Consider the following 53737-nt stretch of genomic DNA (forward strand, 5'->3'; position numbering starts at 1 on the left):
GGTACTGCAGGGGGGACCCTGTGGGAGAGTAGGACGCCGCCGAACAATCATTGTGGGAAAGCCCCGCACCTTCTGGTGCGGGGCTTTTCTGCGTTCCGGGACCCTTCGCCGACTCCTGTAGGGTCTGGGGAGCATAGATTCGACATTTCTACAGTCACAGTGGAGGCCCCCGGGTGGAGGTCCAGGAGACTCGGGTCCAGACTGACCGAATTTTCACCATTCCGAACATCCTCAGCATGGCCCGCCTCGTCGGCGTGCCGCTGTTCCTCTGGCTCATCCTGGCGGAGTACGACGGCTGGGCACTGCTCGTGCTCATGCTGAGCGGCGTCAGTGACTACCTCGATGGGAAACTCGCGCGGCGCTGGAACCAGATCAGCAAACTGGGCCGGCTCCTGGACCCCGCCGCAGACCGGCTCTACGTCCTGACCACGCTCTTCGGACTCACCTACCGGGGGATCCTGCCGCTGTGGCTCACCGCCGCGCTGCTGGCCCGTGAGGCAATGCTGCTGGTCATGGTGTGGATCCTGCGTCGGCACGGCTATCCGCCGCCCCAGGTCAACTTCCTCGGCAAGGCCGCCACCTTCAACCTGATGTACGCCTTCCCCCTCCTCCTGCTCAGTGACGGTACGGGCTGGTTGGCCTGGATGGCGTCCGTTTTCGGATGGGCGTTCGCGGGTTGGGGTACAACGCTCTATTGGTGGGCAGGAATCCTTTACGTGGTGCAAGTCCGCCGTTTGGTCAAGGCGGATGCCACGGCCGATTGAGCTCACTCGGCGCCGGTGCTGACGCGGAGGAGTAGCGGAGTATCCGTCCGGGACGGGTGAGGTCGGCCAGACCGTCATCTCTCTAGGAGGACTCTTCCGACATGAAGGCCGTCGTGATGGCCGGTGGCGAAGGAACGCGGCTTCGCCCCATGACCTCAAGCATGCCCAAGCCGCTCCTGCCGGTGGCGAACCGGCCGATCATGGAGCACGTGCTCAGGCTGCTCAAGCGGCATGGGCTCAGCGAGACCGTGGTCACAGTCCAGTTCCTGGCGTCACTCGTCAAGAACTACTTCGGTGACGGCGAAGAGCTCGGCATGGAGCTCACCTACGCCAACGAGGAGAAGCCACTCGGCACCGCCGGCAGCGTGAAGAACGCAGAGGAGGCCCTGAAGGACGACACCTTCCTGGTCATCTCCGGCGACGCGCTCACCGACTTCGACCTCACCGACCTCATCAGCTTCCACAAGGAGAAGGGCGCACTCGTCACGGTGTGCCTCACCCGGGTGCCGAACCCGCTGGAATTCGGCATCACCATCGTGGACGAAGAGGGCAAGGTCGAGCGCTTCCTCGAGAAGCCGACCTGGGGGCAGGTGTTCTCGGACACCATCAACACCGGCATCTACGTGATGGAGCCGGAGATCTTCAACTACGTCGACCCCGACGTGTCGGTCGACTGGTCCGGCGACGTCTTCCCCCAGCTGATGAAGGAAGGCCGGCCGATCTACGGCTACGTGGCCGAGGGCTACTGGGAGGACGTGGGCACCCACGAGAGCTACGTCAAGGCGCAGGCCGACGTGCTCGAGGGCAAGGTCCAGGTCGAGATGGACGGCTTCGAGATCTCGCCCGGGGTCTGGATCGCCGAAGGTGCCGAGGTGAGCCCCGACGCCGTACTGCGCGGACCGCTGTACATCGGCGACTACGCCAAGGTCGAGGCCGGGGCCGAGGTCCGCGAGCACACCGTCGTCGGATCCAACGTGGTCGTCAAGAGCGGGGCCTTCCTGCACAAGGCCGTCGTCCACGACAACGTCTACATCGGGCCGCACAGCAACCTGCGCGGCTGCGTCATCGGGAAGAACACCGACATCATGCGGGCCGCCCGGATCGAGGACGGCGCCGTCATCGGCGACGAGTGCCTGGTCGGCGAGGAGTCCATCGTCCAGGGCAACGTCCGCGTCTACCCCTTCAAGACGATCGAGGCGGGCGCCTTCGTCAACACCTCCGTGATCTGGGAGTCCCGCGGCCAGGCCCACCTCTTCGGCGCGCGCGGCGTCACCGGGATCCTGAACGTGGAGATCACCCCCGAGCTGGTGGTGAAACTCGCCGGCGCCTACGCGACCACCCTCAAGAAGGGGGCGATCGTCACCACGGCCCGCGACCACTCCCGAGGCGCCCGCGCCCTCAAGCGCGCCGTGATCTCGGCGCTCCAGGCCAGCGCGATCGACGTGCGCGACCTGGAGAACGTACCGCTGCCCGTGGCCCGTCAGCAGACGGCCCGGGGCGCGGCGGGCGGGATCATGATCCGAACCTCGCCGGGGGTGCCGGACTCGGTGGACATCATGTTCCTCGACGAGCGGGGCGCGGACCTCTCGCAGGCGCAGCAGCGCAAGCTGGACCGCGTCTACGCACGTCAGGAGTACCGCCGGGCCTTCCCCGGGGAGATCGGCGACCTGCAGTTCCCGTCGAGCGTCTTCGACTCGTACACGGGCTCCCTGTTGCGGCGGGTGGACACCACCGGCATCGCCGACTCCGGGCTCAAGGTCGTCGTGGACGCCTCGAACGGCAGCGCCGGCCTCGTCCTGCCCAGCCTGCTCGGCCGGCTCGGCGTGGACGCGCTGACGATCAACCCCGGCCTCGACGAGTCCAGGCCGACCGAGAGCCACGAGTCCCGGCGTGCCGGACTGGTTCGGCTCGGCGAGATCGTGGCCTCGGCGCGGGCGGCCTTCGGCGTGCGCTTCGACCCGGTCGGCGAGCGGATCTCCCTGGTGGACGAGCGCGGTCGGATCATCGAGGACGACCGGGCGCTGCTCGTCCTGCTCGACCTGGTGGCGGCGGAGAAGCGCAGCGGCAAGGTGGCCCTGCCGGTGACCACGACCCGGGTCGCCGAGCAGGTGGCGGCGTACCACGGGACCCAGGTGGAGTGGACGACGACCTCGCCCGACGACCTGACCCGGGTGGGCCGCGAGGAGACGACGATCTTCGGCGGCGACGGCCGGGGCGGCTTCATCGTCCCCGAGTTCAGCAGCGTCTTCGACGGATCGGCGGCCTTCGTCCAGCTCATCGGGCTGGTCGCGCGCACCCAGCTCACGCTGAGCCAGATCGATTCCCGCATCCCGCGGGCGCACGTGCTCAAGCGGGACGTGCCCACCCCGTGGGCGGCCAAGGGGCTCGTGATGCGGCGGGTCGTGGAGGCGGCAGGGGACCGGCAGGTGGACACCACCGACGGCGTGCGCGTGGTCGAGGCCGACGGACGGTGGGCGCTGGTCCTGCCGGACCCGGCGGAGGCGGTCACCCACCTGTGGGCCGAGGGCCCGGACGACGCGTCCGCGCAGGCCCTGCTGGACGAATGGGCCGGGGTGGTCGACGGAGCCGGCCAGCACTGACCCGTCCCCCTTCGTACGCGTGTGCGGAAGGGGGTGGGAGTACGGCGGGCCGGGCACGGCGTGTCATCCGGTCCGGTCCGCCGTACGGTCGCATTGGATGTGGGCGGCGCCGACATGCGACGATGAGCGGCATGTCGCAGCCGCCCACCAACCGGAGTCCGGCCACACCGCCGGCGCGCCCGGACGCGTCCATGTCGCTGCTGACGCACGTGATGGACCACAGCCTCGACGAGGGCTATGCGGAAGCCTCGGCCCGGCGCGCGGCGGACGGTACGGCGGGGCTGCCGCGCACCCTCAAGGCCAAGCTGGCTCTCGCCGCGGGCCTCGTGCTGGCCGCGATGGTCGTCACGCTGGGTGCGGCGCAGGCGCGGGTGGCGGCGCCGGTACTGGCCAAGGAGCGCCAGGAGCTGATCGACCGGGTAGAACGGGCCGACCGGCACGCGGACACCCTGGAGCGGGACGTCGAGCGGCTGCGGACCGAGGTGGCCGACCGCCAGCGCGAGGCGCTGAAGCAGCCGGGCGGCCGGCAGGCCCAGCTCACGGCGTTGCTGTCGGGTGCAACCGAGGTGCACGGTCCGGGCGTCAAGCTTGTGGTGGACGATGCCAAGGGGTCCTCGTCGGGCGGCGGAGGCGGCCCGCGCGAGAGCGCCGGGTTCTCGGACACCGGGCGGGTCCGCGACCGGGACATGCAGCGGGTCGTCAACGGGCTCTGGCAGTCCGGGGCCGAGGCGGTCTCGATCAACGGACAGCGGCTGACGGCGCTGTCGGCGATCAGGGCGGCCGGTGACGCCATACTGGTCGACAACCGGCCGCTGGTGCCGCCCTACGAGGTCCTCGCGGTCGGGGACAAGAAGCGGCTCGGGACCGCGTTCCAGGACTCCGTGGACGGGCAGTACCTGCACGTGCTGCAGGAGAGCTACGGAATCCGCTACAGCCTGTCCCCGGTGGACGAGGTGAAGCTGCCGGCCGCGTCGAGCCTGACCGTGCGGTCGGCCACAGCAGAAGAGCCGAAGAAGGGTGCGTCGTGATCGCGGTACTGGGCCTCCTGGCGGGAGTGGTGGTCGGACTTCTCGTCCGCCCCGAAGTGCCGGCCGTGGTGGAGCCTTATCTGCCGATCGCCGTGGTGGCGGCCCTGGACGCGGTGTTCGGCGGTCTGCGCGCGATGCTGGACGGGATCTTCGTGGACAAGGTCTTCGTCGTGTCGTTCCTTTCGAACGTGGTGGTCGCCGCGCTGATCGTCTTCCTCGGCGACAAACTGGGCGTCGGCTCGCAGCTGTCGACGGGCGTGGTCGTGGTCCTCGGCATCCGGATCTTCTCCAACGCGGCGGCCATCCGCCGGCACGTCTTCCGGGCGTGAGGCCGATGAGCGCCGACAACACCCCCCAGGGGGAGCCGGGACCGGAGCCGGAGCCGACGGAGCGTGCGACGGAGCGTGCCGGGGGCCAGGGGCCGCAGGCGCCGCTCCCGGGCGCCCCGCAGCCGGACGCGACGCCTCCCGGCGCGCCTCGGCCGGAGCCGGAGGAGACCGGGCGGCAGCGCCTGGCGGCCGGGCTGTGGCCGCCGCGGTTCAGCCGGGCCCAACTGATCGTGGCGCTGCTGCTGTTCGTCCTGGGTCTCGGGCTCGCCATCCAGGTGCGCTCCAACAGCGACTCCAGCGCGCCGCTTCGCGGCGCCCGCCAGGAGGACCTCGTGCGCATCCTGGACGAGCTGGACGGGCGGACCAAGCGCCTGGAGGACGAGAAGCAGAAGCTGGACGACCAGCGCAGGGAGCTCCAGAGCAGCTCCAACCAGGCCGAGGAGGCCCGCAGGCAGACGCTGGAGCGGGAGCGGCAACTGGGCATCCTGGCCGGTACCGTGGCCGCACAGGGACCGGGCATCACGCTGAAGATCACCGACGCCAAGGGCCAGGTGCGCTCCGACCAGCTGCTGGACACCCTCCAGGAGCTGCGGGCGGCCGGGGCCGAGGCGATCCAGATCAACGGCGTGCGCGTGGTGGCGGGATCGTACTTCTCGGACGAGGGCGGTGGGGTCGCGATCGACGGCAAGAAGATCACACAACCCTACGAGTTCAGGGTGATCGGCAGGCCGCAGGACCTGGAGCCGGCGCTCAACATCCCGGGCGGTGTCGTGCAGACCATGGAGAAGGAACAGGCCACGGTCGCCGTCACACGGTCGGCGAAGATCATTGTGGATGCCTTGCGGGCTGCGAAGCAGCCTGACTACGCTCGGTCGTCATCGCCGTGAGACGGAGCGGAACGAGGACGGTCCCACGCGGGCGGACGCCTGCGGGGGGTCGACGCACCGAAGTCGCGGTGCGTGGTGGAAACTGTCTGGTGGTTACGGACGTTGTCAGAATGTCCGGGTCGGCAGGTGTGTGTATGCGGAGTTCGTCCTGCCCCACGGGCGGGTCTGTTTCGGTCAAGGGGAATCGCCCGTGAAGTTGTTTGAGAAGTTGTTCGGCAAGAAGAACCGCGAGGAAAGCGGTACGGCACGCCACCGTGCGGGCCACGGCGAGGGAGAGGGCCAGGGAGACCGGCCGCTCTTCCGTGACGAGGTGGCCGGCCCCGGGGCCGGCGCGGGGGCGCAGGGCGCGCCCTCCGCCGACCCTTCGGCTGCCGGGCGCATAGGTTTCGGAGACCCGTCAACCCCGGGTGCGGGTGGAGGGTTTGCTTCCGATCCGTACGCCACCAGCGCTGCCGCGGGCCGGCCGCGGCGCGAGGAGCCGTCCATGTCGGCCGAGCAGACGTGCGGCAGGTGCGGGCACCGCAGCGATGCGGCGAGCCGTTTCTGCTCCAACTGCGGGGCGCCGCTGCGGGCGGGTCTGACGCCGGAGCGCGCCTCGGAGACCACGTCCACGATCTCGATCTCCGGCCTGGAGGCCTACGAGGCCGAGGCGACCGGACAGCACATGTCGCCCTCGCTCTCCCCCGAGGCCCAGGCCGCGGTGGAGGCACTGCCCCCGGGTTCCGCCCTGCTCATCGTGCGGCGCGGCCCCAACTCGGGCAGCCGCTTCCTGCTGGACGGGGAGCTGACCACGGCGGGCCGGCACCCGCAGAGCGACATCTTCCTGGACGACGTCACCGTCTCCCGGCTCCACGTCGAGTTCCGCCGGGGCCCCGAGGGCGGCTTCACCGTCGCCGACGTCGGCAGCCTCAACGGCACGTACGTGAACCGCGAGCCGATCGACTCGGTCGCCCTGCACAACGGCGACGAGGTGCAGATCGGCAAGTACCGGCTCGTCTTCTACGCGAGCCTGCGGGGCGTCTGACCCCCACCCCCGGACTCCGTCCGGGGGGACCTCCGGAGGGAAGGTCCCATGCTGCGCACCCCGACCGGCGGCGCCCCGAAGAAGGGCGCCGCCGGAACCGCCGGCTCGGCCGGGCAGCTGGTGAGCATCGGCACGGTGCTCACCATGCTGCGCGACGAGTTCCCCGAAGTCACGATCTCGAAGATCCGCTTCCTGGAGGCGGAGGGGCTCGTCGAGCCCCGGCGCACGCCTTCCGGATACCGCAAGTTCAGCACGGACGACGTGGAGCGGCTCGCGCGCGTCCTGCGCCTCCAGCGCGACCACTACCTGCCGCTGAAGGTCATCCGCGAGCAGCTCGACGCGCTCGACCGGGGCGAGCAGATCCGGATTCCGGCTCCGGCCGCGCACGGCGAGTCCGTCGAGGGCTCCGGCGGGTACGGGGAGGCGGGCGGGGCGCCGCCCGCCGCGGCCCGGGTCGGACGGGCCGAGCTGATCGCCGCCGCCGAGGCGGACGAGGAGCAGCTCGCCGAGTGGGAGTCGTACGGGCTCGTCTGCGAGGAGGCCGCCGGCGGGTTCGGCGCCGAGGCCGTGGCCGTGGCCCGCCTGATCGCCGACCTCGGCCGCTTCGGACTGGAACCGCGCCACCTGCGGGCCATGAAGGCGGCGGCCGACCGGGAGGCCGGTCTGGTGGAGCAGGTGGTCGCACCGCTGCGCCGGCACCGCAATCCGCAGACCAGGGCGCACGCCGAGGCCACGATGAAGGAGCTCGCTGGGCTCTCCGTACGGCTCCACGAGGCCTTCGTACAGGCCGCTCTCGGGGTGCGGCTCCACTGAACACGGGCGCCCCGACCGGGCCCCGACTACCCAAACCTGCCGGGCAGGTCCTAGGGTTGCTGTGTGAACGAGCTCGACGTTGTGGGTGTCCGGGTGGAAATGCCCTCCAACCAGCCGATCGTGCTCCTGCGTGAAGTGGGAGGCGACCGGTACCTCCCCATCTGGATCGGTCCTGGGGAGGCGACCGCCATTGCCTTCGCGCAACAGGGAATGGCCCCGGCCAGGCCGCTGACGCACGACCTGTTCAAGGACGTGCTGGAGGCGGTCGGCGAGGAGCTGACCGAGGTCCGGATCACGGATCTGCGGGAGGGCGTCTTCTACGCGGAGCTGGTCTTCGCCAGTGGCGTCGAGGTGAGCGCGCGGCCTTCCGACGCCATAGCACTGGCCCTGCGGACGGGGACGCCGATCTACGGCAGCGACGGCGTGCTGGACGACGCCGGAATCGCGATTCCCGACGAGCAGGAGGACGAGGTGGAGAAGTTCCGCGAGTTCCTCGACCAGATCTCTCCCGAGGACTTCGGCACGGGCCCTCAGTAGGGCCGGAGGCGGGCACGGCGCGCACCGCGTCGTCCACCCGGGACATTCAGCCCATTCGAGTAGCCTTTCCCCGCAATGGGGTACGGGAAACCACTCTCAGGGTGATTATCACTCGGCGTGCCGAGTGTGGCGATCGTTGACGCACCCCGGGTCACTGCCTACCTTCAAGGTGGCAGGTCAAGGACGGAGGGTCGGCGTGAGGACCACGGGCGACGGTACGACCGGGGGCATCCCCGTACGGAGTGACGGTGGTCCGTCCCCGCTGCTCGGCGGCGGGTCGGGTGCCGCGCACCGTCAGCCGGCGTCGAAGCCGGTCGGACCGGTGGACGACGCGCCGGCGCCCGAGCAGGTCGGCTACCGCGGACCGACGGCGTGCGCCGCCGCCGGGATCACCTACCGGCAGCTGGACTACTGGGCGCGCACCGGGCTCGTGGAGCCCAGCGTGCGGCCCGCCTACGGTTCGGGGACCCAGCGGCTGTACAGCTTCCGCGACGTCGTCGTCCTCAAGATCGTCAAGCGTTTCCTGGACACCGGGGTGGCCCTCCAGAACATCCGCACCGCCGTGCAGCACCTGCGCGGCCGGGGATTCTCGGACCTGGAGCGCATGACGCTGATGAGCGACGGCGCGACCGTCTACGAGTGCACCTCCCCGGACCAGGTCGTGAGCCTGCTCCAGGGCGGCCAGGGGGTCTTCGGCATCGCGGTCGGCGTGGTCTGGCGCGACGTGGAGAACGCCCTCTCGCAGCTGCACGGGGAGCGCGTGGACACCGGCGAGACCGTGGTCGGCCACAACCCGTCCGACGAGCTCGCCGCCCGCCGCAACCGGGCCGGCTGACGCCCGGGCCGGCGGCCGGCCCGGGCGGGGCCGCCGGGCGCGGGCCGGGCGCACCCGCGCGTTGTCAGTGGCATGGGGCAGCATCGGTGCCGTGAGAACCGCGCCGACCATCCTGCATCTGGACATGGACGCCTTCTACGCCTCCGTGGAGCAGGCGTCGAAGCCCAGTCTGCGCGGGAAGGCCGTGATCGTCGGCGGCCTCGGCCCGCGCGGGGTGGTGGCCACCGCCTCGTACGAGGCCCGGCGCTTCGGGGTGCACTCGGCGATGCCGACCGCCCAGGCCCGCCGGCTCTGCCCCAACGGCGCCTACCTGATCCCCCGCTTCCTGCTCTACCGCGAGGTCAGCGAGATCGTCATGGGCCTGCTGCGCGAGCTGTCGCCCCTGGTGGAGCCGCTCAGCCTGGACGAGGCCTTCGTGGACCTGGAGGCGGGCGGCAGCGCCTTCGACTCCGCGGGCGCCCGGGCCGCGGGGGAGCGGCTGCGGGCCGACATCACGGCCGCCACGGGCCTCAGCGGGTCGGTGGGCCTGGCCGGGTCGAAGATGCTCGCCAAGGTCGCCTCCGAGGAGGCCAAGCCGGACGGGCTGCTGCTGATCGAGCCCGGCACCGAGCGCGCGCTGCTCGCCCCGATGTCGGTGCGGACCCTGCCCGGGGTGGGCCCGGCGACCGGGGAGCACCTGCGCCGGGCCGGGATCACCACGGTGGGGGAGCTGGCCGAGGCCGGAGAGGACGAGCTGGTCCGGATGGTGGGCCGGGCGCACGGGGTGGGCCTCTACCGGATGGCCCTGGGGCTGGACGACCGGCCGGTGGTCGCGGAGCGGGACGCGAAGTCGGTGTCGGTGGAGGACACCTTCGACGTCGACCTGCACGACCGGGTGCGGATCCGCTTCGAGGTGCAGCGGCTCTCCGACCGGTGCGTGGGACGGCTGCGGGCCTCCGGCCACTCGGGGCGCACCATCGTCCTCAAGGTGCGCCGCTACGACTTCTCCACCCTGACCCGCTCCGAGACCCTGCGCGGGCCCACCGACGATCCGGCCGTGGTGCGCGAGGCGGCCGCGCGGCTCCTGGAGGGCGTGGACACCACGGGCGGGGTGCGGCTCCTGGGGGTCGGCGTGACCGGGCTCGCGGACTACACCCAGGAGGACCTCTTCGCCCAGGCGCTCGGCGCGGGCACGGAGGAGGCCGCCGCCGGGGCGGAAGGGGCCCTGGAGGCGGACGGGACGGCCGGGGGCGCGGCCGCCCCCGGGGCGCCGGGGAAACCAGGGATCCCGGGGGCTCCAGGGGGCCCCGGGGCCGCCGCGGCGCCCGGGGAGGACCCGTACGCCGCCGCGGTGCGGCACTGGCCCGCGGGCAGCGACGTACGGCACGCGGTGTACGGGCCCGGGTGGGTCCAGGGCAGCGGGGTCGGGCGGGTGACCGTGCGCTTCGAGCGGCCCGGGTCGCCGCCCGGGCGGGTCCGTACGTTCCTGGTGGACGACCCCGAGCTGGAGGCCTCCGACCCGCTGCCCCTCGTGGGCCGGCCCGCTCCGGACGGCGCGCCCTAGCGCTTCTCCGGCGGGGGGAGGTGGAGGTCGCCGGGCATGGACACGTCCAGGCCGTAGTGGTGGTACAGCTGGAGCTCCTGTTCGGGGGAGAGGTGGCGGCCCACGCCGAAGTCGGGGGCGTCCTTGATCAGGGAGCGTTCGAAGGGGACGCGCAGCACCTCTCCGACCACCTCGCTCGGCTCCAGCGGGACGAAGGCGTCCCTGCCGAACAGGCCGGTGCGGACCGCGGCCCACTCAGGGACGCCCGTGGCGTCGTCCAGGTAGACCTCGTCCACGGTGCCGATCTTGGCCCCGTTCCGGTCGAACGCCTTGCGGCCGATCAGGCTGCGCGGATCGATGTCGGTCTGCACGGTCCCTCCACGTGGTCGCAGTCATCCGTAATGACTACAAAAGTGCATATTCCGATAGGGGGCCACTCGAGGGAGGGTCCAGATCCTCGCTGGTAGGCTGGGTGGCGGCTGTTGACCCTGTGCGGGAGAGTCCTCCGAGTGAGCTCGACGGAGGCGCCGAAGGAGCAAATCCTCCCCGGAATCTCTCAGGCATACGTACCGCACGCGACGAGGCCACTCTGGAAAGCAGGAGCGGGTGCCGGGCGCGCAGTGCCGGTCCCACTCCTCACCGACGGTGAAAGCCGGACGACGGGCGACCCCCGAGACTCCGGTGAAGCTCTCAGGTTGAGATGACAGAGGGGGAGGCCGTCCGGGTGCCCGCGCCGTGGTGCCCCTCGCAGGTCGTACGACCAGGAGGCCTCCGTAATGACCGCCAACCGCATTCCGCTCTCCCAGCTCGAGCGGGGCATCCCCTTCGAGCAGCGTCACATCGGCCCGGACGCCGAGGCGCAGGCGAAGATGCTCGCCCAGGTGGGCTACGGCTCCCTCGACGAGCTGACCGCCGCCGCGGTACCGGATGTGATCAAGACCGCCGAAGCGCTGAACCTGCCCGAGGCGCGGACCGAGGCCGAGGTGCTCGCCGAGCTGCGCTCGCTCGCCGACCGCAACCAGGTCCTGTCGTCGATGATCGGTCTCGGTTACTACGGGACCTTCACGCCGCCGGTGATCCTGCGCAACGTCATGGAGAACCCCGCCTGGTACACGGCCTACACCCCGTACCAGCCGGAGATCTCGCAGGGCCGCCTGGAGGCCCTGCTGAACTTCCAGACCGTCGTCGCCGAGCTGACCGGCCTGCCGACCTCCGGCGCCTCCCTGCTCGACGAGGGCACCGCCGCCGCCGAGGCCATGACGCTCGCCCGCCGCGTGGGCAAGGTCAAGGGCAACGTCTTCCTGGTGGACGCCGACGCGCTGCCGCAGACCATCGCCGTGATCGAGACCCGCGCCGAGCCGATCGGCATCGAGGTCGTCGTCGCGGACCTCTCCGAGGGCATCCCCGCCGAGATCGCCGAGCGCGGCGTCTACGGCGTGCTCCTCCAGTACCCGGGCGCCTCCGGCGCCGTGCGCGACATCAAGGCCGTCATCGACCAGGCCCACGGGCTCGGTGCGATCGTCACCGTCTCCGCCGACCTGCTCGCGCTGACCCTGCTGGCCTCCCCGGGCGCCCTCGGCGCGGACATCGCCGTCGGCACCACCCAGCGCTTCGGCGTCCCGATGGGCTTCGGCGGCCCGCACGCCGGCTACATGGCCGTCCAGGCCAAGCACGCCCGCTCGCTGCCCGGCCGCCTCGTCGGCGTCTCCGTGGACGCGGACGGCAACAAGGCCTACCGTCTGGCCCTCCAGACCCGCGAGCAGCACATCCGCCGCGAGAAGGCCACCAGCAACATCTGCACCGCGCAGGTCCTGCTCGCCGTCATGGCCGGCATGTACGCCGTCTACCACGGCCCGGACGGCCTGAAGACGATCGCCCTGCGCACCCACCGCTACGCCGCGCTGCTCGCCGCGGGCCTGACGGCCGGCGGGGTCGAGCTGGTGCACGGCTCCTTCTTCGACACCGTCACCGCCCGGGTGCCCGGCAAGGCCGCCGAGGTCGTCGCCGCCGCGCGCGAGGGCGGCGTGAACCTCCACCAGGCGGACGCCGACCACGTCTCGATCTCCTGTGACGAGACCACCCTGCGCGCCGACCTCGAGGCCGTCTGGGCCGCCTTCGGCGTCTCCGCGGACATCGAGGCCCTGGACGCCACCACCGGGGACGCGCTGCCCGAGGGCGTGCTGCGCTCGGACGCGTACCTGACCCACCCGGTCTTCCACCAGCACCGCTCCGAGACCGCGATGCTGCGCTACCTGCGCAAGCTCTCGGACAAGGACTACGCGCTGGACCGCGGCATGATCCCGCTGGGCTCCTGCACCATGAAGCTCAACGCGACCACCGAGATGGAGCCGGTGACCTGGCCCGAGTTCGGCCAGCTGCACCCCTTCGCCCCGGTCGAGCAGGCCGAGGGGTACCTCACGCTCATCAACGAGCTGGAGGAACGTCTCTGCGAGGTCACCGGCTACGACAAGGTCTCCATCCAGCCGAACGCCGGCTCCCAGGGCGAGCTCGCCGGCCTGCTGGCCGTGCGCGCCTACCACCGTGCGAACGGCGACGAGCAGCGCACCATCTGCCTCATCCCGTCCTCCGCGCACGGCACCAACGCCGCGAGCGCCGTGATGGCCGGCATGAAGGTCGTCGTCGTCAAGACCGCCGACGACGGCGAGGTGGACACCGAGGACCTCCGCGCCAAGATCGAGCAGCACCGCGACGAGCTCGCCGTGCTCATGATCACGTACCCGTCGACGCACGGCGTGTTCGAGGAGCACGTCGCCGACATCTGCGCCCGGGTGCACGAGGCGGGCGGCCAGGTCTACGTGGACGGCGCCAACCTGAACGCCTTGGTGGGCCTGGCCAAGCCGGGTCACTTCGGCGGCGACGTCTCGCACCTGAACCTGCACAAGACCTTCTGCATCCCGCACGGCGGCGGCGGTCCGGGCGTCGGCCCGGTCGGCGTCCGGGCGCACCTCGCTCCGTACCTGCCGAACCACCCGCTCCAGCCGACCGCCGGCCCGGAGACGGGCGTCGGCCCGATCTCGGCCGCGCCGTGGGGCTCCGCGGGCATCCTGCCGATCTCCTGGTCGTACGTCCGCCTGATGGGCGGCGAGGGCCTCAAGCGCGCCACCCAGGTGGCGGTGCTCGGCGCCAACTACATCGCCAAGCGCCTGGAGCCGCACTACCCGGTGCTCTACACCGGCCCGGGCGACCTCGTCGCGCACGAGTGCATCATCGACCTGCGCCCGCTGTCGAAGGAGACCGGCGTCAGCGTCGACGACATCGCCAAGCGCCTGATCGACTACGGCTTCCACGCCCCGACCATGTCCTTCCCGGTGGCCGGCACGCTGATGATCGAGCCGACGGAGTCCGAGGACCTCGCCGAGATCGACCGCTTCTGCGACGCGATGATCGCCATCCGCGCCGAGATCGAGCGGGTCGCGGGCGGCGAGTGGCCGGCGGACGACAACCCGCTGGCCAACGCCCCGCACACGGCGGCGTCCCTGGGCGGCGAGTGGAACCACCCGTACACCCGCGACGAGGCCGTCTTCCCCGGTGGCGTCTCCGCCGCCGAGAAGTACTGGCCGCCGGTGCGCCGGATCGACGGCGCCTTCGGCGACCGCAACCTGGTGTGCTCCTGCCCGCCGCTGGACGAGTACGACAACTGAGCCCTCGGGCCCGGCGCCCCCCTGAGGGGGCGCCGGCAGCACGCTGAAAGGGGCCGGTCCCGGAGCTCTCCGCTCCGGGACCGGCCCCTTCGTACGTCCGTGTGCGGTGCCCGCTCAGGCCGCCGCGAGCGGGCGGTGCGGAGCGATGATCTTGCCGTCCGGCAGCAGCTCACCGGTGTCCTCGAAGAGCAGGACGCCGTTGCACAGCAGGCTCCAGCCCTGCTCCGGGTGGTTGGCCACCGGGCGCGCGGCCTCCCGGTCGGCGGACTCTGATGACGGGCAGGCAGGCTGGTGCTGGCACATGGATGCGTTCTTTCGCTGCGGTGTGGTCTGTTCGCTACGGCTCGATGCGTGATTCATGGCCGTCCCCCTGGGTCGTCCCCGCGCCTGCGGGGAGGATGTCCTCAGTCTTCCCCTATGACGGCTGCTTCGCAGGGATTTCCCGGCAGCAGTCCTCATGGATTGAGGACGCATCACTCGTGCGGGCGGTTCAAGCCAACTGCCCTGTCCTTTCGGATGGTTCACGACTGGTCCCGGCGGGCTAGGCCGAATGGGTCATGTGGGTCAGACGGCGTGTCGGGCGGCGGGACGAGCTGGTATGCGGGGCCCGGGCACGCCGCGGGCGCGGCCCGGATCGCGGGCCGCGCCCGCGGGCGGAGCGGGGGGTTCAGGCCGCGGGGGCCGCCAGGGTGGGCGGTACGGGTGGTACGGGCGGGGCCGCCGGGGTCAGCCGGTGGGTCAGTACGGGCAGCAGCTCCGAGACGGGATGCGGCCGGTAGGGGGCGATCCCGGGCGGGGCCGGGGCCAGCGGCACCAGCAGGTCGGCCGCAGCGGGCAGGCCGGCGGCGGCGTCGGCGCCGACCGCCCCGTGCAGCCACAGGGTCAGCATGTAGAGCTCCGGGACGGACAGCAGCCGGGGCTGGTAGGTCTTGCCGAGCTGCTCCGCCTGGCGCAGGGCCCGCTCGGTGGCGGCGACGTAGGGCCCCTCGAAGAAGTGCGAGAAGGCCCAGCCGTCCGGAGTGAGCCGCGTGTCGGCCGCCGCCACGAAGCGGTCGCCGCTGCGGATCAGGAACCGCCAGGCGGTGAGGCGGGTGCGGGGCGGCCGGCCGTCGGCCGCGCGGCCGGACATGCTCAGGCGGTCGAGCACGTGGACCGGAAGGGGGAGCTCGGCGGTCATCGGACCCTGGACCGCGCGCAGGGCGGGGGTGTGTGCCTCGTGGACGGCGGTGGGAGAACCGAGTGCCGCGAGGACGCTGCGCAGGGCGGGCGCGGGGGCCGGGTGGACATGCAGCGGCATGGTGGGTCGCCTCTCACTTGGGAGACCGGTGGTGCAGGGGAAGGTGCGGACGGCGCTGTCGCATTCTGGGGTCAGAGGTGGGCATTGGGGCAATGGCCGCGCGCCAACTCTCTGCCTCGTTTGCGGAGTTTATACGACATGTGTTCACACAGTGTTTCGGCTAGCTGTCCCGCCTATTGCCGACAAGGCGCTTACCGGTCCCGCTGTCATGGTATTCATGCCGTTCGCGCGTGAAGGAACCGCGCTGACCTCGGAGGTTACCGGAAGGGGGCTCGGCTGGAAAGTGCCGGTAATCATGAACGGGTAAAACCCGTACGGAATTTGCGCACCGCGGGTTGCCAGGCGAATGTGCCGGAGCGCCCATCCGGCCACACCGGCGCGCGCTCCCCGCCAAGCCGCTCCGCGCGGCGTTATCGATCACGGGCCCTGGGCATCATCGACCGTAACGCGCGCCCGGGTGCACCGGGCCAGGCCCACTCGAGGAGGGACGCTTCGATGGGGGAGAAGGTCGTGGCAGGCGGATTCGACCTGTCCGATCGGCATCGGTATCGGAGGAAGCTTCACGAGTGCCTGGAGGGGCTGGAGCGGCTTCTGGCGGAGAAGAGGTTCGACCGCCCCAAGAACATGATGGGACTGGAGATCGAGCTGAATCTCGCGGGTGCCGACGGTTTGCCGCGCATGGTGAATGCGCAGGTGCTGGAGCGGATTGCGAGCCAGGATTTCCAAACCGAACTCGGAATGTTCAACCTGGAGGTGAACGTCCTTCCGCACCGGCTCGACGGCCGGGTATTCGACCGGCTCGCGGAGGAGCTGAGCGCGGGCCTGCACTACGCCCACCGGCAGGCCGCGGAGATCGACGCGGGGGTGGTGATGATCGGGATCCTCCCGACGATCACCCGCGCGGACCTGGCGCTGGCCAACCTGTCGGCCGTGGACCGCTACTCGCTGCTCAACGAGCAGATCCTGATGATGCGCGGCGAGGACTTCCGGCTGGACATCGAGGGGGTCGAGCGGCTGACCTGGAGCACCGGGTCGATCGTGCCGGAGGCCGCCTGCACCTCCGTACAGCTGCACCTCCAGGTCACCCCGGCGCGGTTCTCGGACGTGTGGAACGCCGCCCAGGCGGTGACCGCCGTACAGATAGCGGTGGGGGCGAACTCGCCGTTCCTGTTCGGGCGCGAGCTGTGGCGCGAGTCGCGTCCGCCGCTGTTCACCCAGGCCACGGACACCCGGCCGCCCGAGCTCCAGGCCCAAGGGGTGCGGCCGCGCACCTGGTTCGGGGAGAAGTGGGTGGACTCGGTGTACGAGCTCTTCGCCGAGAACGTCCGGTTCTTCCCCTCCCTGCTGCCGATCTGCGACGAGGAGGAGCCGCTGCGGGTGCTCGCCGAGGGCGGGGTGCCCAGCCTCCAGGAGCTGGTGCTGCACAACGGCACGGTCTACCGGTGGAACCGGCCCGTCTACGGGGTGGCCGACGGGATGCCGCACCTGCGGGTGGAGAACCGGGTGCTGCCGGCCGGGCCCACCGTCGCCGACGTCGTCGCCAACGCCGCCTTCTACTACGGGCTGGTCCGCACCCTCGCGGACGAGCAGCGCCCGGTGTGGACCCGGATGTCCTTCGCGGAGGCCGAGGCCAACTTCGACGCCGCCTGCCGGTACGGGATCGACGCGCGGATCCGCTGGCCCCGCAAGGGCCGCTCCGGCGGGCTGGCGAGCGTGCCGGCCGTGCGGCTGGTGCTGGACGAGCTGCTGCCGATGGCCGCGGCCGGACTGGACGCCTGGGGCATCGAGCCCGCCGACCGCGACCTCTACCTGGGGATCATCGAGGAGCGGTGCCGACGCCGGGTGAACGGGGCGACCTGGCAGGTGGAGACGTACCACCGCGCCCTCGCGGGCGGTCTGGACCGCGACGCCGCCCTGGCGGCCACCACCCGCCGCTACAGCGAGCTGATGCACCGGGGCGACCCCGTGCACACCTGGCCGGTCGGTCTGGAGGAACAGGAGGTGGACGCGCCCGCGGCCGTCCGCCGCTGAACGGCGGCCCGCTCCGGCACCCGGTCCGGCCCGCCGGCGCCCCGGACCGGTGCGTCCGTCCCGTCCCGGTGATCCCGTCCGGCCTCCGAGGAGGCAGTATGGGGTGGTCGGAGCGTGACGGACGGGGCAGGACGGGAGTCGGGCGTGCGGGCGGAACCGGAGCCGGTGGCCATGGAGCTGGGCGAGGACGGGCGGCGGCGCCTGCTGCGCACCGAGACGCTGCTCGTGCTCGCGCTGTCGCTGGGCGCGAGCAGCGTCTCCGCGCTGATCAGCTTCATCGGCTCGCTCACCAAGCCGGGCGGCCTGAAGGACCAGGCCGCCACCCTCAACGGCTCCTACGCCCCCGGGCGTCCCTGGCTCGACCTGGCCTGGCAGCTGTTCGGGATCGCCACCGCCCTGGTTCCGGTGCTGCTCGTGGCGCACCTGCTGACCCGGGAGGGCGCGCCCGGCCTGCGGGTGCTGGGATTCGACCGCACCCGCCCCGGTCCGGACCTGGCCCGGGGCGCGCTGGTGGCCGCCGGCATCGGGAGCGCCGGACTGGCCTTCTACCTGGCGGCCCGCGCCGGCGGCTTCAACCTGACGGTGGTGCCGGAGGCACTGCCCGACGTGTGGTGGAAGTTCCCGGTGCTGATCCTCTCCGCGGTGCAGAACGCCGTGGTGGAGGAGGTCATCGTGCTCGCCTACCTGCTGCGCCGGCTGGGCCAGCTGGGCTGGTCGCCGACGGCCGCGCTGCTGGCCAGCTCCCTGCTGCGCGGCTCGTACCACCTCTACCAGGGCGTCGGCGGGTTCATCGGCAACGCGGTGATGGGCGTCGTCTTCGTCCTCGCCTACCGGCGCTGGGGCCGGGTGGGGCCGCTCGTCGTCGCGCACGCGCTGCTCGACATCGTGGCCTTCGGCGGGTACGCCCTGCTCGCCGGCAAGGTCGGCTGGCTGCCCACCCCGTAGGTCCTCAGGGGGAGGTGCGCCTCAGGGGGAGGTGCGCAGTTCGCCGTCGATGACGGTGACCGCGTGGCCCGTCAGGAGCGTGCGCTCGCCCCTCAGCCGTACCCGGACCAGGCCCCGGCGGGCCCCGCCCTGGAGGCCGGTCATCTCGGTGCGGCCCGTGCGCGCCGCCCAGAACGGGGCGAGGGCGGTGTGGGCGCTGCCCGTGACCGGGTCCTCGTCGATGCCGAGGGCGGGGAAGAAGCCGCGGCTGACGAAGTCGTAGCCGCGGGCGGGATCCTCGGCCGGGGCCGTGACGATCACCCCGCGGCGGGCGTAGCCGCGCAGGGCGGCGAAGTCGGGGGCGAGCTCCCGTACCGTCCGCTCGTCGGCCAGCTCCACCACCAGGTCGCCGATGTGGGCGGACGTGTCGTGCACCGACTTGATCGGGGCGCCGAGCGCGCGGGCGATCTCGGGATCCGCCTCGACCGGGGTGAGGGAGGAGGTCGGGAAGTCCATGGTCACGGTGGCGTCCTCGGCGACCTCGGCCGTGAGGACGCCGCAGCGGGCCGTGAACCGGATCAGGCCCTCGGCCAGGCCGCTCGTGGCCAGGGCGTGCGCGGTGGCGAGGGTGGCGTGGCCGCACATGTCGACCTCGGCGGTCGGGGTGAACCAGCGCAGCGCCCAGTCGGCGTCCCCGCCGGGCGGCAGCGGGTGGGCGAAGGCCGTCTCGGAGAGGTTGACCTCCGCGGCGACCTGCTGGAGCCAGGCGTCCGGCGGGAAGGGCCCGTCCAGGAGGAGGACCCCGGCGGGGTTGCCGTGGAAGGGGCGGTCGGTGAAGGCATCGATGATTCGCAGGCGCATGGACCGACCGTAGGTGTCCGCCGGGACGCGCACCAAGGCCAATCCGGGATGACTGGCCTTGGTGCCCCCCGGTGCGCGCGCGTCGGCGTCGGTCAGGTCCGGGAGAGGGCCTTGGTGCCCGACAGCAGGGGGATCAGGGTGTAGTTCCCGTCTCCGGATCCGCAGGTGGGGGCGGTGTCCGCGGTGCCGGAGACCTTCGTGCCGGTGCGGAAGCGCCCGTCACCGCTCGGCAGGAAGGTGGTGAAGTGGTCGGTGAAGCGGTCGAAGTAGTACTGGCACTGCTGGAGGTTGAGGTAGCGGCCGGCGGTCAGGTCCAGCGCCCTGACGGACGACAGCAGGGGCACCAGCTGGTAGAGCCCGCGCCCCGGACCGCAGGAGACCTGGGTGTCGGGGGTGTTCGAGACGTTGGTCCCGGCGCTCCACTCGCTGCCCCCGCCCGGGACGATCACGGTCAGGTGGTCGTGCTGGAGGTCGGAGTAGTACACGCACTGGTGCAGGTTCAGGTAGCGGCCGGAGCCCAGGTCGAGGGACTCGAAGGCGGCCCAGGGGCGGACCGGGGTGTAGTTGCCGTCGCCGCCGCCGCAGGACAGGTCCCGGTCCGGCGCGGCCGCGGTGTCGGTGCCCGTGGTGAACCGGCCGTCGCGGCTGGGCACCAGCGTCGTGAAGTAGTCGACCCCCGGGGTGGGGGCGTACACGCACTGGTGCAGGTTGAGCACGCTTCCCGCCAGCGGGCGCGCCTGGTCGGCGGCGGCCGGTCCGGTGAGCAGGCCGAGCAGTGCCGCGGCGCCGGCCGCCGCGGCGAGCCGCTTCCTGATCCGTCCCTGGTGGCGCATGGATGTCCCCTTTGGTCGGCTTCCCATGGATTCGCGGGGCAAGAACAGCACGCGCGGACGAGCGTCGACTAGGAGTTCCCTCGGCAATCCACCCCAAAGGGTGCAGGTGGGGAGCGGTGTTGCCGCTTTCGGTTGCGATAGTTTCCGATATATCGTTGACGCATCGCGATGGATCAGCGATAGTGAAACACGTCAAGCAATCACAGTGAGGCGAAAGGAGCGCAGTGATGCGTTCACGCGGACAGCACGACCACGGGCACGAGCACGGACGGGGTCACGGCCACTGCGGGCCGGACCGTCGGGAGGAGTTCAGGGGGCTGCGCGCGGCGTTCGGGCCGTTCGGCCCCGGCTTCGGCGGCGGGCCCTTCGGCGGACGGGGCGGGCGGGGCGGCCCGCGCGGGAGGGCGAGGCGCGGCGACGTGCGGGCGTCCATCCTGGCGCTGCTCGCCGACCGGCCGATGCACGGCTACGAGATGATCCAGGAGATCGGCGAGCGCAGCGGCGGGGCGTGGAAGCCCAGCCCCGGCTCGGTCTACCCGACCCTCCAGCTGCTCGAGGACGAGGGGCTGATCAGCAGTGCGAGCGAGGGCGGCAAGAAGCTGTTCACGCTCACCGACGCCGGCCGCACCGAGGCCGAGTCGGGCCCGGACGCCCCCTGGGAGGACGCCGGGCGCGGCTTCGACTTCGAGGCGATGCACGAGGTCCGTGCCGCCGGCGTCGGCCTGATGGAGGCCTTCGGGCAGGTCTTCAAGACCGGCACGCCCGAGCAGCGGGAGAAGGCCCTCGCGGTCGTCAACGACGCCCGCAAGAAGCTCTACCTGATCCTGGCCGACGAGCACTGAGCCGACGGGCGCCGTGCCGACGGGTGCCCGCCCGGCCCCGTGGAACGAGGACGGCGCGCCCCGCGAGGACTTTCGCGGGGCGCGCCGTCGTGTGTGCCCGGGGCGGGGCGGATCAGGCGACGAGGGCGGCCAGTCGGCGCAGCGACTCGTTCAGCGCGGCGGTCGCCGAGTCCTTGAGCTTGCCCGCCATCAGGGACACGGCGGCGCCGGTGAACTCCCCGTCGATGCGGACCTTCGTGGCCCCGCCGTCGGCGGTCAGCGTGTAGCGGGTCAGGACGGCGACCCCCATCGGGCCCTTGCCCGTGATGGCGAGGACGCGCCCGTCCTCCAGTTCCGAGACCGTCCAGAGGACCTCGGCGGGGAAGCCCATCATCTTCATGTTCTCGGTGAAGGTGGCGCCCACGGCGAGGGTCTCGGGGCCGCCCTTCGGGAAGTCGGTGTGGGTCATGCTCCACTGGCCGTACGCGCCCCAGTCGGTCAGCTGGGCCCAGAGCTTCGCGGCGGGCGCCTCGATGCGTGATTCCGCGGTGACTTCAGCCATGCGTCCACCCCTTCTCGTCGGGTACGTGCGGCGGAACGTAGCCCCGGGGGTCGGAACATTCAATACTGATGACCCGTCAGAAATGGGGGCCGCCCGACCCTTCGGTATCGGGTGCGTCTCAACAGGCGTCACTTGGATGACGCTCCTGACGCGTCCTGTCATGATGGCCCGATGCAAGCGTCAGGGAAGAACGCCGGACTGGGCCTCGCCCTTGTCTCGGCGTGTGCGTTCGGTGGTTCCGGCGTCGCGGCGAAGCCGCTGATCGAGGCGGGTCTGGACCCGCTCCACATGGTGTGGCTGCGGGTGGCGGGGGCGGCCCTGGTGCTGTCCCCGCTGGCCTGGCGGCACCGTGATCTGGTGCGGCGGCGGCCCCTGCTGCTCGCCGGGTTCGGGCTGGTGGCCGTCGCGGGCGTACAGGCCTTCTACTTCGCCGCCCTCTCGCGGATCCCCGTCGGCGTGGCCCTGCTGCTGGAGTACCTGGGGCCGGCGCTGCTGCTCGGTTACATCCGGTTCGTGCAGCGCAAGCCCGTGACCCGGGCGGCCGCGGCCGGCGCGGCGGTGGCCGTCGCGGGGCTGGCCTGCGTGGTCGAGATCTGGGCCGGGCTCAGCCTGGACCCGCTCGGGGTGCTCCTCGGCCTCGCCGCCGCCTGCTGCCAGGCCTTCTACTTCGTCTTCGCGGACCAGGGCACCGACGGCGAGGACGTGCCCGACCCGATGGGCGTGATCGCGCACGGGATGGTCGTCGGCGCCCTGGTGATGACCGTGCTGGCCCGCCCCTGGCAGATGGACTGGCAGGTGCTGGGCGGGGACGCGGCGCTGGGGGGCGTGCAGGTGCCCGCCCTGGTGCTGCTGGGCTGGGTGGTGCTGGTCGCCACCGTGGCCGCGTACCTGACCGGCGTGGTCTCGGTGCGCATGCTCTCGCCCCAGGTGGCGGGCGTGGTGGCCAACCTGGAGGCGGTCGTGGCCACCGTCCTGGCCTGGGTGCTGCTGGGCGAGCACCTCTCGACGTGGCAGATGGCCGGCGGTGCGCTGGTGCTGGGCGGCGCCTTCATCGCCCAGTCCTCGCGGCCTGCGCCGGCCGCCGTGGGCGAATCGGTTCTGCCCGCGTCCCCGCCCGGGGCCGGGCCCGGGGCCGGGGTCGAGCCCGAGAAGGCGAGCGCGTAGGGCCGCGGGGCGTCCGGTCCGGTCCGCCCTGGCCCGCGCGGCGGGCAGGGCGTAGGGTGCTGACCATGCATGCGACCGTGCTTCCGCCTCCCGCCGCCTAGCGCGGGCGGCCGCCACCGTACGAGAGACCGGCCCCGGGTTCCCGGGGAGGTCCGTGCTGCCCGCGAAGCGATGACCCCCCTTCTTCATCCTTCACGCATGCGCGGAGAAACACGTGTCGAACCATTCGCCCGCCGCCGGGCGCAGCCTGCTCTACCTCGTCGTCGCCGGAGTCGCCTGGGGCACCGCCGGGGCGGCGGCCTCCCTCCTCTTCCTGGCCAGTGACCTCGGTCCACTCGCCCTCTCGTTCTGGCGCTGCGCCGGCGGGCTGGTGGTGCTGCTGGCGGTGCTGGCCGTACGCCGCCGCGCGCGGGCGGGGCGCGGGCGGCGCCCCTCGGCCGCCTCGCTGATCGGGACCGGCCTGATGTTCACCCTCTTCCAGGCCGCCTACTTCGGCGCCGTGCGGGAGACGGGCCTGGCCGTCGGCACCGTGGTCACCCTGGGGGCGGGGCCCGTGCTGATCGCGCTGGGCGCGCGGTACTGGATGGGGGAGCGGCTCGGCCGGGGCGGGGTGGCCGCCGTCGGCGGCGCCCTGGGCGGGCTCGCCGTCCTGGTGCTGGGCTCCGGGGGCGGCGAGGTGCGGCCGCTCGGGGTCGGGTGGGCCCTGCTCTCGGCCGCCGGGTACGCGGGGATGACCCTGCGGGCGCGCTGGCTCGGGCGGCGCGGCGCGGGCGGGGACCCGCTGGTCACCACCGCCTGGTCGGTGGGCGTGGGCACGGTGTGCCTGCTGCCGCTCGCCGCGGTGGAGGGGCTGCTGCCGCACACCGGCGAGCCCGCGCGGGTGCTCGGGCTGCTGGTGTACGTCGCCGTGGTGCCGACGGCCCTGGCGTACGCCCTGTACTTCACCGGGGCCGCGGCCGTACGGGCCGCCACGGTGTCCGTGATCATGCTGATCGAGCCGGTGAGCGCGGCCGCCATCGCCGTCGTGGTGCTCGGGGAGCGGCTGACCGGGGCCGTGGTGCTGGGCACCGTCCTGCTGCTGTCGGCGGTGGGCGCCCTGATCGCGGCCGAGTCGCGCAGGCCCGCGGGCGGGGCGGACCTGCCCGGGGGCCGGCCCGCCCGTGAGGCTCAGAGCGCGCTGACGTAGTCCGGGACGGCGATGCCGGGGTCCAGGTCGGCGGCGGGGACGGGGGTGCCGTACGCCGGCGCCACCGGGACCACGCCCGACCAGAAGGGCAGCCCCAGGTCCTCGGCATCGTCGTTCGGCCCGCCCGTGCGGACCTTCGCGGAGACCTCCTCCAGGTCCAGCCGGATCACCGCCGTCGCCGCGAGCTCCTTGGCGTCGGCGGGCCGGGAGTCGGCGGAGCGGCCGGGTACGACGTGGTCGACCAGGGCGTCCAGGGCCATGCGGCGCTCCGCCTCGTCGGTGACCTGGCGGGCCGTGCCGTGCACGACCACCGAGCGGTAGTTGATCGAGTGGTGGAAGGCCGACTTGGCCAGTACCAGGCCGTCCACGTGCGTCACCGTCAGGCAGACCGGCAGGCCCGGGTCCTCCTGGCCGGCGGCCAGGAGCGGGCGCGAACCGGTGGAGCCGTGCACGTACAGGGTCTCGCCCACCCGGCCGTACAGCGTCGGGAGGACCACCGGCGCGCCGTCGCGGACGAAGCCCAGGTGGCAGAGGTAGCTCTGGTCGAGTATCGCGTGCACCGTCTCGCGGTCGTAGCGGGCCCGCTGACGGGAGCGGCTCGGGATGGTGCGCCCGGTCGGCGCGTAGTCGGCGGGGTTGGCGCTCATGGTGCGGACTCCATTGTACTAGTGCATAATGGGCTTTGTGCTAGGAGAATATACGATCAGTGGGCGCCGCGCATCGGACATCGCGGCCAGCATCGAATCGGGCGTCGGCTCGGGCGCCCTCGCGCCCGGGGCGCTGCTGCCGCCGATGCGGGAGCTGGCCGGCGCGCTGGGGGTGAACCCCAACACCGTGGCGGCCGCCTACCGGTCGCTGCGCGAGCGCGGGATCATCGAGACCGACGGGCGGCGCGGCAGCCGGGTGCGCGGCCGGCCCGCCAGTGCCCCGCGCGACGCGCTGCGCCCGGACGTGCCCGAGGGCGTCCGGGACCTCGCGGACGGCAACCCGGACTTCACCCTGCTGCCCTCCCTGGAGGGGCCGCTGGCCGCCGCCGCCCGCCGGTACGCGCAGGCCCCGACCCGCTACGGGGAGGACCCGGTGCTCCCGGAGCTCGCCCGGCTCGCCCGCGCCGGCTTCGAGGCCGACGGGGTGCCCGCCGGGGCCCTGGCGGTGACCTCGGGGGCGCTGGACGGCATCGAACGGGTGCTGGCCGCCCACCTGCGGCCCGGGGATGCGGTGGCGGTCGAGGACCCGGGCTGGGGGAGCGTGCTCGACCTGGTCCCCGCGCTGGGCCTGCGGGTGCTCCCGGTGGCCGTCGACGACGAGGGGCCGCGGCCGGAGGCCCTGGCCCGGGCGCTGGAGGCGGGGGCCCGGGCGCTGGTGGTGACGGCCCGCGCGCAGAACCCGACCGGGGCCGCGGTCGCCCCGGAACGGGCCGCGCTGCTGCGGGAGCTGCTGGCAGGCCGGCCCGAGGTGCTGGTCATCGAGGACGACCACGGCATCGGGATCGTGGACCTGCCGCTCTGCCCGCTGGGCGGAGTCACCCGGCACTGGGCGCTGATCCGCTCCACGGCCAAGGCGTACGGCCCCGACCTGCGGCTCGCGGTGCTCACGGGCGACGCCGTGACGATGGACCGGGTCCGGGGCCGCCAGCGGCTGGGCCCCGGGTGGGTGAGCAGGCTGCTCCAGAGCACGGTGGCCGAGCTGTGGGCCACCGGCGCGGTGGACCGGGCGTTGGTGGCGCGCTCGTACGGGCTGCGGCGGGATGGGCTCGTCGCCGCGCTGGCGGAACGGGGGGTGCCGGCGCACGGGCGCAGCGGGATGAACGCATGGGTGCCGGTGGCCGACGAGACGGCGGTGGTCACCCGGCTGATGACGGCGGGCTGGGCGGTGCGGCCGGGCGCCGCCTACCGCGTGGAGGCGGGGCCCGGCGTCCGCGTGACCGTCTCCACGCTGGACCCGCGCGAGATCCCGCGGCTGGCCGACGCCGTCGCGGCGGCGGTCCGCCCGGCGCCGGGCGCCCGCTTCGACTGACGGCGCGCACGCGAAGGCCCCCGCCGCGCGGTGCGGCGGGGGCCGGGCGGGCTGCCGCGGCTCAGGCGGCCTTGCGGGCCGGCGGTCGGGCCTGGGTGAGTGCCGCACCCGCCAGGACGACGGCGGCGCCCAGCGGGGTGTTCCAGTGGAGCTGTTCGCCCAGGACCAGGACGCCCGCCGTGGTGGCGATCACCGGGATGAAGTAGGTGACCATCTGCGCCGTGGTCGGGCCGATCTCCGTCACCAGGCCGTACTGCATCTGGAGCGCCACGCCCGTGCCCAGCGCCCCCAGGGTGACCACCGCGAGGGTCGGCCACAGCGGGAAGGAGGCGGGCGCCGAGGTGAACAGGGCGCTGACGGCGGCCAGCTGGAGGGTCGAGACGGACAGCTGCCCCGCCGTCATGGCGACCGGTGAGCCGGCGGTCCCGGCCAGGGTGCGGCGGACGTAGATCCAGCCGATCGGGTAGCTGAGCGAGGCCAGCAGGGCCAGGGCCGTGCCCTTGGCGTCGACGCCCGCGAAGCCCTGCCAGGCGCCGAGCACGGTCAGCACGCCCAGGAAGCCGATGCCCAGCCCCGCGAACCGGCGGCGCGTGGGGCGGTCCTCGGAGAGGGCGACCAGCGAGAGCGCCATGCCCCACAGCGGCGAGGTGGCGTTGCAGATCCCGGCCAGCGTCGAGGTGATGGTCTGCTCGGCGTAGGCGAAGAGCGCGAAGGGGGCGGTGTTCAGCAGGAGCGCGGCCACCGTCAGGTGCCCCCAGGTGCGCAGGCCGCGGGGGAGCGGCTCGCGGCGCACCAGCAGGACCGCCACCAGGGCGAGCGCCCCGAAGAACACCCGGCCGAGGGCGACCTGGAAGGGGGCGTACGCCTCGGTACCCACCTTGATGAAGAGGAAGCTGAAGCCCCACACCACCGAGAGGAAGGCGAAGCGCACGCGCCAGTCGAAGGCGCCGGTACGGTCGGCCCCGCGCAGGGGGGCGGAGGAGGTGATCGGGGCGGAGGGGGCGGGGCGAGGGGTGGCGGGTGCGCTCATGGGCTTCACTCTGCTGCGCGTGACCTCGTAGGACAAGCGAGATTTCCTGCGCATGACGGCGTAGCATCGCTTACATGTTGAGCCTGGAACGCCTGCGCACCCTCGATGCCCTCGCCCGCCACGGCTCGGTCAGCGGGGCGGCGTGCGGACTCCATGTGACCACGTCGGCGGTCTCGCAGCAGATGGCCAAGCTGGAGCGGGAGGTCGGCCAGCCCCTGCTGGCCAAGAACGGCCGCGGCATCCGGCTCACCGACGCCGGGCGGCTGCTCGCCGACCACGCGGCCCGGATCATCTCCCAGGTGGAGCTCGCCCAGGCCGACGTGGAGGCCCAGCGCGGCCGCGCGGTGGGGGAGCTGCGGATCGGGGCCTTCCCCACCGCCATGCGCGGGCTGCTGCCCCAGACCCTGACGGCCCTGCGCGCCGGCCACCCCGAACTGCGGGTGCTGGTACGGGAGAAGGAGCCGGAGGAGAGCATGGCGGCGGTGGTCCGGGGCGACCTCGACATGGCCCTGGCCATCGACTGGCACAACAAGCGGATGCCGGTCCCGGCCGAGCTGACCCGCGTCCACCTCCTCGACGACGCCGCCGACATCGCGGTCCCCCGGGACCACCCGCTGGCCGGCCGGACGCAGATCTCCCTCGCGGAGTTCGCCGACGACGACTGGATCTCCTGGAACGAGGGGCAGTTCTGCCACGAGTGGCTGGTCTTCACCCTGCGCGGGACGGGCGTCGAGCCGCGCGTCGCGCACATCGCCGAGGAGCACCACACCCAGCTCGCCTTCGTGGAGGCCGGCCTGGGCGTGTGCGTGACGCCCCGGCTGGGTCGGGGGCCGGTGCCGCCGGGGGTCCGCCTGCTGCCGGTGAGCGACACCGTACGGCGCCACGTGTACGCCGTCTGGCGCGCGGACGCCGACCGCCGGCCCTCCCTCCGCGCGGCCGTCGAGGCCCTGAGGGCGGCGGCCGCCGGGGTGCGGGGGTCCTAGAGCTTGCGGAAGTCCCAGGACACGATCGCGTCCGGGGTCAGGCGGATCCAGGCGTGCCGGCCGTCGTGCGGCATCTCCTCGATGCCGAAGTTCTTCCGCGGGAAGATCCGCTCCGCCTCCGCGAGCTCCGGGCAGGGCTCGCCCGTGCGCGGGGCCTCGCCGACGAAGGCCGCCGTGCCCGACAGCTCGACCCCGCGCAGCTCCCCGTACTCCTCTCCCGCGTCCACCACCACCGAGATCCGGGGGTCCCGCCGCAGGTCGGACCAGCGGCGGCTGCGGGTGATCGAGTACAGCCACAGCGAGGTGCCGTCCCAGGCGAACCACAGGGCGCCCACGTGCGGGCGCCCGTCCGGGGAGACCGTCGCCACCCGGCAGGTGCGCCGCTCGCGCAGGAAGGCGTCCACCTCCTGCCCGGTCATCATGATGCGGCGGCCCCGCCGCTGCGCCCCCTGCCCGCGTGTCCCGTCCATAGGTCCCGCACCCCTTCACATCTGACTGTGTGTCAGGAATCATGCGTCCTCTTCCGTCGACGCACCAGGGGGAGCCATGCCGGAGTCCGATCCCGCCGCCACCGCGCTGCTCACCGTCGAATGCCAGAACGGGGTCGTCGGCGAGGAGAGCGCCCTGCCCGAGCTCGCGAAGGAGGCGCGCGACTCCGGGATGCTCGACCGGGTGGCCGCGCTCGTCGACGCCGCGCGCGGGGCCGGGGTGCAGGTGGTGCACGCGGTCGCCGAGCGGCGCCCGGACGGGCTCGGGGCCAACACCAACGCGCGGCTCTTCCGGGCCGCCGGGAGGCTGCCCGTGCGCCAGCTGACCGGCAGCCGGGCGGTGGAGGTCGCCGCCCCCCTCACGGTGGACGCGCGGGACCTGGTGGTCCGCCGGCTCCACGGGCTCTCCCCGATGGCCGGAACCGACCTGGACGCCCTGCTGCGCAACCTCGGCGTGCGGACCCTCGTCGTCACCGGGGTCTCCTCCAACATCGCGATCCCGAACACCGTCTTCGACGCGGTGAACCTCGGCTACGAGGTCGTGGTCCCGGCCGACGCCATCGCCGGGGTGCCCGCCTCCTGCACCGCCGAGGTGATCCGCAACTCGCTCGCCCTGGTGGCGTCCGTCACCACGGCCGAAGCGCTCATCACCCGGTGGGCCGCGCGGGGCTGACCCCCGTAACCTGGCCGGATGTTGTCCGAAGTGATCGCGACGCGCTACGTCACGCCCCTGCGTGAGGGCGGCTCGCTCCCGGGAATCGTCGAGGCCGACGACCTCGGTACCTACGTCATGAAATTCACCGGAGCCGGCCAGGGCCGCAAGACCCTGGTCGCCGAGGTCGTCTGCGGGCGCCTCGCCCAGCGGCTGGGGCTGAGGGTCCCGCGGCTGGTGCAGATGCAGCTCGACCCCGTCATCGGGCTCGCCGAGCCCGACCAGGAGGTGCAGGAGCTGCTCAAGGCCAGCGGCGGCCTCAACCTCGGCATGGACTACCTGCCCGGCTCGATCGGCTTCGACCCGCTCGCCTACCGGGCCGACCCGGCCGAGGCCGGGCGCGTCGTCTGGTTCGACGCGCTGATCAACAACGTCGACCGGTCCTGGCGCAATCCGAACATGCTGGTCTGGCACGGCGACCTCTGGCTCATCGACCACGGCGCCACGATGATCTGGCACCACAACTGGCCCACCGCCCAGGCCGCGGCCGCCAAGCCCTACAACGCCTCCGACCACGTCCTGGCCCCCGTCGGCCCGGACGTCGCGGCCGCCGCCGCCGAGCTGGCCCCCCTCGTGACCGAGGAGCTGCTCACCGAGGTCGCGGCCGACGTCCCCGACGAGTGGCTCGTCGACGAGCCCGGCTTCGACTCCGCCGACGCGGTACGGCGCGCCTACGTGGAGGCGCTGCTGCCGCGCGCGGCCACGATCCACGAGAGGATCACCATGGAGGCCGAGGTCAGGCCGCAGTCCGGTCCGCCGGGCTGGCTCGCCGAGCGCCTCCCTCCCCAGTCGGACAAGAACGAGAACAAGCAGAAGAGCGGCGACGAGTGACCAAGCGGGACGTGTTCGAATACGCGCTGGTGCGCGTGGTGCCCCGGATGGAGCGCGGCGAGTGCTTCAACGCCGGTGTCATCGTCTACTGCCGTGCGCACTCCTACGTCGCCGCGCGCACCCACCTCGACGAGGCCAAGCTCCTCGCCCTGGACCCGCAGGCCGACGTGGCCGGCGTCAGGGCCGCGCTGCGCGGGGTCGAGGGGCTGTGCGAGGGCGGCGAGCGGGCGGGCCAGGCGGCGGGCGACGACGCGGGGCGGCGGTTCCGCTGGCTGATCGCCCCCCGCAGCACCGTGGTCCAGCCGGGTCCGGTGCACACCGGCCTGACCGCCGATCCCGCCGCGGAGGTGGAGCGCCTGCTGGACCTGCTGGTCCGCTGACCGGGCGGCCCGCGGGCCCGCCGCCGCGCCGTCCGGGGCCCGCGCCGCCCCGGACGGCGGACGGCGGCCCCGCGGCGCGAACGCCACCGGGCCGGGACCCCGTTGACACGCGGTGCCGCGACTCCTAGCGTCTCCTCAGCTGAAGCTACTAAGCGGTTGCTCACCTCGGGCGGCCGTCTCTCAAGGGCGAGGAGAACCAGCATGTCCACCACCGAGCAGCGCGTCGCGATCGTCACCGGGGCGGCCCGGGGCATCGGCGCGGCCACCGCCCTGCGCCTGGCCGCCGAGGGCCGGGCCGTCGCCGTGCTCGACCTCGACGAGTCGGCCTGCAAGGACACCGTGGAGGCGATCACGGCGGCCGGCGGCAGGGCCCTGGCGGTCGGCTGCGACGTCTCCGACGCCGCCCAGGTGGAGGCGGCCGTCGAGCGGGTCGCGAGCACGCTGGGCGCCCCGACCATCCTCGTGAACAACGCGGGCGTGCTCCGCGACAACCTGCTCTTCAAGATGAGCGACACCGACTGGGACACCGTCATGAACGTGCACCTGCGCGGGGCGTTCCTGATGGCGCGGGCCTGTCAGAAGCACATGGTGGAGGCCAAGTTCGGCCGCGTCGTGAACCTCTCCAGCAGCTCCGCGCTGGGCAACCGCGGCCAGGCCAACTACGCCGCCGCCAAGGCCGGCCTCCAGGGCTTCACCAAGACCCTGGCCATCGAGCTCGGCAAGTTCGGCGTCACCGCCAACGCCGTCGCCCCCGGCTTCATCGCCACCGAGATGACCGCGCAGACCGCCGCCCGCGTCGGCATGGGCTTCGAGGAGTTCCAGCTCGCCGCCGCCACGCAGATCCCGGTGCAGCGCGTGGGCCGCCCCGAGGACGTGGCCAACGCCATCGCCTTCTTCACCGGCGAGGCCGCGGGCTTCGTCTCCGGCCAGGTGCTCTACGTGGCCGGCGGCCCGCTCAACTGACGACACCCCCGAGAGGCAGGGCGTACGGAATGGCGTACAACGGCACGGACAGCGGCAGGGTCGCACTGGTCACCGGTGCGAGCCGGGGGATCGGCTACGGGATCGCCGAGGCGCTGGTCGCCCGGGGCGACCGGGTCGTGATCACGGGGCGCAACGAGGACGCGCTCAAGGAGGCCGTCGAACGGCTCGGGGCCGATCGGGTGGTCGGCGTGGCCGGGAAGGCGCACGACGAGGCCCACCAGGCCGTCGCCGTGGACCGGGCGATGGAGGCCTTCGGCCGCGTGGACTTCCTGGTGAACAACGCGGGCACCAACCCGGTCTTCGGGCCGATCGCCGACCTGGACCTCCAGGTGGCGCGGAAGGTCTTCGAGACCAACGTGATCTCGGCGCTCGGCTTCGCCCAGCGGACCTGGCACGCCTGGCAGAAGGACAACGGCGGGGCGATCGTCAACATCGCCTCGATCGCCGGGGTCTCCGCCTCGCCCTTCATCGGGGCGTACGGCATGAGCAAGGCCGCGATGATCAACCTCACGCTCCAGCTCGCCCACGAGATGGCGCCGGGGGTCCGGGTCAACGCGATCGCCCCGGCCGTGGTCAAGACGAGGTTCGCGCAGGCGCTCTACGAGGGCCGCGAGCAGGAGGCAGCGGCGGCCTACCCGCTCGGCCGGCTCGGGGTCCCGGAGGACATCGGGGGCGCGGCCGCATTTCTTACATCTGCACAAGCGGAATGGATTACTGGACAAACCCTGGTGGTCGACGGGGGAATGTTCCTGAATGCCGGTGTGCACTGACCGATAACCGGACGTATTTGCCTCCCAATGGGAGGCAAATACGTATCGAACATGCGCGAAATCGGTCAAGAGCCTCACGAAACCTGCCCATTGGATTTGTGACGCTCTGAGGTAGGGTCTGCCGCACCCGGTGGCTGATCGAGGAGCGTGCACGTGTTCAACCGGACCAGATGCCTGCAGGTCCCTGCGGCCCTTGCGTCCATATCCCTGGTCGCCGGATGCGGTCTGCTGTCGGACGACTCCGACGCCGCCGCGAAGAGGATCACCGTCGGCACGACGAGCGCCCCGAGCACCCTCGACCCCGCCGCGGCCTGGGACGGTTCCTGGGAGCTCTACCGGAACATCTACCAGACCCTCCTGGCGTTCCCCACGGGCAGCACCAAGCCGCAGCCCGACGCCGCCCAGAGCTGCGAGTTCACCGACACGGCGAACATGGCGTACCGGTGCGTACTGCGCAAGGGACTGAAGTTCTCCGACGGCGAGCCGCTCGACTCCAAGGCGGTCAAGCACTCCCTCGACCGGATCAGGACGATCAACTCCCAGGTCGGTCCCAAGGGCCTCTTCGAGAGCCTGGACAAGATCGAGGCCCCGGACGCGCTCACGGTCGTCTTCCACCTGAAGACCCCCGACGCGACCTTCCCGTACGTCCTCGGCTCGCCCGCCGCCTCGCTCGTCGCGCCCAAGGACTACCCGGCCGACAAGCTCCGCACCGACGGCAAGGTCACCGGCTCCGGCCCGTACCTGCTGACCTCGTACAAGGAGGGCTCCGAGGCGGTCCTCGGCGGCAACGAGACCTACCAGGGCTTCGCCAACCGCCGCAACGACGGCGTCACCATCCGGTACTTCAAGAAGTCCGACGAGATGGTCGCGGCCCTGAAGAACAAGGACATCGACGCCACCTACCGAGGCCTGTCGGCGGCGGAGATCAAGGACCTGCAGAGCCCCGCCTCGCACAACCAGGGCGTCCAGGTCGTCGAGAACGTCGGCGCCGAGATCCGCTACCTGGTCTTCAACCCCAAGGACCCGCAGGTCGCCAAGCCGCAGGTGCGCCAGGCCATCGCCCAGATCGTCGACCGCGGGGCGCTCGTCACCAAGGTCTACCAGGGCACCGCCGAGCCGCTGTACTCGATGGTCCCCAAGGGGGTCGTCGGCCACAAGACGCCGTTCTACGACCTGTACGGCAACGCGGACGTCAACAAGGCGCGCAAGATCCTCCAGGGCGCCAACATCAACACGCCGGTGGAGCTGACCTTCTGGTACACCACCGACCGCTACGGCGGTTCCACCGCCGACGAGTTCACCGAACTCAAGCGGCAGCTGGACGAGAGCGGCCTGTTCAAGATCACCCTGCGCGGAAAGCCCTGGAAGGACTTCCAGGTCGGCTACAAGAACGGCGAATACCCGGTCTTCGGCCGCGGCTGGTTCCCCGACTTCCCGGACCCGGACAACTTCATCGCGCCCTTCGTCGGCAAGGAGAACGCGGTCGGCACCCCGTACGAGCCGGCCCCGATCCTGAACGAGATCCTGCCCAAGTCCCGCCGCGAGAGCGACCGTGCGGCCGGCGTCCGGGAGTTCGAGCAGGCCCAGCAGATCTTCGCGCAGGACGTCCGGCTGCTGCCGCTGTGGCAGGGCAAGCTCTACGTCGGCGCCCGCGAGGACATCGCCGGGGCCGAGCGGGCCCTGGACCCCCAGACCGCCATGCAGATGTGGGAGTTGTACCGCAAGACCAGCTGGTGACGACGGCGTGACAGCGGGTGGCGGCGGGTGGCGGCGCAGACCGGGCGGCGCCGCTGTCAGTGGCGCCCGGTAGGTTCTGAGCAGTTGCACGAACTTGTACCGGAGGTTGTCGACGTGACCCAGATGCTGCCCGAGTCGTGGCTCCCCGTCCTCGGCGGGGAGCTGGACCAGCCCTACTTCAAGGAGCTCACCGAGTTCGTCGAGAAGGAGCGGGCGAACGGGCCGGTCTACCCGCCGCGCGAGCAGGTCTTCGCCGCCCTGGAGGCCACGCCGTTCGACAAGGTGAAGGTGCTCGTCCTCGGCCAGGACCCGTACCACGGCGCCGGCCAGGGGCACGGCCTCTGCTTCTCCGTGCAGCCCGGGGTCAAGACCCCGCCCTCGCTGCGCAATATTTACAAGGAGATGAAGGAGGAGCTCGGCCTGGAGGTCCCGGACAACGGGTACCTGATGCCGTGGGCCCAGCAGGGCGTCCTCCTGCTGAACGCCGTCCTCACGGTCCGCGAGGCCGAGCCCAACTCGCACAAGGGCAAGGGCTGGGAGAAGTTCACCGACGCGGTGATCCGCGCCGTCTCCGACCGTCCCGACCCGTCCGTGTTCGTCCTCTGGGGCGCCTACGCCCAGAAGAAGATCCCGCTCATCGACCAGGAGCGGCACGTCATCGTCAAGGGCGCCCACCCCTCGCCGCTGTCGGCCAAGAAGTTCTTCGGGTCCCGGCCCTTCACGCAGATCAACGAGGCCGTCGCCGCCCAGGGCCATGAGCCGATCGACTGGCGGATCCCGGACCTGGGCTGACACCCCACCGCGCCTCGGCGCCAGAGGCGCTGCCTCCGGTTAGCTTCTTGATGATCGGACCGGATCAGGTCCGGCGGAGCGAGCCGGAGGCCCCGTTGACGGAGCAGCAGCAGGAGGCGTCGGAGGACGCCGTCATGACCAGGATCGGCCAGGCGGTCATCCTGCTGCACGCCGGGGACCGCGAGGAGGCCCGCAACCGGCTCTGCGAGATCTGGTCCGAGATCGGCGAGGAGGGCGACTCCCTGCACCGCTGCACCCTCGCCCACTACATGGCCGACACCCAGGACGACCCCGCCGACGAGCTGGCCTGGGACCTGAGGGCCCTGAACGCCGCGGACGGTCTCGGCGAGGCGGTCCGGGTCTTCTACCCCTCGCTGCACCTCAGCCTCGCGGCCGACTACGTCAAACTGGGCCGGCCCGAGGCCGCGAGGGTGCACCTCGCGCAGGCCCGGGCCGCCACCCGGGCCCTGCCCGACGACGGGTACGGCAACGGCGTGCGGGACTCCCTGGCCCGGCTGGAGCGCCGGCTCGCGGCGGAGGCGGGACCGGGACCCCGGCCGTTCCCCGAGCAGTCGCCCTAGGAACCCGGCCGGGGCGGCCCCGGGCCGCCGCCAGGGCCCCGCTCAGCCGTCGTGCACGCCCGCGCAGATGCGGCTCTCCGGGCTGTCCGGCTGCCAGTGCCCGTGCCGCCGGCCCAGCGCGCACACGTCCGCCGGGCGGACCGGCAGCTCCCGCGCCAGCTCGCGCGGCACCCGCGCGTCGGGCCGTACGGGCCCGGGAAGGCCCTCCGGGAGCCGCTGGGCGTGCCCGGCGGGCCTGCGGGGCTCGGGGATGTCCGGGACGGCCCGGACGTCCTGCGCGGCCTCCTCCGCCCCCGCGCCCCCCGCGGGGCTCCCGGGCGCGGTGCGCGCCGTCCCCCGGCCCGCCACCGTGGGGGCCGACGGCCGTACGGAGCCGTCCCGGGGCACGGCCTTCAGCGCCTCCAGGGCGGGCGCCTCGACCACCACCGGCACGAGCGGCCCCGGGCCCCCGCGCGGCTCCTGCCGGGGCTGCACCCCGTCGGCGGATCCCGCCGGCCGCATCGGCGCGGGGCTCACGTTCACGCAGCCGGAGACCGCCGAGACCGCCGAGACGGCGCAGGCGGCTCCGAGGAGCAGTTTCGTCGAGGTTCGGGTTGGATGCACCCGCGCAACTCTGCTCTGCGAGGGCCCCGTTGCGAAAACCCTGAGCCGATATTCACCCCGCACGGGTGACGCGGAGGGGGTGTCCGGCGGACACCGCCCTGCGGGGACCGGGCCGCGGCTACTCGCCGGTGGCGCCGTCGATGTGCTCGCGCAGCAGGTCGGCGTGGCCGTTGTGGCGGGCGTACTCCTCGATCATGTGCGTGTAGATCCAGCGGAGGCTGAACACCTCGCCCCGGTGGTGGCTCGCCGCGTCGGAGAGCGCGTCGAGGGAGCGGTCCGCCGCCGCCCGGCGGGCCAGCCCGACCTCGTCGCGCCAGACCTCCTGCGCCTCGGCCCAGGTGTCCCGGGCGGTGAAGTCGAAGTCCCCGTCCCGGTTTTCCCGGGTGCTGTACAGGTCGGGCAGGTCCTCGCCCAGCGAGATCTCCCGGAACCAGTACCGCTCCACCTCCGCCATGTGCCGGACGAGGCCCATCAGGCTCAGCGCGGAGGGCCGCAGCGGGGTGCTGCGCAGCTGCTCGTCGGAGAGGCCCTCGCACTTCCAGGCGAGGGTGGCGCGGTGGTAGTCGAGCCAGCCGTCCAGCATCTCCCGCTCGCCGGCGGTGGTGGAGGGCTCGGGGCGGCGGTCCGCCGGGGAGGTGGTCATGGCCGCCATCCTGGTCGAACGCGCCGCCGGCGACCAGCGATTAAGCTGCGGAGTCCCATACGGCACATACCAGGAGGCTCCCGGTGAAGGTCGGCGTCATCGGACTCGGCGACATCGCACAGAAGGCGTACCTGCCCGTCCTCACCACCCGTCCCGGGGTCGAACTGCACCTGCAGACCCGCACCCCCGCCACGCTGCAGCGGCTCGGCGCGGTCCACCACGTCCCCGAGGGACGCCGCCACGCCTCGCTCGACGCGCTGATCGCCCAGGGCCTCGACGCCGCCTTCGTGCACGCCCCGACCGGCGCCCACCCCGAGATCGTGGAGCGGCTGCTGGAGGCGCGCGTGCCCACGTACGTGGACAAGCCGCTCGCCTACGAGCTCGCGGACTCGCGCCGCCTGGTCGAGCTGGCCGAGGAGCGCGGCACCTCGCTCTTCGTCGGCTTCAACCGCCGCCACGCGCCCGGCTACGCGCAGTGCGCCGACCTCCCGCGCGACCTGATCGTCCTGCAGAAGAACCGGGTCGGGCTGCCCGAGGACCCGCGCACCCTGGTCCTGGACGACTTCATCCACGTCGTCGACACCCTGCGCTTCCTGCTGCCCGGCGAGGCCGACCACATCGACGTCCGCGCCGTGGTGCGCGAGGGGCTGATGTCGCAGGTGGTGCTCCAGATGTCCGGCGAGGGATTCACGGCGCTCGGCATCATGAACCGGCTGTCCGGCTCCACCGAGGAGGTCCTGGAGGTGTCCGGACAGGACTCGAAGCGCCAGGTCGTCAACCTCGCCGAGATCATCGACCACAAGGGCCAGCCGACCGTCCGCCGGCGCGGCGACTGGGTCCCCGTGGCCCGCCAGCGCGGCATCGAGCAGGCCGTTGACACCTTCATGGAGGCGGTGGAGACCGGGAAGGTGCTCAGCGCCCGGGACGCCCTGCTCACCCACGAGCTGTGCGAGCGGGTGGTGCTGACGGCTCTGGAGCAGAGCCGGCGACCCTGACCGCCCGGGCGCCCCGCACCGCGCAGTAGAGGGCGAGCGCGGCCACGGACGCCGCGCCGGGCCAGTTCCCGAAGCGGACGAAGGGGGTCGTGCCCCGGGCGAGCGGCACCTCGTACACGGCCGCCGTGCTCGCCGAGGTGGGCAGGGCCCCGCCGATCCGCTCGCCCGAGGGACCGAAGACCGCGCTGACCCCGGTCAGGGTGGCGTGCACCACGGGGCGGCCGGTCTCGGCGGCGCGCAGGGCCGCCAGCGAGGCGTGCTGGGCCGGAGCCCAGCTGTGCTGGAACGTCGAGGTAGAGGACTGGGCGACCAGCACCCCGGCCCCCTCGCCCGCCAGGTGCCGGCTCATGTCGGGGAAGGCCGTCTCGAAGCACACCAGCGGACCGATCCGGACGCCGTCCGGCAGGTTCATGATCACCGGTCCCGCGCCCCGCATCCGGTCCTCGCCCGCCGCCTTGCCGACCGAGGTCGCCCAGCCCAGCACCGAGCGCGCCGGTACGTACTCGCCGAAGGGCACCAGCCGCATCTTGTCGTACCGGTCCCCGGTGGGCCCCTGGGGCCCGACCAGGACCGAGCTCTTGTAGATCCCGGGCCGGTCCGAGCGGCGGGCGTCCACGTTGACCAGGAGCGGGGCCCCGACCCGCGCGGCCAGCTCCGCCAGCCGCCGGGACAGGTCGGGCCGCGCCGCCAGGTCCGCGCCGACACTGCTCTCGCCCCACACCACCAGGTCGGGGCGGGTCCCCTCCAGGTCCGCGGTGAGGCGCTCCTGCGCCGCGAAGCGCTGGTCCGCGGAGTCCGCCCCCTCCATGGGGCCGGGCTGGACGACGGCCACGCGCAGCCCGCCCGCGGGCGCGGGGCGCGGCAGCCACAGCCACACCGCCCCCGTCAGCACGGCGCCCCCCGCGACCGCGGCCACCGCCACCCGCCGCGCCCCCGGCGCGGCCACCGCCAGCACCACCGCGCAGTTCACCGCCACCACCAGCAGGCTCACCAGCCACACCCCGCCCACGGAGGCCAGCCGCAGCGCCGCGGGCACCTGCCACTGGCTCGCCCCGAGCAGCCCCCACGGCCCGCCCAGCCCCTGCCAGGACCGGACCAGCTCCGACAGCAGCCACCCCGCCGGTACGAGGACCAGCGCCGCCGCGGCCCGCCCCGGAGCCGGCGCCCCGCCGAGCAGCTCCCGCACCAGCAGCGCCCAGGGGATCCACAGCAGCCCCAGCAGCGCGGCGACGGGTATCAGGAACACGTGCAGGCTCGGCAGCAGCCAGTGGTGCACCGCCACGATGAACCCCGCGCCGCCGAGCCAGCCCTCCCAGGCCGCCCGCCGCCCGGTCGGGGCGGTGCGCAGCAGCAGCATCCAGGGAACGAGGGCCACGTACGCCAGCCACCACAGCGCCGGGGCGGGGAAGGCCAGGCAGGGCAGCGCCCCGGCGGCCACCGCTCCCGCCGCCCGCCACCACCGGGTCCGCCCGCGGTGCCCGCCCCGCGCGCCGTGCCCGGTCCGCCCGCTCAGCTCCGCGACCATGAGGTGCCTCCGCATCCAGTGTGGGACCGCGCCCGGCGGGCCGCGCGGGCAGGTTCCGGGCCGTCCCTCAGGCCCGCACGTGGCGCCACTTCTCGTGCACGGTCACCCCGGTGAGCCGCCAGCCCTCCGGGGTGCGGGCGAGCGCGAAGGTGTAGCGCCCGGCGGTGACGAAGTCGGGGGAGGTGCCCCCGTCGCCCCCGCCCGCCAGCCGCATCGGGTTGAGGAAGTCGGCCAGCACCCGCGCGGTGTCCCCGGGGAACCCGTCCCGGTCCTCCAGCAGGATCCGCCGGTTGACGATGAGGTGCTGGCGGACCGGGAACAGCCGCATGGTCTCCGCGAGCCAGTCGGCCACCTCCCCGGCCGGCCCCTCCATGCCGCCGGCCGAGCCGTAGTCGGCCCGCCCGCCGGGGGCGAACAGGGCCCGGTAGGCCGCCCAGTCGCCGTCGTCGACGGCCGCCGCGTACCCCGAGACCACCTCGTCGACCGCCAGCCGGTCCATCACCGTCGCCAGGTCCACACGCTGCGTCATCGGGTCAGTGTGGGGCCGGCGGGCCACGGGGCCAAGGGGCGTGCGGCCACGGGATCTTCCCGGCCGCCCTCAGTGGCCGGAATGCGTCTCCCGCTGCCGGATCACGACCAGGAACGCGTCACTGGCCAGGTCCATCACCACCTCCGCCGGAACGCCCTCGCGCATCCGCTGGGCCGCGTACTCCTCCGCGGGCCAGCTCCCCCGCGGACTTCCGGCCGGAAACCGCTCCAGTACCACCCGACCCATGGGACACCCCCTGCTGTTCGCCGTACAGGTCTCTGCGGGCACAACGACGCGGAGGCCGCCCGGGAACGTTCCCGGGCGGCCTCCGTCGCCTGCGCGTGTCCGGAAGAGACGACCTAGCTGCCGCTCGCGCCGGCCTCCGCTTCGAGCACGCCCATGCCGATGAGGACGAACAGCGCGACGCCGAGCAGGATCCGGTAGATGACGAAGGGCATGAAGCTCTTGCTGGAGATGAACTTCATGAACCATGCGATGACGGCGTAGCCCACGAAGAAGGCGATCACCGTGGCGAGGATCGTCGGACCCCAGGTGATGTGGCCGGGGCTCTCGATCACGTCCTTGATCTCGAACGCGCCCGAGGCCAGTACGGCGGGGATGGCCAGCAGGAAGGAGTAGCGGGCCGCCGCCTCGCGCGTGAAGCCCAGCAGCAGACCGCCGGAGATCGTCGCACCCGAGCGCGAGACGCCCGGGATCAGCGCCATCGCCTGGCACACCCCGAAGATCAGGCCGTCCTTGACGCCCAGCTCCTTGAGCGTCTTGCGCTGCTTCACCACCCGGTGCCGGCCGCCCTCCTCGTCGCGCGAGGCCAGCCAGTCGGCGAAGCCGAGGATCAGGCCCATCACGATCAGGGTGGTGGCGGTCAGCCGCAGGTCACGGGCGGGGCCGGTGATCTGGTCCTTGAAGGCGACGCCCAGGACGCCGATCGGGATCGAGCCGACGATGACGAGCCAGCCCATCCGCGCGTCCTGCTCCGAGCGCAGGGACTTGGTGTACAGGGAGCGGAACCAGGTCGAGATGATCCGCGCGATGTCCTTGCGGAAGTAGATGAGCACGGCGGCCTCGGTGCCGATCTGGGTGATGGCGGTGAAGGCCGAACCCGGGTCGTGCCAGCCGGCGAAGGCCGCGGTCAGCCGCAGGTGCGCGCTGGAGGAGATCGGCAGGAACTCCGTGAGGCCTTGGACGAGACCGAGGATTAGGGATTCGAACCAGCTCATGTCGGGGTGCGCTCGTCCTTGTGATCGTCGGACAGTTCGGGTCCGATGCTAGGGCCCGTGGGGAGCGGCTCCGACCACAGGGGGGTGCACCGCCGAGGGCTCGCTCAGGGCCGGTTCCGCGAGCCGGTGGCGCTTGCGCCAGGCGACCGCGGCGGCGACCGCTCCGGAGACGGTGATGAACCCGGACGAGACGAGGAACGCGGGGGATCCGGGGGAGGAGGCGCTGGCCCCGGCGATCACGTAGGCGGCCGTGTTGGGCACCGTACCCAGGGCCGTGGCCAGCAGGAACGGGAGCCAGCCGCAGCGGGAGACCGCCGCCAGGTAGTTGGCTGCCGCGAACGGCACCCCGGGGAAGATCCGCACCGCCAGCACGGAGCGGAAGCCGTGCCGGGTCAGCTGGGCGTCGGCCGCCTTCAGCCAGCGCCCGCGCAGGAAGGGGCGCAGCGCCTCCTGGCCCATGGCCCGGCCCAGGCCGAAGGAGATCCCGGCGCCCAGCACCGTGCCGCCGATGGCCGCCACCAGCCCGAATGGGGTCCCGAAGACCGCCCCCGCGGCGAGGTTCAGCAGCGGCCGCGGCACGAACGCCGCCGTGCACAGTCCGTACGCGCCCGCGAACAGCAGCACCGCCGCGCCCACGGGGAGCCCCGGCGGCCAGCCCTCGGAGAGCAGCCGCTGGGGCTGGTAGACCAGCACGCAGACCCCGGCCGCCACGAGCAGTACGACGAGCAGCGACAGCCGCGTCCACGGCGCGAGGAGGAGGGACATCCGGGGAGGCTATCCGACCGGTGCGGCAGCCCGCCGTAATCCAGACCTCATCCGGACGGACGGAGGCGGACGGACGGAGGACGGGGAACGGGGCTCCTGCGGACGGCCCGGGGCGCACCGACAATTCATTCGACGTTCCCCTTCCCGTTAATTCGTTCGACGCGGCCCGCCCCCTCCGGCAGGATCGGCGGCATGTCCCGGTACGCCTTCCCCGCAGCGCCGTCCGCAGTCGCGGACGCGCCGAAGGCTGCCCTCTCCGCCTCCGCGGCCGTCGCCCTGGCAGAGGCCTTCGCCGCAGCGGCACACGCCGCCCTCGACGGCGCACGAAGCTGACCCTTCCCGGATCGTCCGGCGGACCCCGCAGGGGGAGGGTCGGTTCGCTCCAGGGGTCCCGTTCCAGCTTCGAGACACGGGAAAGAGACCATGGCCAAGACGGCCTTCACCCGCACCAAGCCGCACCTCAACATCGGCACCATGGGCCACGTCGACCACGGCAAGACCACCCTCACCGCCGCCATCACCAAGGTCCTCGCCGAGCGCGGCGGCGCCTCCTTCGTGCCGTTCGACCGGATCGACCGCGCCCCCGAGGAGGCCCGGCGCGGCATCACCATCAACCTCACGCACGTCGAGTACGAGACCGACACCCGCCACTACGCCCACGTCGACATGCCCGGCCACGCCGACTACATCAAGAACATGGTCACCGGCGCCGCCCAGCTCGACGGGGCCATCCTCGTCGTCTCCGCCCTCGACGGAGTCATGCCGCAGACCGCCGAGCACGTGCTCCTCGCCCGGCAGGTCGGGGTGGACCACATCGTGGTGGCCCTCAACAAGGCCGACGCCGGGGACCCGGAGCTGACCGACCTGGTCGAGCTGGAGGTCCGCGAGCTGCTCAGCGCCCACGGCTACGGGGGCGAGGAGGCGCCGGTGGTCCGGGTCTCCGGGCTCGGGGCGCTGGAGGGCGACCCGCGCTGGACCGGGGCGATCGAGGCGCTGCTCGACGCGGTCGACACCTATGTCCCGATGCCGGTGCGGTACACGGACGCGCCGTTCCTGCTGCCGGTCGAGAACGTCCTGACCATCACCGGCCGCGGCACCGTGGTGACCGGAGCCGTCGAGCGCGGCACCGTCCGGATCGGCGACCGGGTGGCGCTGCTCGGCGGCGAGGGCGAGCCGGTGGAGACCGTCGTCACGGGGCTGGAGACCTTCGGCAAGCCGATGGAGTCCGCAGAGGCGGGGGACAACGTCGCGCTGCTGCTGCGCGGCGTGCACCGCGACGGGGTGCGGCGCGGGCATGTGGTCGCCGCACCCGGCAGCGTGGCGCCGCGCCGGCGCTTCACCGCGCGGGTGTACGTGCTCTCCGGGCGCGAGGGCGGCCGGACGACCGCCCTGTCCTCCGGCTACCGGCCGCAGTTCTACATCCGCACCGCCGACGTGGTCGGCGACGTGGACCTGGGCGGGGCCGGGGTGGCCCGCCCCGGTGAGACGGTGACCATGACCGTCGAGCTGGGCCGGGACGTGCCCCTGGAGGCGGGGCTCGGCTTCGCGATCCGCGAGGGCGGGCGCACCGTCGGCGCGGGGACGGTGACCGAGGTCCTCGGGTAGCCCCGGCCGTGGTGGCGGCGGTCCGGCTTTGCCAGACTGCCGTCACCACACGGGTGCCTGCGGGCGGAGCGAGGGGCGGGCGGCGATGAGCGGCGACACGGCGGGCCGGACGGCACGCGGCACGGCACTGGTGCTCGGCGGGGGAGGCCTGACCGGCGTCGGCTGGGAGTCCGGGATCCTCTACGGGCTCGCCCGCGCCGGAGTGGACCTCGCCGCCGCCGACCTCGTCGTCGGCACCTCGGCAGGCTCGGTGGTCGGCGCCCAGCTGGCCTCCGGGCTGCTCACCCCGCGGGAGCTCTACGAGCGCCAGCTCGCCGACCCCGCCGGGGAGATCGCCGCGAAGCTGGGCGCGGGCCTCCTCGCCCGGTACGCCGTCGCCATGATCCGCTCGCGCGACGCCGCGGAGTACCGCCGGCGGGTCGGAGCCATGGCCCTGGCCGCCGACACCCCCGCCGAGGAGGACCGGCGCGAGGTCCTGGCGGCCCGGCTCGTCTCGCACGAGTGGCCCGAGCGGCGCCTGGTCGTCACCGCCGTCGACGCGCTGACCGGCGAGAGCGCCCCCTTCGACCGGGAGTGCGGGGCCGGGCTGGTGGACGCCGTCGCGGCGAGCTGCGCGGTGCCCGGGGTGTGGCCGCCCGTCACCATCGACGGCCGCCGGTACGTGGACGGCGGCGTCCGCTCCGCCACCAACGCCGACCTGGCGGCCGGCTACCGGCGCGTGGTGGTCCTCGCGCCGATGGCCCTCGGCGGGGGGAGGCTCCCCTCACCGGCGCAGGAGGCGGCGCGGCTGCGGGCCGAGGGGGCCCGGGTGCTGCTGATCACCCCGTCCGCCGAGGCCCGCAAGGCCTTCGGCCGCAACGTGCTCGACCCGGCCCGGCGGGCCCCCGCGGCGCGGGCGGGGCTGGCCCAGGCCGCCGCGCACGCGGCCGGGGCGGCCGCCGTCTGGTCGGCCGCGTGAGCGGGCCGGGACCGCGGGCGGCGGGCCCGACAATGAGGGGGTGAGCGACGAACAGATCCCGGTGATCCGGGAAGTGGGCCAGGGCACCGCCAAGCTGATGCCGGACGTGGACCGGGAGCGGGCCTGGCTGCTCACCGTGGACGGGGCGCCCCAGTCCTACGTGGACCTCGACGAGCCCGGGCACCTGGAGTTCGAGTACGTACGCCGCCTCGCGCACGTACTGGACTGCGCGGCCGAGGCGGGGGCGGCCCTGGACCTGCTGCACCTGGGCGGCGGCGCGCTGACCCTGCCCCGCTACGCCGCGGAGGTCCGCCCGGGCTCCCGCCAGACCGTGGTCGAGTTCGACGCGGGGCTGGTGGAGCTGGTGGCGGAGCACCTGCCGCTGGCCGCCGGGGCGCGGGTGGAGGTGCACGCCGCCGACGCCCGGGCCTGGCTGGAGCGGGCGCCGGCGGCGAGCGCCGACGTCCTGGTCGCCGACGTGTTCGGCGGCTCGCGGGTGCCGGCCCAGCTGACGTCGGTGGAGTACGCGCGCGAGGCGGCCCGGGTGCTGCGGCCCGGCGGGCTCTACGCGGCGAACCTGGCCGACGGGGCGCCGTTCGGCTTCCTCAGGTCCCAGCTGGCCAACTTCGCCGCGGTGTTCGGGGAGCTCGCGCTGATCGCCGAGCCGGGGGTGCTGCGCGGGCGGCGCTTCGGCAACGCGGTGCTGCTGGCCTCCGACGCGCCGCTGCCGGTGGCCGCGCTGGCACGTCGGTGCGCCGCCGACGCCTTTCCCGCGCGGGTGGAGTCGGGGGAGGGCCTCGTCCGGTTCATGCGCGGGGCGCGGGTGGTGGCGGACGCCGACGCCGTGGCCTCGCCGGAGCCGCCGCAGGGGGCGTTCAGCCTGGGGTGACGGTCTGGGCGGCGGCGGCGGGTACGGGTGCGGGCGCGCCGCCGGACGCCGGCGACTTCGCGGGGACGGGTCTGCGGGTGATGCGGCGGACCTCCGGGACCAGGAGGACCAGGGCCGTGGGGACGACCACCAGGGCCGCGCAGCCCCACAGCGCCGTGGTCCGGCCCAGGGCGGTCTCGGCCGGCCCGGCCAGGGCGGTGGCCAGCGGGAGCATGGAGACCGAGCCGAACCAGTCGTAGGCGGAGACCCGGGAGAACTTCTCCTCGGGGATCTCCTGGTGCATCGTCGTCATCCAGTTCACGCCGAACACCTCGACGGCCGCACCGCTGACGAACATCACCGCGCACAGCCCCCAGGCGGGCAGCGGCACCGCCAGCCCGGCCGAGGGCAGGGCCAGCGGGAAGACGCACAGGGTGCCGACCAGCAGCAGGCGGCGCGGTTTCCAGACCATCATCAGGACGGCGCCGGCGATGGTGCCCACGCCGAAGAGGGCCAGGGCCACGCCCCAGGGGGCCGGCCCGCCCAGCCGGTCGCGGGCGACGAGGGGCCCGTACACCGACTCGGCGGCTCCGACGACGGCGACGACGACGGAGAACTGGAGCACGATGGTCCACAGCCAGGTCCGGCTGCGGAACTCCACCCAGCCCTCGCGGAGGTCGGCCAGCAGGCCCCCGCCGGGCGCCCGTTCGGCCACGCGGCCGACGTCGAGGAAGGCGCGCAGGGCGCCGGCGACCGCGAAGGCGGCCGCGTCCACGGCCAGGACCCAGCCGGGGCCGATCGCGGCGATCAGGGCGCCGCCGAGGGCCGCCCCGCCGATGCCCGCGCCGTTCATGGCCATCCGGAAGAGCGCGAAGGCCCGGTTGGAGTGCTCGCCGGAGACGCTGGAGAGCAGCATGCCCTCGGCGGCCGGGTTGAAGAAGGCGGTGCCGGTGCCGCAGAGCGCGGTGAGCAGCATCATCTGCCACAGCTGCGGGTCGCCGGTGAGGACCAGCACCGCGAAGGCCGCCTGTGAGAGGCAGTTGAGGGCGTTGGCCGCGACCATCACGTGGTGGCGCGGGAGCCGGTCGGCGAGGGCGCCGCCCACGAGCAGGAAGAGGACGAGGGGCAGCGTACGGGCGGCCGCGACGAGGCCGACGTCGCCGCCGGAGCCGCCCGCGTCCATGACGGCGAAGGCGGAGGCGATGAGAGCTCCGTGGCTGCCGAGGTTCGTCACGACCGCGGCGCCGGTCAGCAGGGTGTAGTTGCGGCCCGCCCAGGAGGGCAGGCGGCGCGGGGCGGCGGGGGAATCGGCGGGGGAGCCGGTGGGGGGAGAGCTCACCCCGGGACTATCCCTGCCCCGGGCCGAGAATCCAAACGAATAACCGGAAAACGGATAATCGGCCCGGAGTGGGGTGGGGTGAGGTCAGTTGCCGACGAGGCGGACCGAGCTCATGATCTTCTCCTCGGTGGCCTGGTCCACCTCGCCGGGGACCCCGGCGGCGGCCCACATGACCCAGCTGGCGAAGTCACCCTTGGCGTTGCGGAAGCTGAAGGCGATGCTCTTGCCGTCCGAGGAGCACTTGTTCTCCTTGGGGATGTCGCTCACGGTCGCCGTCGCGTAGTGCCCCTTGAGGCCGGAGAGGGTCGTGTACTCCTTGGACTCGGAGATCTTGACCCGGTCCTCGGGCAGCTTCTGCGAGTAGGCCGCGAACACCCAGGTGCCCGCCTCGCTGTGCGCGGCCCCGGCGGTGTCCTTGGCGCCCTGGCCGCCCTTGGTGCCGGTCCCGGCCAGCCCGGTGCTCTCCTCCTTGCCGTCCTTGTTGGAGTCCACCTTGCACCAGTCCTCCTTGAGGAAGGCGGGTGCCGAGAAGGTGACGAGCGGGGAGCCGTCCTTCTTCTTCTCGTCCTCGAAGCCGGAGATCACCCCGGAGCTCGCCACGTTCCACTCCGGCGGGACGTCGAAGGCGGTGCCGTGCTTCGGATTGACGACGACCTTCCAGCCCGGGATCACGGGCTTCATGTCGCCGCCGCCGCGCGGGTTGCCGCTCGGGGCGGCCGGCGCCGCCGGGCTGACGGGGGCCGAGGAGGAGGCGGCGGGCGGCTTGTCGTTGGCCTGGTTGCTGCCCTTGTCGTCCCGGGTGAGGACGAAGGCGGCGGTCGCGGCCGCCGTCACCACGACCGCCGAGGCCGCCACGATGGCCACGGTCTTCGTCGAGAACGGGCTCCCCCCGGACGGGGACTGGGCGGGCTGGGCGGTGGGCTGCCCCCACGGCTGGACCGGCGGCGGGGTCTGGTAGCCGCCCGCCTGCGGGTAGCCGTAGCCGGGCTGCTGCTGACCGAATCCCGGCTGGGGCTGCTGCTGGTACGGGTTCGGCTGTCCCGGCTGCTGCTGGTACGGGTTCTGTTGCGCGTCCTGGGGGCCCTGCTGTCCCCCGGGCGGCTGCTGCTGTCCTGGCCACATGGCCGGTAACCATAGTGGGCGAGCCCCGCGGGAGCCACGTCCGCCCCCTCCCCGACCCTGGCCAACTTCATCTACTCGTGGGTAACATCGCGTGCCATGAGCGCAGAACAGATGAACGTGGGCGAACTGCTCGCCCAGACCGTGCCGATGGCCCGCACCCTCAACCTCGAGTTCCTGGAGACCACTCCGGAGCGCGCCGTCGTCCGCCTCCCGGACCAGCCGGACTTCCACAACCACGTCGGCGGCCCGCACGCCGGCGCGATGTTCACCCTGGCCGAGTCCGCCAGCGGCGCGATCGTCCTGGCCGCCTTCGGCGACCAGCTCTCGCGCGCGGTGCCGCTGGCCGTCAAGGCCGAGATCGGCTACAAGAAGCTCGCCAAGGGCGTCGTGACCGCCACCGCCACCCTCGGCCGCCCGGCCTCCGAGGTCGTCGCCGAGCTCGACGCTGGCGGCCGCCCCGAGTTCCCCGTCACCATCGCCATCCAGCGCGAGGACGAGGCCGTCACGGGCGAGATGACCGTCGTCTGGACCCTGCGCCCCAACGCTACCGCCTGATCACCGCCCGACCACCGCCCGGCCACGGCTTGACCGTCACCGCCTGGTCACCGCCCCGCCGCCCGGCGACCGCCGTGCGGTCCGGGGCCGGCGGGAGGTGTTCGCCGGTCGTTCGCCCCGGGAACCCGTACTGCGGGCGGAGCCCGTGACGGGGAGCGGATAGGCTGCTCGTTCGGCGTGTCCCCCGGGCGCGCCGGTCACGACGAGGGAGGGCGAACCGGTGCACGTCCAGGAATGGCTGGAGACGATTCCGGCGATCAGTGTCTATCTCCTGGTGGGTCTGGTCATCGGACTGGAGAGCCTCGGCATCCCGCTGCCGGGGGAGATCATCCTCGTGAGCGCGGCCCTGCTGGCCTCGCAGCACGGGCACATCGACCCCGTGGTCCTGGGCCTGTGCGCGATCGCGGGCGCGATCGTCGGCGACTCCATCGGGTACGCGATCGGGCGCCGCGGAGGCAAGCCGCTGCTGGAGAAGCTGGGCCGGCGCTTCCCGAAGCACTTCGGGCCCGACCAGGTGGCCGTGGCGGAGCGTTCCTTCGACCGCTGGGGGATGTGGGCCGTCTTCTTCGGCCGGTTCGTGGCCCTGCTGCGGATCTTCGCCGGGCCGCTGGCGGGCGTGCTGCGCATGCCCTACTGGCGGTTCCTGATCGCCAACGTCCTCGGCGGCGTCCTCTGGGCAGGCGGCACCACCGCCGTCATCTACACCGTCGGGATCGTCGCCGAGCCGTGGCTGAAGCGGTTCTCCTGGCTGGCCCTCGTGGTGGCCCTGCTGATCGGGCTCGCCGTCACGCTGGTGGTGCGCGGCCGGATGAAGAAGGCGGCGGCCGAGGCCCGCGAGGAGGCGGCCGCACGGGTGACCGCCCCGGCGGGCGCCGCGGACTGAGGTCCCGGCCCCCGGGGCGGCCGCCCCGGGGGCTCCCGGGCTCAGGACTCCGGGGTGACCGAGGCGCGGTGCTGCCGCGCCAGCTCCGTGTACATCGCGGCGTTCACCCTGATGTGCTCGCGCTCCTGCGCGGTGAGCTCCCGCCGCACCTTGGCCGGCACGCCCGCGACCAGGGAGCCGGGCGGGACCACCATCCCCTGTGGGACCAGGGCCTGGGCGGCCACCAGCGAACCGGCGCCGATCACGGCCCCGTTCAGCACGGTCGCACCCATCCCGATCAGGCAGTCGTCCTCCACGGTGCAGCCGTGCACGACGGCGTTGTGGCCGATCGAGACCCGCTCGCCGACCGACACCGGGAAGCCGGGGTCCACGTGCAGCGTGCAGTTGTCCTGGACGTTGCTGTCGGCGCCGAGCGTGATGGGGCCGCAGTCGCCGCGCAGCACCGCCGAGTACCAGACGCTGGCGCCCGCGCCCAGGGTGACGTCGCCGACCACGACCGAGGTCGGGGCGGTGAAGGCCGTCGGGTCCACGGACGGCCGCCGGTCGCCCACCGCCGCGATGAGGGCTCCCTGGCCGGCCCGGCCCGTTCGGCCCGTGTCGTTCGTCATGATCGTTTCCCTCTGTTTCCGGATGCCGCGCTACGGGCACCGTAGGGCACGCGCGGCGCCGGAACCGCGATGGGGTGAAGATCACAGGAACGCGGTCCGGACGTCCGGCGCGAGGCCCACTACCGTGGCCGGGTGCCGAAGAACCAGAACACGTTCTCATCCCTGGCGGCCCTGCGCCGCCGCGTCGCCAGCCGCGCGGTCCACGCGGGGTGGCGCTGGATGCAGCAGGCCGGCGCGGTCACCGCGCAGAACCCGGGCCGGCTGCGCTTCGGCGCCATCGGGGACGGCACCCGGCTGGCCTTCCCCCAGGGCACCGTCTTCGGCGAGCCCTGGATCCGCATGGGCGGGCACTGCATCATCGCCGAGCAGGTCACCCTGACCGCCGGGATGATGCCCGACCTCGACCTCGGCCCCGACCCGGTGCTGGTCCTGGGCAACGGAGTGGTCCTGGGCCGCGGCAGCCACGTGATCGCCGACGCCCGCATCAGCATCGGCGACGACACCTTCTGCGGCCCCGGCGTCTACATCACCTCCACCAACCACAGCTACGACGACCCGCACCAGCCCGTCGGCCGGCAGTGGCCCCGCAGCGCCCCGGTGGAGATCGGGCCGGGCTGCTGGCTGGGCACCGGGGCGGTGATCCTCCCCGGGGCGAAGCTGGGCCGCAACGTCGTGGTGGCCGCGGGGGCCGTCGTACGGGGCGAGGTGCCGGACCACGCCGTGGTGGCGGGGGCCCCGGCCAAGGTCGTGCGCCGCTGGGAGCCGGAGACGGGCTGGCAGCCGCCGCTGCGGACCCCGGCGCCGGTGCCGATCCCCGACGGGGTGACCTCCGAGCAGCTGCGCGGGCTGGCCCGCCTGGCGGAGGCCGAGCAGTAGTCGCCGCGGCCGGTGCTCAGCCGGCCGCGAGCAGCACCGTGCCCGCCAGGGCCAGCCCTGCGCCCGCCGCCTGCACGCTGCGCAGCCGCTCCTTGAGCACGGCGAAGGCGGCCAGGGCGGTGATCACGGGGTAGAGCGAGGAGAGCACGGCGGCGACCGTCACCGGTCCGTTCTGGGCGGCGATCGAGTAGGTGCCGTTGGCCGCGACGTCCGCGAGGCCGACGAAGGCCAGCGCGGGCAGCAGGCTCCACAGGACGCGCGGGCCGGTGCCCCGGGGCAGTGCGGGGACGCCGCGCCGCGTCTGCGCCCACAGGGCGGCGCCGCCGACGGCGACGTTGGTGACCCGCTGGACGAGGAGGGCGAGGAAGAGGCCGGTGACGGTGGTCGAGGCCTGCGAGATCAGGGCCATCACCGCGCCGAAGCCGAAGGCCGCGGCCAGCGTCAGGAGCACCGCCTGCCGCTGCACGGGCGCGCCGCGCAGCTCGGGCCCGCCCGCGAGGACGATGCCGACGACGGCCACCGCGATGCCCGCGAACTGGCCGGGCCCGGGCCGCTCGCCCAGCGCCAGCCCGATGCCGACCGGCACGACCACGCCGACCGAGCCCAGCGGGGAGACCACGCCCATCGGGCCCAGGGCCAGCGCCTTGTAGAAGCTGAGCATCGCCGCCGGTCCCACCAGGCCCGCCGCCACCGCGAACCACAGCTGCGGTCCGGCGTCGTGCCAGGCGCCCGTGGCGAGGACGACGGACCCCAGGACGAGCACGGCGGCCACCTGCGAGACCACGACCACGGTGAGCGCCGGCAGGCGGCGCGTCAGCAGCCCGCCGCCGAAGTCGGCGAGGCCCCACAGCAGGGCTGTGGCCAGGGCGAAGAGGGCGGTCATGGCGGGACCTCGCAGTACAGTGCGGTGAACGGTGGAGTGCAGCATCGAATACACCGCAGGTTAGTTCAGTCTGTTGAACTGTGTCATCCAAAATATTGGACGGAATGGTGTCGGATCTCGAACAGCTCACCCAGGCGCTCGCCCGGAACCTCAAGCGGTGGCGCGGGGAGCGCGGCTTCACCCTGGACGCGCTCGCGGCCCGCGCGGGGGTCAGCCGCGGCATGATCATCCAGATCGAGCAGGCCCGTACGAACCCCAGCGTGGGCACCACGGTCAAACTGGCCGACGCCCTCGGGGTGAGCATCACCACGCTCCTCGACCACGAGCGCAGCCCACAGGTGCACGTGGTGCCCCCGGGACAGGGGGTGCGGATGTGGTCCAGCGGCCCGGGCAGCGAGGCGCGCATGCTGCTCGGCGACGACCGGCGCGGCCCGGTGGAGATGTGGACCTACCGGCTGGAGCCCGGCGACGGGACGGCCTCCGACCCGCACCCGGCCGGGACGTTCGAGATGCTGCACGTCACGGCCGGGGAGCTGACCCTGGAGATCGCCGACGACCGGCACGTGGTGCCGGCGGGCGGGGCCGTCTCCTTCGAGGCGAACGTCCCGCACGCCTACCGCAACGAGGGGACGGTGCCGATGGAGATGACCATGGCCGTGTCGATCCCGCCCGTGCAGGGGGCCGACGGCCACCGCTGAGGCACGCCGGGACGGCTGCGGGCGGGGGCGGGCTACAGGGCCGGGATCTCGATGGCGGGGCACCGGTCCATGACCATCTCCAGCCCGGCCGCGCGGGTCCGGGCGAAGGCGGGCTCGTCGACCACGCCCAGCTGGAACCAGACGGCCCGGGCACCCGCGGCGACCGCCTCGTCCGCGACCCGGCCGGCCAGCGAGCTGTTCACGAAGACGTCCACCACGTCCACCTCGAACGGGACCGCCTCCAGCGAGGGGTAGCCCTGCTCGCCGTGCACGGTCTCCGCCTTCGGGTGGACGGGCACCACGCGCTTGCCGAACCGCTGGAGCACCCTGGCCACCCCGTAGGCCGCCCGGTCCTCGTTGTTCGAGAGCCCGACCACGGCCCAGGTGTCGCCGAGTTCGGTGAGGATCCTGCGGATGGTCTCCTGGTCGCCGTACACGTGCGCCGCCTCCTGCTGCCCGCCGGGGTGAGTGGTTCCGCCGGGATCAACGGAAAGGACACCTGTCCGATTCCCCGTAGGGTGGAGCGGTGAAGGCAGACCAGTACGTGACGGTGGCCCGCGAGGGATCGCACGAGTCCGAGATCAACCGCTCGCGCTTCCTGTGCTCGCTCGCGCCCGCCGCGACCGAGCAGGAGGCGCAGGACTTCATCGCGCGGATCCGCCGGGAGCACCCCACCGCCACGCACAACTGCTTCGCCTACGTGATCGGCGCCGACGCCTCCGTCCAGAAGGCCAGCGACGACGGCGAGCCGGGCGGCACCGCCGGCGTGCCCATGCTCCAGATGCTGACCCGGCGCGACATCCGCTACGCGGTCGCCGTCGTCACCCGCTACTACGGCGGCGTGAAGCTCGGCGCGGGCGGACTGATCCGCGCCTACGGAGGAGTCGTCGGCGAGGCCCTCGACGCGCTCGGCACCGTCACCCGCCACCGCTACCGGCTGGCCACCGTCACCGTCGACCACCAGCGGGCCGGCAAGACGCAGAACGACCTGCGCTCCACCGGCCGCGCGGTCCTGGACGTGCGCTACGGGGAGGCCGTCTCGATCGAGATCGGCCTTCCCGAGGCGGACGTCGACTCCTTCCGGGCCTGGCTCGCCGACGCCACCGCCGGGACCGCGGGCTTCGAGCTCGGCGGCGAGGCCTACGGCGACGGGTAGCCCCCGCCCCCGCCCGCGCCGCCCGCCCGCCAGTCGGTGCGGCGCAGCTCGCGTACCGTCGCCCGTCGCCCGTCGCCCGTCGCCCGTCGCCCGTCGCCCGTCGCCCGTCGCCCGCCCGGTGTCCGGGACGGGGCCCGGGCCGGGCGGTGGACCGGTTAGCCTGGACGGTCGGAGCGGGTCACGGAGGAGAGCAAGCGTGCGGGTCGGAGCGGTCGAGTGAAGTTCCTGCACACCTCCGACTGGCACCTGGGCCGGTCCTTCCACCGCGTGAACATGCTCGGAGCCCAGACCGCCTTCGTCGACCACCTCGTCGAGGCCGTCCGCGAGCACGGGGTCGACGCCGTCCTCGTCGCCGGGGACGTCTACGACCGGGCCGTGCCCCCGCTGCCCGCCGTCGAGCTCTACGACCGGGCGCTGCACCGGCTCGCCGACCTCGGCGTACCCACCGTGATGATCTCCGGCAACCACGACTCCGCCCGCCGGCTCGGCGTCGGCGCCGGGCTGATCGGCCGGGCCGGGATCCACCTCAGGACCGACCCCGCCGGCTGCGCCGACCCCGTGGTGCTGGCCGACGCGCACGGCGACGTGGCCCTGTACGGGCTGCCCTACCTGGAACCGGCCCTGGTCAAGGACGAGTTCGCCGCGGAGCGGGTCAGCCACGAGGCCGTCCTCGGCGCGGCCATGGACCGCATCCGCGCCGACCTGGCCGGCCGGCCCGAGGGCACCCGCTCGGTCGTGCTCGCGCACGCCTTCGTCACCGGCGGGCAGGCCAGCGACAGCGAACGCGACATCGCCGTCGGCGGGGTCGAGGCCGTCCCCGCCTCGGTCTTCGAGGGCGTGGACTACGCGGCCCTCGGCCACCTCCACGGCTGCCAGACGATCAACGAACGGGTCCGCTACTCCG

At 73.1% G+C, this 53737-nt stretch carries 58 protein-coding genes and 1 riboswitch (1 of these 59 cut by a window edge); of the genes, 37 read left to right on the forward strand and 21 right to left on the reverse strand.

All coding sequences use genetic code 11. The annotated features are described in order from the left end of the window. The first annotated feature begins 173 nt into the window (after positions 1 to 173). The 10 genes from ACIRBY_RS30375 (at position 174) to ACIRBY_RS30420 (ending at position 10360) form a co-directional block, all read left to right on the forward strand. Positions 174 to 764, forward strand: a complete 591-nt coding sequence (locus ACIRBY_RS30375; RefSeq protein ID WP_042811546.1) for a CDP-alcohol phosphatidyltransferase family protein — start codon at positions 174 to 176, stop codon at positions 762 to 764. Between the two features lie 101 nt (positions 765 to 865). Further along, positions 866 to 3364: a sugar phosphate nucleotidyltransferase gene (locus ACIRBY_RS30380; protein WP_403906545.1), complete on the forward strand. Its 2499-nt coding sequence runs from the start codon at positions 866 to 868 to the stop codon at positions 3362 to 3364. Between the two features lie 122 nt (positions 3365 to 3486). After that, a complete protein-coding gene (locus ACIRBY_RS30385; RefSeq protein WP_403906548.1) occupies positions 3487 to 4392 on the forward strand; it encodes a DUF881 domain-containing protein in 906 nt (301 codons plus the stop codon). Continuing rightward, positions 4389 to 4721, forward strand: coding sequence for a small basic family protein (locus tag ACIRBY_RS30390; RefSeq protein ID WP_007262894.1), 333 nt, complete (start codon positions 4389 to 4391; stop codon positions 4719 to 4721). Before ACIRBY_RS30385 ends, ACIRBY_RS30390 begins: the two co-directional genes overlap by 4 nt. Beyond that, a complete protein-coding gene (locus ACIRBY_RS30395; protein ID WP_403906550.1) occupies positions 4718 to 5608 on the forward strand; it encodes a DUF881 domain-containing protein in 891 nt (296 codons plus the stop codon). Before ACIRBY_RS30390 ends, ACIRBY_RS30395 begins: the two co-directional genes overlap by 4 nt. A gap of 82 nt (positions 5609 to 5690) precedes the next feature. After that, positions 5691 to 6632 (forward strand): FHA domain-containing protein, encoded by a 942-nt coding sequence (locus tag ACIRBY_RS30400; RefSeq protein ID WP_403906854.1) that lies wholly within the window; start codon positions 5691 to 5693, stop codon positions 6630 to 6632. 48 nt (positions 6633 to 6680) lie between these two features. Continuing rightward, entirely contained in the window at positions 6681 to 7445 is a 765-nt protein-coding gene (locus ACIRBY_RS30405) for a MerR family transcriptional regulator (RefSeq protein ID WP_403906553.1), read from the forward strand. 63 nt (positions 7446 to 7508) lie between these two features. Then, complete coding sequence (locus ACIRBY_RS30410) at positions 7509 to 7982, forward strand: bifunctional nuclease family protein (RefSeq protein WP_007262890.1); 474 nt, start codon at positions 7509 to 7511, stop codon at positions 7980 to 7982. A 196-nt stretch (positions 7983 to 8178) separates the two neighbouring features. Next, entirely contained in the window at positions 8179 to 8817 is a 639-nt protein-coding gene (locus tag ACIRBY_RS30415) for a MerR family transcriptional regulator (protein ID WP_403906555.1), read from the forward strand. 91 nt (positions 8818 to 8908) lie between these two features. Next, positions 8909 to 10360, forward strand: coding sequence for a DNA polymerase IV (locus ACIRBY_RS30420; protein ID WP_403906558.1), 1452 nt, complete (start codon positions 8909 to 8911; stop codon positions 10358 to 10360). Here ACIRBY_RS30420 and ACIRBY_RS30425 read toward each other — a convergent pair. Continuing rightward, positions 10357 to 10710: a PRC-barrel domain-containing protein gene (locus ACIRBY_RS30425; protein ID WP_403906560.1), complete on the reverse strand. Its 354-nt coding sequence runs from the start codon at positions 10708 to 10710 to the stop codon at positions 10357 to 10359. The genes ACIRBY_RS30420 and ACIRBY_RS30425 overlap by 4 nt on opposite strands. Before the next feature lie 112 nt (positions 10711 to 10822). Further along, positions 10823 to 10921: riboswitch (glycine riboswitch) on the forward strand. 194 nt (positions 10922 to 11115) lie between these two features. Here ACIRBY_RS30425 and gcvP point away from each other — a divergent pair. Continuing rightward, positions 11116 to 14001 (forward strand): aminomethyl-transferring glycine dehydrogenase, encoded by a 2886-nt coding sequence (gene gcvP, locus ACIRBY_RS30430; protein WP_403906563.1) that lies wholly within the window; start codon positions 11116 to 11118, stop codon positions 13999 to 14001. 114 nt (positions 14002 to 14115) lie between these two features. Here the strand turns inward: gcvP and ACIRBY_RS30435 are convergent, their stop codons facing one another. Together ACIRBY_RS30435 and ACIRBY_RS30440 are read right to left on the reverse strand one after the other, a co-directional pair. Beyond that, positions 14116 to 14304, reverse strand: coding sequence for a DUF5999 family protein (locus ACIRBY_RS30435; RefSeq protein WP_042809437.1), 189 nt, complete (start codon positions 14302 to 14304; stop codon positions 14116 to 14118). A 364-nt stretch (positions 14305 to 14668) separates the two neighbouring features. Further along, entirely contained in the window at positions 14669 to 15298 is a 630-nt protein-coding gene (locus ACIRBY_RS30440) for a hypothetical protein (protein ID WP_403906566.1), read from the reverse strand. Between the two features lie 495 nt (positions 15299 to 15793). Here ACIRBY_RS30440 and ACIRBY_RS30445 point away from each other — a divergent pair, with 495 nt between their 5' ends. Beyond that, on the forward strand, positions 15794 to 17329 hold the full coding sequence (locus ACIRBY_RS30445; protein WP_403906569.1) for a glutamate-cysteine ligase family protein: 1536 nt from the start codon (positions 15794 to 15796) through the stop codon (positions 17327 to 17329). 171 nt (positions 17330 to 17500) lie between these two features. Continuing rightward, entirely contained in the window at positions 17501 to 18274 is a 774-nt protein-coding gene (locus ACIRBY_RS30450) for a CPBP family intramembrane glutamic endopeptidase (RefSeq protein ID WP_403906856.1), read from the forward strand. A 21-nt stretch (positions 18275 to 18295) separates the two neighbouring features. Here the strand turns inward: ACIRBY_RS30450 and ACIRBY_RS30455 are convergent, their stop codons facing one another. Together ACIRBY_RS30455 and ACIRBY_RS30460 are read right to left on the reverse strand one after the other, a co-directional pair. Further along, positions 18296 to 19114 (reverse strand): PhzF family phenazine biosynthesis protein, encoded by an 819-nt coding sequence (locus tag ACIRBY_RS30455; RefSeq protein WP_403906572.1) that lies wholly within the window; start codon positions 19112 to 19114, stop codon positions 18296 to 18298. A gap of 92 nt (positions 19115 to 19206) precedes the next feature. Beyond that, a complete protein-coding gene (locus tag ACIRBY_RS30460; RefSeq protein WP_403906573.1) occupies positions 19207 to 19947 on the reverse strand; it encodes a hypothetical protein in 741 nt (246 codons plus the stop codon). A 227-nt stretch (positions 19948 to 20174) separates the two neighbouring features. On the opposite strand from ACIRBY_RS30460, the gene ACIRBY_RS30465 reads away from it, so the two are divergent. After that, positions 20175 to 20789 carry a PadR family transcriptional regulator gene (locus tag ACIRBY_RS30465; protein ID WP_403906576.1) on the forward strand — a complete coding sequence of 205 codons (615 nt, stop codon included), beginning with the start codon at positions 20175 to 20177 and terminating at the stop codon, positions 20787 to 20789. Between the two features lie 112 nt (positions 20790 to 20901). Here the strand turns inward: ACIRBY_RS30465 and ACIRBY_RS30470 are convergent, their stop codons facing one another. After that, entirely contained in the window at positions 20902 to 21330 is a 429-nt protein-coding gene (locus ACIRBY_RS30470) for an SRPBCC family protein (RefSeq protein ID WP_403906578.1), read from the reverse strand. Positions 21331 to 21501: 171 nt separating this feature from the next. Between ACIRBY_RS30470 and ACIRBY_RS30475 the strand changes: the two genes are divergently transcribed. Continuing rightward, positions 21502 to 22494, forward strand: coding sequence for an EamA family transporter (locus ACIRBY_RS30475; RefSeq protein ID WP_403906581.1), 993 nt, complete (start codon positions 21502 to 21504; stop codon positions 22492 to 22494). Between the two features lie 214 nt (positions 22495 to 22708). After that, positions 22709 to 23680: a DMT family transporter gene (locus ACIRBY_RS30480; protein ID WP_403906584.1), complete on the forward strand. Its 972-nt coding sequence runs from the start codon at positions 22709 to 22711 to the stop codon at positions 23678 to 23680. Here ACIRBY_RS30480 and ACIRBY_RS30485 read toward each other — a convergent pair. Further along, positions 23662 to 24327 carry a pyridoxamine 5'-phosphate oxidase family protein gene (locus ACIRBY_RS30485; protein WP_403906586.1) on the reverse strand — a complete coding sequence of 222 codons (666 nt, stop codon included), beginning with the start codon at positions 24325 to 24327 and terminating at the stop codon, positions 23662 to 23664. The two genes, ACIRBY_RS30480 and ACIRBY_RS30485, sit on opposite strands and share 19 nt — an antisense overlap. A 28-nt stretch (positions 24328 to 24355) precedes the next feature. Here ACIRBY_RS30485 and ACIRBY_RS30490 point away from each other — a divergent pair, with 28 nt between their 5' ends. After that, on the forward strand, positions 24356 to 25696 hold the full coding sequence (locus ACIRBY_RS30490; protein WP_403906588.1) for an aminotransferase class I/II-fold pyridoxal phosphate-dependent enzyme: 1341 nt from the start codon (positions 24356 to 24358) through the stop codon (positions 25694 to 25696). Positions 25697 to 25757: 61 nt separating this feature from the next. On the opposite strand, the gene ACIRBY_RS30495 is transcribed toward ACIRBY_RS30490, so the two are convergent. Continuing rightward, positions 25758 to 26726: a DMT family transporter gene (locus ACIRBY_RS30495; protein WP_403906589.1), complete on the reverse strand. Its 969-nt coding sequence runs from the start codon at positions 26724 to 26726 to the stop codon at positions 25758 to 25760. A 74-nt stretch (positions 26727 to 26800) separates the two neighbouring features. On the opposite strand from ACIRBY_RS30495, the gene ACIRBY_RS30500 reads away from it, so the two are divergent. Then, positions 26801 to 27709 (forward strand): LysR family transcriptional regulator, encoded by a 909-nt coding sequence (locus ACIRBY_RS30500; protein ID WP_403906590.1) that lies wholly within the window; start codon positions 26801 to 26803, stop codon positions 27707 to 27709. Here ACIRBY_RS30500 and ACIRBY_RS30505 read toward each other — a convergent pair. After that, positions 27706 to 28179, reverse strand: coding sequence for a pyridoxamine 5'-phosphate oxidase family protein (locus tag ACIRBY_RS30505; protein WP_403906591.1), 474 nt, complete (start codon positions 28177 to 28179; stop codon positions 27706 to 27708). The two genes, ACIRBY_RS30500 and ACIRBY_RS30505, sit on opposite strands and share 4 nt — an antisense overlap. Before the next feature lie 76 nt (positions 28180 to 28255). Here ACIRBY_RS30505 and ACIRBY_RS30510 point away from each other — a divergent pair, with 76 nt between their 5' ends. The 8 genes from ACIRBY_RS30510 (at position 28256) to ACIRBY_RS30545 (ending at position 34984) form a co-directional block, all read left to right on the forward strand. Next, positions 28256 to 28870: a cysteine hydrolase gene (locus ACIRBY_RS30510; RefSeq protein ID WP_403906594.1), complete on the forward strand. Its 615-nt coding sequence runs from the start codon at positions 28256 to 28258 to the stop codon at positions 28868 to 28870. A gap of 18 nt (positions 28871 to 28888) precedes the next feature. Next, positions 28889 to 29740 (forward strand): HipA family kinase, encoded by an 852-nt coding sequence (locus tag ACIRBY_RS30515; protein WP_403906597.1) that lies wholly within the window; start codon positions 28889 to 28891, stop codon positions 29738 to 29740. Beyond that, a complete protein-coding gene (locus ACIRBY_RS30520; RefSeq protein WP_366456330.1) occupies positions 29737 to 30120 on the forward strand; it encodes a DUF3037 domain-containing protein in 384 nt (127 codons plus the stop codon). Before ACIRBY_RS30515 ends, ACIRBY_RS30520 begins: the two co-directional genes overlap by 4 nt. Positions 30121 to 30321: 201 nt before the next feature. After that, on the forward strand, positions 30322 to 31083 hold the full coding sequence (fabG, locus tag ACIRBY_RS30525; protein ID WP_403906600.1) for a 3-oxoacyl-ACP reductase FabG: 762 nt from the start codon (positions 30322 to 30324) through the stop codon (positions 31081 to 31083). A gap of 29 nt (positions 31084 to 31112) precedes the next feature. Continuing rightward, positions 31113 to 31874: an SDR family oxidoreductase gene (locus tag ACIRBY_RS30530; protein ID WP_403906602.1), complete on the forward strand. Its 762-nt coding sequence runs from the start codon at positions 31113 to 31115 to the stop codon at positions 31872 to 31874. 153 nt (positions 31875 to 32027) lie between these two features. After that, positions 32028 to 33611, forward strand: coding sequence for an ABC transporter substrate-binding protein (locus tag ACIRBY_RS30535; RefSeq protein WP_403906604.1), 1584 nt, complete (start codon positions 32028 to 32030; stop codon positions 33609 to 33611). A 123-nt stretch (positions 33612 to 33734) separates the two neighbouring features. Beyond that, the gene (locus ACIRBY_RS30540) at positions 33735 to 34403 is read left to right on the forward strand and encodes a uracil-DNA glycosylase (RefSeq protein WP_042818237.1); all 669 of its coding nucleotides are present in this window, start codon (positions 33735 to 33737) and stop codon (positions 34401 to 34403) included. A 50-nt stretch (positions 34404 to 34453) separates the two neighbouring features. Continuing rightward, positions 34454 to 34984, forward strand: coding sequence for a hypothetical protein (locus tag ACIRBY_RS30545; RefSeq protein ID WP_403906607.1), 531 nt, complete (start codon positions 34454 to 34456; stop codon positions 34982 to 34984). 42 nt (positions 34985 to 35026) lie between these two features. On the opposite strand, the gene ACIRBY_RS30550 is transcribed toward ACIRBY_RS30545, so the two are convergent. Both ACIRBY_RS30550 and ACIRBY_RS30555 read right to left on the reverse strand, forming a co-directional pair. Continuing rightward, positions 35027 to 35587, reverse strand: coding sequence for a hypothetical protein (locus tag ACIRBY_RS30550; protein ID WP_403906610.1), 561 nt, complete (start codon positions 35585 to 35587; stop codon positions 35027 to 35029). A gap of 118 nt (positions 35588 to 35705) precedes the next feature. Next, entirely contained in the window at positions 35706 to 36230 is a 525-nt protein-coding gene (locus tag ACIRBY_RS30555; protein ID WP_403906613.1) for a DinB family protein, read from the reverse strand. Between the two features lie 83 nt (positions 36231 to 36313). On the opposite strand from ACIRBY_RS30555, the gene ACIRBY_RS30560 reads away from it, so the two are divergent. Continuing rightward, the gene (locus ACIRBY_RS30560; protein WP_403906615.1) at positions 36314 to 37225 is read left to right on the forward strand and encodes a Gfo/Idh/MocA family protein; all 912 of its coding nucleotides are present in this window, start codon (positions 36314 to 36316) and stop codon (positions 37223 to 37225) included. Here the strand turns inward: ACIRBY_RS30560 and lnt are convergent. The 5 genes from lnt to ACIRBY_RS30585 all read right to left on the reverse strand — a co-directional run bounded on the left by lnt (position 37164) and on the right by ACIRBY_RS30585 (position 41282). Further along, entirely contained in the window at positions 37164 to 38750 is a 1587-nt protein-coding gene (gene lnt / locus ACIRBY_RS30565; RefSeq protein ID WP_403906618.1) for an apolipoprotein N-acyltransferase, read from the reverse strand. The two genes, ACIRBY_RS30560 and lnt, sit on opposite strands and share 62 nt — an antisense overlap. A 67-nt stretch (positions 38751 to 38817) precedes the next feature. Next, complete coding sequence (locus tag ACIRBY_RS30570) at positions 38818 to 39279, reverse strand: nuclear transport factor 2 family protein (RefSeq protein WP_403906621.1); 462 nt, start codon at positions 39277 to 39279, stop codon at positions 38818 to 38820. Between the two features lie 69 nt (positions 39280 to 39348). Then, a complete protein-coding gene (locus ACIRBY_RS30575) occupies positions 39349 to 39525 on the reverse strand; it encodes a hypothetical protein (protein ID WP_366454202.1) in 177 nt (58 codons plus the stop codon). A gap of 113 nt (positions 39526 to 39638) precedes the next feature. Further along, a complete protein-coding gene (locus ACIRBY_RS30580) occupies positions 39639 to 40517 on the reverse strand; it encodes an undecaprenyl-diphosphate phosphatase (RefSeq protein WP_403906623.1) in 879 nt (292 codons plus the stop codon). A 48-nt stretch (positions 40518 to 40565) separates the two neighbouring features. Then, positions 40566 to 41282 carry a TVP38/TMEM64 family protein gene (locus tag ACIRBY_RS30585; protein ID WP_403906627.1) on the reverse strand — a complete coding sequence of 239 codons (717 nt, stop codon included), beginning with the start codon at positions 41280 to 41282 and terminating at the stop codon, positions 40566 to 40568. Positions 41283 to 41474: 192 nt separating this feature from the next. On the opposite strand from ACIRBY_RS30585, the gene ACIRBY_RS30590 reads away from it, so the two are divergent. The 4 genes from ACIRBY_RS30590 to ACIRBY_RS30605 all read left to right on the forward strand — a co-directional run bounded on the left by ACIRBY_RS30590 (position 41475) and on the right by ACIRBY_RS30605 (position 44734). Next, entirely contained in the window at positions 41475 to 41615 is a 141-nt protein-coding gene (locus ACIRBY_RS30590; RefSeq protein ID WP_403906629.1) for a hypothetical protein, read from the forward strand. Positions 41616 to 41705: 90 nt separating this feature from the next. Beyond that, a complete protein-coding gene (gene tuf / locus ACIRBY_RS30595; protein WP_403906632.1) occupies positions 41706 to 42887 on the forward strand; it encodes an elongation factor Tu in 1182 nt (393 codons plus the stop codon). A gap of 85 nt (positions 42888 to 42972) precedes the next feature. Next, a complete protein-coding gene (locus ACIRBY_RS30600; protein ID WP_403906634.1) occupies positions 42973 to 43845 on the forward strand; it encodes a patatin-like phospholipase family protein in 873 nt (290 codons plus the stop codon). 97 nt (positions 43846 to 43942) lie between these two features. Beyond that, complete coding sequence (locus ACIRBY_RS30605) at positions 43943 to 44734, forward strand: spermidine synthase (protein ID WP_403906860.1); 792 nt, start codon at positions 43943 to 43945, stop codon at positions 44732 to 44734. On the opposite strand, the gene ACIRBY_RS30610 is transcribed toward ACIRBY_RS30605, so the two are convergent. Both ACIRBY_RS30610 and ACIRBY_RS30615 read right to left on the reverse strand, forming a co-directional pair. After that, positions 44721 to 46052 (reverse strand): MFS transporter, encoded by a 1332-nt coding sequence (locus ACIRBY_RS30610; protein WP_403906637.1) that lies wholly within the window; start codon positions 46050 to 46052, stop codon positions 44721 to 44723. The two genes, ACIRBY_RS30605 and ACIRBY_RS30610, sit on opposite strands and share 14 nt — an antisense overlap. Before the next feature lie 84 nt (positions 46053 to 46136). Beyond that, positions 46137 to 47174: a hypothetical protein gene (locus ACIRBY_RS30615; RefSeq protein WP_403906640.1), complete on the reverse strand. Its 1038-nt coding sequence runs from the start codon at positions 47172 to 47174 to the stop codon at positions 46137 to 46139. Between the two features lie 96 nt (positions 47175 to 47270). On the opposite strand from ACIRBY_RS30615, the gene ACIRBY_RS30620 reads away from it, so the two are divergent. Both ACIRBY_RS30620 and ACIRBY_RS30625 read left to right on the forward strand, forming a co-directional pair. Then, entirely contained in the window at positions 47271 to 47729 is a 459-nt protein-coding gene (locus ACIRBY_RS30620; RefSeq protein WP_387263295.1) for a DUF4442 domain-containing protein, read from the forward strand. A gap of 220 nt (positions 47730 to 47949) precedes the next feature. Next, positions 47950 to 48612 carry a DedA family protein gene (locus tag ACIRBY_RS30625; protein ID WP_403906642.1) on the forward strand — a complete coding sequence of 221 codons (663 nt, stop codon included), beginning with the start codon at positions 47950 to 47952 and terminating at the stop codon, positions 48610 to 48612. A 41-nt stretch (positions 48613 to 48653) separates the two neighbouring features. Here the strand turns inward: ACIRBY_RS30625 and ACIRBY_RS30630 are convergent, their stop codons facing one another. After that, positions 48654 to 49220 (reverse strand): gamma carbonic anhydrase family protein, encoded by a 567-nt coding sequence (locus ACIRBY_RS30630; RefSeq protein ID WP_403906644.1) that lies wholly within the window; start codon positions 49218 to 49220, stop codon positions 48654 to 48656. A 132-nt stretch (positions 49221 to 49352) separates the two neighbouring features. Between ACIRBY_RS30630 and ACIRBY_RS30635 the strand changes: the two genes are divergently transcribed. After that, positions 49353 to 50096, forward strand: a complete 744-nt coding sequence (locus ACIRBY_RS30635) for an acyltransferase (RefSeq protein ID WP_366454213.1) — start codon at positions 49353 to 49355, stop codon at positions 50094 to 50096. Between the two features lie 16 nt (positions 50097 to 50112). Here the strand turns inward: ACIRBY_RS30635 and ACIRBY_RS30640 are convergent, their stop codons facing one another. Then, a complete protein-coding gene (locus ACIRBY_RS30640; RefSeq protein ID WP_403906646.1) occupies positions 50113 to 50979 on the reverse strand; it encodes an EamA family transporter in 867 nt (288 codons plus the stop codon). Positions 50980 to 51086: 107 nt separating this feature from the next. Between ACIRBY_RS30640 and ACIRBY_RS30645 the strand changes: the two genes are divergently transcribed. Further along, positions 51087 to 51677 (forward strand): helix-turn-helix domain-containing protein, encoded by a 591-nt coding sequence (locus ACIRBY_RS30645; protein ID WP_403906862.1) that lies wholly within the window; start codon positions 51087 to 51089, stop codon positions 51675 to 51677. 32 nt (positions 51678 to 51709) lie between these two features. Here ACIRBY_RS30645 and ACIRBY_RS30650 read toward each other — a convergent pair whose 3' ends face one another. Continuing rightward, on the reverse strand, positions 51710 to 52114 hold the full coding sequence (locus ACIRBY_RS30650; RefSeq protein WP_403906648.1) for a CoA-binding protein: 405 nt from the start codon (positions 52112 to 52114) through the stop codon (positions 51710 to 51712). An 89-nt stretch (positions 52115 to 52203) separates the two neighbouring features. On the opposite strand from ACIRBY_RS30650, the gene ACIRBY_RS30655 reads away from it, so the two are divergent. Continuing rightward, positions 52204 to 52833, forward strand: coding sequence for a YigZ family protein (locus tag ACIRBY_RS30655; RefSeq protein ID WP_390689658.1), 630 nt, complete (start codon positions 52204 to 52206; stop codon positions 52831 to 52833). 216 nt (positions 52834 to 53049) lie between these two features. Continuing rightward, a protein-coding gene (locus ACIRBY_RS30660) for an exonuclease SbcCD subunit D (RefSeq protein ID WP_403906651.1) crosses the window boundary here: on the forward strand, positions 53050 to 53737 show its 5' portion. Its footprint extends 494 nt past the window's final position; only the first 688 of its 1182 coding nucleotides appear in the window; it begins with the start codon at positions 53050 to 53052; its stop codon lies beyond the right edge, outside the window.

This window comes from Streptomyces sp. NPDC096136 (assembly GCF_044763325.1).
GTDB lineage: Bacteria > Actinomycetota > Actinomycetes > Streptomycetales > Streptomycetaceae > Streptomyces.

What these genes read in the sequence shown, in the direction of transcription:
- ACIRBY_RS30380 (WP_403906545.1), top strand. Translation starts at nt 866, where the DNA reads ATGAAGGCCGTCGTGATGGCCGGTGGCGAAGGAACGCGGCTTCGCCCC.
- ACIRBY_RS30385 (WP_403906548.1), top strand. Translation starts at nt 3,487, where the DNA reads ATGAGCGGCATGTCGCAGCCGCCCACCAACCGGAGTCCGGCCACACCG.
- ACIRBY_RS30405 (WP_403906553.1), top strand. Translation starts at nt 6,681, where the DNA reads ATGCTGCGCACCCCGACCGGCGGCGCCCCGAAGAAGGGCGCCGCCGGA.
- gcvP (WP_403906563.1), top strand. Translation starts at nt 11,116, where the DNA reads ATGACCGCCAACCGCATTCCGCTCTCCCAGCTCGAGCGGGGCATCCCC.
- ACIRBY_RS30435 (WP_042809437.1), bottom strand. Translation starts at nt 14,304, where the DNA reads ATGTGCCAGCACCAGCCTGCCTGCCCGTCATCAGAGTCCGCCGACCGG.
- ACIRBY_RS30440 (WP_403906566.1), bottom strand. Translation starts at nt 15,298, where the DNA reads ATGCCGCTGCATGTCCACCCGGCCCCCGCGCCCGCCCTGCGCAGCGTC.
- ACIRBY_RS30445 (WP_403906569.1), top strand. Translation starts at nt 15,794, where the DNA reads ATGGGGGAGAAGGTCGTGGCAGGCGGATTCGACCTGTCCGATCGGCAT.
- ACIRBY_RS30450 (WP_403906856.1), top strand. Translation starts at nt 17,501, where the DNA reads ATGGAGCTGGGCGAGGACGGGCGGCGGCGCCTGCTGCGCACCGAGACG.
- ACIRBY_RS30455 (WP_403906572.1), bottom strand. Translation starts at nt 19,114, where the DNA reads ATGCGCCTGCGAATCATCGATGCCTTCACCGACCGCCCCTTCCACGGC.
- ACIRBY_RS30460 (WP_403906573.1), bottom strand. Translation starts at nt 19,947, where the DNA reads ATGCGCCACCAGGGACGGATCAGGAAGCGGCTCGCCGCGGCGGCCGGC.
- ACIRBY_RS30465 (WP_403906576.1), top strand. Translation starts at nt 20,175, where the DNA reads ATGCGTTCACGCGGACAGCACGACCACGGGCACGAGCACGGACGGGGT.
- ACIRBY_RS30470 (WP_403906578.1), bottom strand. Translation starts at nt 21,330, where the DNA reads ATGGCTGAAGTCACCGCGGAATCACGCATCGAGGCGCCCGCCGCGAAG.
- ACIRBY_RS30475 (WP_403906581.1), top strand. Translation starts at nt 21,502, where the DNA reads ATGCAAGCGTCAGGGAAGAACGCCGGACTGGGCCTCGCCCTTGTCTCG.
- ACIRBY_RS30485 (WP_403906586.1), bottom strand. Translation starts at nt 24,327, where the DNA reads ATGAGCGCCAACCCCGCCGACTACGCGCCGACCGGGCGCACCATCCCG.
- ACIRBY_RS30490 (WP_403906588.1), top strand. Translation starts at nt 24,356, where the DNA reads ATGGGCTTTGTGCTAGGAGAATATACGATCAGTGGGCGCCGCGCATCG.
- ACIRBY_RS30495 (WP_403906589.1), bottom strand. Translation starts at nt 26,726, where the DNA reads ATGAGCGCACCCGCCACCCCTCGCCCCGCCCCCTCCGCCCCGATCACC.
- ACIRBY_RS30500 (WP_403906590.1), top strand. Translation starts at nt 26,801, where the DNA reads ATGTTGAGCCTGGAACGCCTGCGCACCCTCGATGCCCTCGCCCGCCAC.
- ACIRBY_RS30505 (WP_403906591.1), bottom strand. Translation starts at nt 28,179, where the DNA reads ATGGACGGGACACGCGGGCAGGGGGCGCAGCGGCGGGGCCGCCGCATC.
- ACIRBY_RS30510 (WP_403906594.1), top strand. Translation starts at nt 28,256, where the DNA reads ATGCCGGAGTCCGATCCCGCCGCCACCGCGCTGCTCACCGTCGAATGC.
- ACIRBY_RS30515 (WP_403906597.1), top strand. Translation starts at nt 28,889, where the DNA reads ATGTTGTCCGAAGTGATCGCGACGCGCTACGTCACGCCCCTGCGTGAG.
- fabG (WP_403906600.1), top strand. Translation starts at nt 30,322, where the DNA reads ATGTCCACCACCGAGCAGCGCGTCGCGATCGTCACCGGGGCGGCCCGG.
- ACIRBY_RS30530 (WP_403906602.1), top strand. Translation starts at nt 31,113, where the DNA reads ATGGCGTACAACGGCACGGACAGCGGCAGGGTCGCACTGGTCACCGGT.
- ACIRBY_RS30540 (WP_042818237.1), top strand. Translation starts at nt 33,735, where the DNA reads ATGCTGCCCGAGTCGTGGCTCCCCGTCCTCGGCGGGGAGCTGGACCAG.
- ACIRBY_RS30545 (WP_403906607.1), top strand. Translation starts at nt 34,454, where the DNA reads ATGATCGGACCGGATCAGGTCCGGCGGAGCGAGCCGGAGGCCCCGTTG.
- ACIRBY_RS30555 (WP_403906613.1), bottom strand. Translation starts at nt 36,230, where the DNA reads ATGACCACCTCCCCGGCGGACCGCCGCCCCGAGCCCTCCACCACCGCC.
- lnt (WP_403906618.1), bottom strand. Translation starts at nt 38,750, where the DNA reads ATGGTCGCGGAGCTGAGCGGGCGGACCGGGCACGGCGCGCGGGGCGGG.
- ACIRBY_RS30570 (WP_403906621.1), bottom strand. Translation starts at nt 39,279, where the DNA reads ATGACGCAGCGTGTGGACCTGGCGACGGTGATGGACCGGCTGGCGGTC.
- ACIRBY_RS30575 (WP_366454202.1), bottom strand. Translation starts at nt 39,525, where the DNA reads ATGGGTCGGGTGGTACTGGAGCGGTTTCCGGCCGGAAGTCCGCGGGGG.
- ACIRBY_RS30580 (WP_403906623.1), bottom strand. Translation starts at nt 40,517, where the DNA reads ATGAGCTGGTTCGAATCCCTAATCCTCGGTCTCGTCCAAGGCCTCACG.
- ACIRBY_RS30585 (WP_403906627.1), bottom strand. Translation starts at nt 41,282, where the DNA reads ATGTCCCTCCTCCTCGCGCCGTGGACGCGGCTGTCGCTGCTCGTCGTA.
- ACIRBY_RS30590 (WP_403906629.1), top strand. Translation starts at nt 41,475, where the DNA reads ATGTCCCGGTACGCCTTCCCCGCAGCGCCGTCCGCAGTCGCGGACGCG.
- tuf (WP_403906632.1), top strand. Translation starts at nt 41,706, where the DNA reads ATGGCCAAGACGGCCTTCACCCGCACCAAGCCGCACCTCAACATCGGC.
- ACIRBY_RS30600 (WP_403906634.1), top strand. Translation starts at nt 42,973, where the DNA reads ATGAGCGGCGACACGGCGGGCCGGACGGCACGCGGCACGGCACTGGTG.
- ACIRBY_RS30605 (WP_403906860.1), top strand. Translation starts at nt 43,943, where the DNA reads ATGCCGGACGTGGACCGGGAGCGGGCCTGGCTGCTCACCGTGGACGGG.
- ACIRBY_RS30615 (WP_403906640.1), bottom strand. Translation starts at nt 47,174, where the DNA reads ATGTGGCCAGGACAGCAGCAGCCGCCCGGGGGACAGCAGGGCCCCCAG.
- ACIRBY_RS30620 (WP_387263295.1), top strand. Translation starts at nt 47,271, where the DNA reads ATGAGCGCAGAACAGATGAACGTGGGCGAACTGCTCGCCCAGACCGTG.
- ACIRBY_RS30630 (WP_403906644.1), bottom strand. Translation starts at nt 49,220, where the DNA reads ATGACGAACGACACGGGCCGAACGGGCCGGGCCGGCCAGGGAGCCCTC.
- ACIRBY_RS30640 (WP_403906646.1), bottom strand. Translation starts at nt 50,979, where the DNA reads ATGACCGCCCTCTTCGCCCTGGCCACAGCCCTGCTGTGGGGCCTCGCC.